General features: G+C 71.8%; 38 protein-coding genes, 1 tRNA gene, 1 pseudogene and 1 riboswitch (1 of these 41 cut by a window edge). Of the genes and pseudogenes, 22 read left to right on the forward strand and 18 right to left on the reverse strand.

The window, feature by feature from the left end:
* The 5 genes from AB0J10_RS22080 to AB0J10_RS22100 all read left to right on the forward strand — a co-directional run.
* Nucleotides 1–562 carry the final stretch of an FAD-dependent monooxygenase gene (locus AB0J10_RS22080; RefSeq protein ID WP_363064084.1) on the forward strand. The gene continues 1,079 nt to the left of window position 1, outside the view, so the window shows 562 of its 1,641 coding nt (coding positions 1,080–1,641); the start codon falls outside the window, past its left edge; its stop codon occupies nt 560–562.
* 327 nt (nt 563–889) lie between these two features.
* On the forward strand, nt 890–1,804 hold the full coding sequence (locus AB0J10_RS22085; RefSeq protein WP_363064086.1) for a DUF4396 domain-containing protein: 915 nt from the start codon (nt 890–892) through the stop codon (nt 1,802–1,804).
* Nucleotides 1,805–2,026: 222 nt separating this feature from the next.
* Nucleotides 2,027–3,379, forward strand: coding sequence for a DUF2254 domain-containing protein (locus AB0J10_RS22090; RefSeq protein WP_363064088.1), 1,353 nt, complete (start codon nt 2,027–2,029; stop codon nt 3,377–3,379).
* Between the two features lie 399 nt (nt 3,380–3,778).
* Nucleotides 3,779–4,285, forward strand: coding sequence for a hypothetical protein (locus AB0J10_RS22095; protein WP_363064090.1), 507 nt, complete (start codon nt 3,779–3,781; stop codon nt 4,283–4,285).
* A gap of 268 nt (nt 4,286–4,553) precedes the next feature.
* A complete protein-coding gene (locus AB0J10_RS22100) occupies nt 4,554–6,116 on the forward strand; it encodes an MFS transporter (RefSeq protein WP_363064092.1) in 1,563 nt (520 codons plus the stop codon).
* 255 nt (nt 6,117–6,371) lie between these two features.
* Here AB0J10_RS22100 and AB0J10_RS22105 read toward each other — a convergent pair whose 3' ends face one another.
* Nucleotides 6,372–8,144, reverse strand: a complete 1,773-nt coding sequence (locus tag AB0J10_RS22105) for a S8 family serine peptidase (protein WP_363064168.1) — start codon at nt 8,142–8,144, stop codon at nt 6,372–6,374.
* 453 nt (nt 8,145–8,597) lie between these two features.
* Entirely contained in the window at nt 8,598–11,411 is a 2,814-nt protein-coding gene (locus AB0J10_RS22110; protein ID WP_363064094.1) for a LuxR C-terminal-related transcriptional regulator, read from the reverse strand.
* Nucleotides 11,412–11,704: 293 nt separating this feature from the next.
* On the opposite strand from AB0J10_RS22110, the gene AB0J10_RS22115 reads away from it, so the two are divergent.
* From AB0J10_RS22115 to AB0J10_RS22125, 3 genes are all read left to right on the forward strand, one after another.
* Nucleotides 11,705–12,154, forward strand: coding sequence for a hypothetical protein (locus tag AB0J10_RS22115; protein WP_363064096.1), 450 nt, complete (start codon nt 11,705–11,707; stop codon nt 12,152–12,154).
* A 383-nt stretch (nt 12,155–12,537) separates the two neighbouring features.
* Nucleotides 12,538–12,945 carry a YciI family protein gene (locus AB0J10_RS22120; protein WP_363064098.1) on the forward strand — a complete coding sequence of 136 codons (408 nt, stop codon included), beginning with the start codon at nt 12,538–12,540 and terminating at the stop codon, nt 12,943–12,945.
* Nucleotides 12,946–12,953: 8 nt separating this feature from the next.
* Nucleotides 12,954–14,159, forward strand: coding sequence for a DUF6596 domain-containing protein (locus AB0J10_RS22125; protein WP_363064170.1), 1,206 nt, complete (start codon nt 12,954–12,956; stop codon nt 14,157–14,159).
* 203 nt (nt 14,160–14,362) lie between these two features.
* Here the strand turns inward: AB0J10_RS22125 and AB0J10_RS22130 are convergent, their stop codons facing one another.
* The gene (locus tag AB0J10_RS22130; RefSeq protein WP_363064100.1) at nt 14,363–14,653 is read right to left on the reverse strand and encodes a hypothetical protein; all 291 of its coding nucleotides are present in this window, start codon (nt 14,651–14,653) and stop codon (nt 14,363–14,365) included.
* A 3-nt stretch (nt 14,654–14,656) separates the two neighbouring features.
* On the opposite strand from AB0J10_RS22130, the gene AB0J10_RS22135 reads away from it, so the two are divergent.
* The 5 genes and pseudogenes from AB0J10_RS22135 to AB0J10_RS22155 form a co-directional block, all read left to right on the forward strand.
* The gene (locus AB0J10_RS22135; RefSeq protein ID WP_363064102.1) at nt 14,657–15,439 is read left to right on the forward strand and encodes a hypothetical protein; all 783 of its coding nucleotides are present in this window, start codon (nt 14,657–14,659) and stop codon (nt 15,437–15,439) included.
* A 235-nt stretch (nt 15,440–15,674) separates the two neighbouring features.
* Nucleotides 15,675–16,799: a PP2C family protein-serine/threonine phosphatase gene (locus AB0J10_RS22140; protein WP_363064104.1), complete on the forward strand. Its 1,125-nt coding sequence runs from the start codon at nt 15,675–15,677 to the stop codon at nt 16,797–16,799.
* Nucleotides 16,800–17,124: 325 nt separating this feature from the next.
* The gene (locus AB0J10_RS22145) at nt 17,125–18,483 is read left to right on the forward strand and encodes a transaminase (protein ID WP_363064106.1); all 1,359 of its coding nucleotides are present in this window, start codon (nt 17,125–17,127) and stop codon (nt 18,481–18,483) included.
* A 5-nt stretch (nt 18,484–18,488) separates the two neighbouring features.
* Nucleotides 18,489–18,929: an Lrp/AsnC family transcriptional regulator gene (locus tag AB0J10_RS22150; RefSeq protein ID WP_363064108.1), complete on the forward strand. Its 441-nt coding sequence runs from the start codon at nt 18,489–18,491 to the stop codon at nt 18,927–18,929.
* A 43-nt stretch (nt 18,930–18,972) separates the two neighbouring features.
* A pseudogene (locus AB0J10_RS22155) lies at nt 18,973–19,123 on the forward strand (enoyl-CoA hydratase); the annotation flags it as partial.
* A 69-nt stretch (nt 19,124–19,192) separates the two neighbouring features.
* Here AB0J10_RS22155 and AB0J10_RS22160 read toward each other — a convergent pair.
* From AB0J10_RS22160 to AB0J10_RS22175, 4 genes are all read right to left on the reverse strand, one after another.
* Nucleotides 19,193–20,698 (reverse strand): PepSY domain-containing protein, encoded by a 1,506-nt coding sequence (locus AB0J10_RS22160; RefSeq protein WP_363064110.1) that lies wholly within the window; start codon nt 20,696–20,698, stop codon nt 19,193–19,195.
* Between the two features lie 219 nt (nt 20,699–20,917).
* Nucleotides 20,918–21,607, reverse strand: coding sequence for a hypothetical protein (locus AB0J10_RS22165; protein ID WP_363064112.1), 690 nt, complete (start codon nt 21,605–21,607; stop codon nt 20,918–20,920).
* Between the two features lie 320 nt (nt 21,608–21,927).
* A complete protein-coding gene (gene metE, locus AB0J10_RS22170) occupies nt 21,928–24,246 on the reverse strand; it encodes a 5-methyltetrahydropteroyltriglutamate--homocysteine S-methyltransferase (protein ID WP_363064114.1) in 2,319 nt (772 codons plus the stop codon).
* Between the two features lie 165 nt (nt 24,247–24,411).
* Nucleotides 24,412–24,634, reverse strand: a riboswitch (cobalamin riboswitch).
* A gap of 368 nt (nt 24,635–25,002) precedes the next feature.
* On the reverse strand, nt 25,003–26,121 hold the full coding sequence (locus tag AB0J10_RS22175) for a lipase family protein (RefSeq protein ID WP_363064116.1): 1,119 nt from the start codon (nt 26,119–26,121) through the stop codon (nt 25,003–25,005).
* Between the two features lie 944 nt (nt 26,122–27,065).
* Here AB0J10_RS22175 and AB0J10_RS22180 point away from each other — a divergent pair.
* The 4 genes from AB0J10_RS22180 to AB0J10_RS22195 all read left to right on the forward strand — a co-directional run bounded on the left by AB0J10_RS22180 (nt 27,066) and on the right by AB0J10_RS22195 (nt 31,051).
* Nucleotides 27,066–28,484 carry an arylsulfotransferase family protein gene (locus AB0J10_RS22180; RefSeq protein WP_363064118.1) on the forward strand — a complete coding sequence of 473 codons (1,419 nt, stop codon included), beginning with the start codon at nt 27,066–27,068 and terminating at the stop codon, nt 28,482–28,484.
* A 289-nt stretch (nt 28,485–28,773) separates the two neighbouring features.
* Nucleotides 28,774–29,409: an ATP-binding cassette domain-containing protein gene (locus tag AB0J10_RS22185; protein ID WP_363064120.1), complete on the forward strand. Its 636-nt coding sequence runs from the start codon at nt 28,774–28,776 to the stop codon at nt 29,407–29,409.
* Nucleotides 29,406–30,272, forward strand: a complete 867-nt coding sequence (locus AB0J10_RS22190; RefSeq protein WP_363064122.1) for a metal ABC transporter permease — start codon at nt 29,406–29,408, stop codon at nt 30,270–30,272. Before AB0J10_RS22185 ends, AB0J10_RS22190 begins: the two co-directional genes overlap by 4 nt.
* A complete protein-coding gene (locus AB0J10_RS22195) occupies nt 30,230–31,051 on the forward strand; it encodes an ABC transporter substrate-binding protein (RefSeq protein ID WP_363064124.1) in 822 nt (273 codons plus the stop codon). Before AB0J10_RS22190 ends, AB0J10_RS22195 begins: the two co-directional genes overlap by 43 nt.
* Nucleotides 31,052–31,296: 245 nt before the next feature.
* On the opposite strand, the gene AB0J10_RS22200 is transcribed toward AB0J10_RS22195, so the two are convergent.
* Both AB0J10_RS22200 and AB0J10_RS22205 read right to left on the reverse strand, forming a co-directional pair.
* Nucleotides 31,297–32,970 carry a class I adenylate-forming enzyme family protein gene (locus AB0J10_RS22200; RefSeq protein ID WP_363064126.1) on the reverse strand — a complete coding sequence of 558 codons (1,674 nt, stop codon included), beginning with the start codon at nt 32,968–32,970 and terminating at the stop codon, nt 31,297–31,299.
* On the reverse strand, nt 32,967–34,748 hold the full coding sequence (locus tag AB0J10_RS22205) for a CoA transferase (protein WP_363064128.1): 1,782 nt from the start codon (nt 34,746–34,748) through the stop codon (nt 32,967–32,969). The genes AB0J10_RS22200 and AB0J10_RS22205 overlap by 4 nt, the downstream gene beginning before the upstream one ends.
* Before the next feature lie 195 nt (nt 34,749–34,943).
* Between AB0J10_RS22205 and AB0J10_RS22210 the strand changes: the two genes are divergently transcribed.
* Nucleotides 34,944–36,101: an acyl-CoA dehydrogenase family protein gene (locus tag AB0J10_RS22210; protein ID WP_363064172.1), complete on the forward strand. Its 1,158-nt coding sequence runs from the start codon at nt 34,944–34,946 to the stop codon at nt 36,099–36,101.
* Here AB0J10_RS22210 and AB0J10_RS22215 read toward each other — a convergent pair.
* Both AB0J10_RS22215 and AB0J10_RS22220 read right to left on the reverse strand, forming a co-directional pair.
* The gene (locus AB0J10_RS22215; protein WP_363064130.1) at nt 36,088–37,179 is read right to left on the reverse strand and encodes a sugar ABC transporter permease; all 1,092 of its coding nucleotides are present in this window, start codon (nt 37,177–37,179) and stop codon (nt 36,088–36,090) included. The genes AB0J10_RS22210 and AB0J10_RS22215 overlap by 14 nt on opposite strands.
* A complete protein-coding gene (locus tag AB0J10_RS22220) occupies nt 37,176–38,306 on the reverse strand; it encodes an MFS transporter (protein ID WP_363064132.1) in 1,131 nt (376 codons plus the stop codon). Before AB0J10_RS22220 ends, AB0J10_RS22215 begins: the two co-directional genes overlap by 4 nt.
* 251 nt (nt 38,307–38,557) lie before the next feature.
* On the opposite strand from AB0J10_RS22220, the gene AB0J10_RS22225 reads away from it, so the two are divergent.
* Nucleotides 38,558–39,349 (forward strand): hypothetical protein, encoded by a 792-nt coding sequence (locus AB0J10_RS22225; RefSeq protein WP_363064134.1) that lies wholly within the window; start codon nt 38,558–38,560, stop codon nt 39,347–39,349.
* Between the two features lie 141 nt (nt 39,350–39,490).
* Nucleotides 39,491–40,165, forward strand: coding sequence for a sigma-70 family RNA polymerase sigma factor (locus tag AB0J10_RS22230; protein WP_363064136.1), 675 nt, complete (start codon nt 39,491–39,493; stop codon nt 40,163–40,165).
* A gap of 111 nt (nt 40,166–40,276) precedes the next feature.
* Here AB0J10_RS22230 and AB0J10_RS22235 read toward each other — a convergent pair whose 3' ends face one another.
* Nucleotides 40,277–40,909 (reverse strand): NAD(P)H-dependent oxidoreductase, encoded by a 633-nt coding sequence (locus AB0J10_RS22235; RefSeq protein WP_363064174.1) that lies wholly within the window; start codon nt 40,907–40,909, stop codon nt 40,277–40,279.
* A gap of 613 nt (nt 40,910–41,522) precedes the next feature.
* Between AB0J10_RS22235 and AB0J10_RS22240 the strand changes: the two genes are divergently transcribed.
* Complete coding sequence (locus AB0J10_RS22240) at nt 41,523–43,742, forward strand: MMPL family transporter (RefSeq protein WP_363064138.1); 2,220 nt, start codon at nt 41,523–41,525, stop codon at nt 43,740–43,742.
* A gap of 244 nt (nt 43,743–43,986) precedes the next feature.
* Here the strand turns inward: AB0J10_RS22240 and AB0J10_RS22245 are convergent, their stop codons facing one another.
* The 6 genes from AB0J10_RS22245 to AB0J10_RS22270 form a co-directional block, all read right to left on the reverse strand.
* Entirely contained in the window at nt 43,987–45,186 is a 1,200-nt protein-coding gene (locus AB0J10_RS22245) for a VWA-like domain-containing protein (RefSeq protein WP_363064140.1), read from the reverse strand.
* Between the two features lie 13 nt (nt 45,187–45,199).
* Nucleotides 45,200–46,411 (reverse strand): AAA family ATPase, encoded by a 1,212-nt coding sequence (locus tag AB0J10_RS22250; protein WP_363064142.1) that lies wholly within the window; start codon nt 46,409–46,411, stop codon nt 45,200–45,202.
* The gene (locus AB0J10_RS22255) at nt 46,408–48,186 is read right to left on the reverse strand and encodes an ankyrin repeat domain-containing protein (protein WP_363064144.1); all 1,779 of its coding nucleotides are present in this window, start codon (nt 48,184–48,186) and stop codon (nt 46,408–46,410) included. Before AB0J10_RS22255 ends, AB0J10_RS22250 begins: the two co-directional genes overlap by 4 nt.
* 509 nt (nt 48,187–48,695) lie before the next feature.
* Nucleotides 48,696–48,771 (reverse strand) — tRNA-OTHER (locus AB0J10_RS22260).
* Between the two features lie 11 nt (nt 48,772–48,782).
* Entirely contained in the window at nt 48,783–48,977 is a 195-nt protein-coding gene (locus AB0J10_RS22265; RefSeq protein WP_363064146.1) for a hypothetical protein, read from the reverse strand.
* Between the two features lie 76 nt (nt 48,978–49,053).
* The gene (locus AB0J10_RS22270) at nt 49,054–49,875 is read right to left on the reverse strand and encodes a hypothetical protein (protein WP_363064148.1); all 822 of its coding nucleotides are present in this window, start codon (nt 49,873–49,875) and stop codon (nt 49,054–49,056) included.
* Nucleotides 49,876–50,249: 374 nt separating this feature from the next.
* Here AB0J10_RS22270 and AB0J10_RS22275 point away from each other — a divergent pair, with 374 nt between their 5' ends.
* A complete protein-coding gene (locus AB0J10_RS22275; protein WP_363064150.1) occupies nt 50,250–50,753 on the forward strand; it encodes a hypothetical protein in 504 nt (167 codons plus the stop codon).
* Nucleotides 50,754–50,844 lie beyond the last annotated feature (91 nt).

The raw sequence follows: 50,844 nt of genomic DNA on the forward strand, positions 1-50,844 counted from the left end.
CACCAACCTGCAGCGCACCATGAGCAGGGAGGTACCGCCCGAGATCCACCTGGACGGGCCCGAGGGCGAGCGGGCCCGCACCGAGATGGCCGGGCGGCTGGCGAGCAGCGGCGCGCGGCGGGAGTTCGACGCCCCGCAGATCCACTTCGGACTGCGCTACCGTTCGCCGGCGATCGTCGACGACCCCGGCGTACCGATCCTCCACGGCCGGCCGGACGCGGACTGGCGGCCCGGCAGCGAGCCCGGCCACCGCGCCGCGCACGCGTGGTGGGACGCCTCCACCTCCACGCTCGACCTGTTCGGGCAGGGCTTCGTGCTGCTTCGCTTCGCGGACCACGACCGCCTTCCGGCATTCGAGCGCGCGTTCGCCGAACGGGGCGTACCGCTGACAGTGCACCGGGGCGGCGACCCGCAGATCGCCAAACTGTACGAACGCTCCTTCGTGCTGGTACGCCCCGACGGCCACGTGGCATGGCGCGGCGACGATCTCCCGGGGGATCCGGCGCCCCTCGTCGACACGGTCCGGGGCGACAGGGGCGAGTCCGCATCCGACGGGCGATGACCGTACGGGGCACATGACGGGCCGAAGGCCACCGCCCGTGCGGCAGTTGCCGAAATGTGCCCCGGGCCGCGCGGCGAGGGTCCCGGGGACGGGCCGCGTCGGGCGTGCCGGGTGGTGCTCCCTGGCGGCGTCGAGGAGGCTCCTCCTGGTCCCGCCGCCGATCCCTGCCCGCAGCGGGCGAGGGACCGCTGCTCCGCCGACTCCGCGGTGGGTCGGTCGGCCGCTGCCGCCGGCCGACGCCTCCACCGGGGTGAGAGCGAACGCCGAGACGGCGCGGCGGGTGCGTCGGCCCACCCCGGGACATGCCTCCACGGCCCATGATTGACGGTGAGACCCGGTACAGCGGCCATCGGCCGGATGATGGGGGGCACGGCGTACATGTATGCGGCCGGCAGCGGCATCAGCGGGAGCACGGCTGACGCACTGATGTATTTCTGGTTCCTCCTGGTCGTGCTGTCCACGGTCTACGTTGCCCACGACGCGTTCACCAGGAACCCCGAACTGACCGTCATGAAGTGGGGCTGGGTCCTGGTGACGCTCTACATCGGCCCGGTCGGCGCGGCGCTCTATGTGCTCTCCTGCAAGGAACCCAGGCCCGGAACCCACGAGCGGTTCGTGGCGCCCCTGTGGAAACAGGCCTTCGGATCGACCATCCACTGTGTGGCCGGAGATGCCACCGGCATCATGATGGCAGCGGTGGTCGCGTCGGTGCTGGGCCTTCCTCCCTGGGGCGACAGCCTGCTCGAGTACGTCGTGGGATTCGGGTTCGGGCTGCTGATCTTCCAGGCCCTCTTCATGCGGGACATGCTCGGCGGAAGCTACCTCCGGGCCGTGCGTTCCACCGTGTTCGCGGAGTGGCTGTCGATGAACTGCGTGATGGGTGCCATGGTGGCCGTGCTCGTGATCATCCGTAGTCATGTGCCGGGCACCGACGACGCGGGCAGCGTCCGCTTCTGGGCCACCTTCTCCGTCGCGGTCCTGGCCGGACTCGCCTTCGCCTACCCGGTGAACGTCTGGCTGGTCGCCAATCACCTGAAGCACGGCATGGGGACCGTGAGGGCACTCGGCGAGGGCGGCGAGGCGGTCCGCGCCGCCGCCCCGGAACCGGCCTCGGCCGGCGCCGGAATGGAGATGCCGCAGAGCGAGGTGACCGCGGCACAGAAGGCCGCGATGGCGACACTGACCGTCGTCTTCCTCGCCTCCGGTGTCCTGCTGGCGGGCATCTTCGGAGATCTCGGCTGACCCGGTGTCGGTGTCCCGCCCCCGGGCCCGGCACGGGTGCGCAACCGGACGCCGGTGCCACGGCACCCACGAGCCTGCGCCCGCACGAGCACCGCACGAGTTGTGGCACGTGTCGTGGTCGGTAACCTGATCTTGTGCTGATGCCGAAGCGCTCCTTCCGGCTTCCCGCACCGGGAGGCTCCGTGGCCGCGGCCGGCGTGCCGGTCCGTACTCCTCGTGCCCATGAGTGAGAGACTCCGGGCCCAGCTGTGGCCCCTGCCGACGCTGGGTGTCGCTCTCGCCATCGTCGCCGGTGTGGGACTGCCCCTGCTGGACGGGCTGACGCAGCGCGACATGCCGTCCTGGCTGCGGGCCTACCTCTTCGGCGGCAGCCCCGATGCCGCTCGCTCCGTACTGGCGGCGATCGCCGGCTCGATGATCACGGTCACGGCGCTGACCTTCTCGCTCACCGTGGTGACACTGCAACTGGCCAGCAGCCAGTTCTCCCCGCGTCTGCTGCGCACCTTCACCGCCGACCGGTACGTCCAGGCGACGCTGGCACTCTTCCTCGCGACCTTCACCTTCGCCCTGACCGTGCTGCTCACCGTCCGCACCGGAGACGACGGGCAGAACGGCTTCGTCCCGCAGACGTCGGTCACCGTGGCCTTCGTTCTCACCCTGGCGAGCGTGCTCGCTCTGGTGCTGTTCCTGTCGCACCTGGCGCGCGAGATCCGGATCGAGTCCATGATGAGCAGCGTCCTCTCCGCCGCCGACCGCACCATCCACCGGCTCCTCCCGGAGGAACCGGACCTCAGCGGTGAGCCCTCCGCGAGGGGTGACTCCGCCGCCGCTCCACCGGAACCGCCCGCGAACGCGCTCACCCTGGCCGCCGGAGCCTCCGGCTTCCTCACTTCCGTGGACGAGGCGGCTCTGCTGAAGGCAGCCGTCGAAGCCGACGCCCTGGTGCGCATCGACCGCCCACCCGGAAGCTCCCTGATCGCCGGCACGCCCGTCGGTGCCGCCTGGCCGCGCACCGGGGAACCGTTCACCCCCGACACCCGGGCGCGTCTGGCCGAAGAAGTCCCGCACGCGGTGCGGACCGGTGCCGAACGCACCGACCTCCAGGACGTCGCCTTCGGACTCCGCCAGCTCACCGACATCGCCGCAAAAGCACTCTCCCCGGGGATCAACGATCCGACCACCGCCGTGCACGCCCTGTCCCATTCCTCCGCACTGCTGTGCGAGCTGGCGCGCCGTGACCTCGGGCCTCGGCTGCTGCGCGACGAGCACCGGCAGATCAGGGTCGTGCTGTGCCGTCCGGACCTGCAGGACCTGCTGGACCTGGCCGTGGACCAGCCCCTGCGCTACGGCGCCGCGGAGCCCGCCGTACTGGCGCGCATCGCGATGCTCCTGCGCGAACTCGCCTGGTGCACCGTCCCCGCCCGCCACTCGCCCGTCGTGGCCGCACTCGCCCGGTTGCGTTCCACCGTCGACGCCCAGGACCTCCACGCCGCCGAGCGACTCCGGCTCACCGAGCTGGCCCAACACGTCGACGAGGCACTGGCCGGGCGATGGGGACAGGCCCGCAGGCACTGATCGCACGCCCGTACGGAAACGGTGGGGAGCCGGTCCGCTTCCGCCACCCCGGGTAACGGCCGACCGCTCGCCAACCCGCAAAGGCCGTCCGACCGACACGTCCTCCGGTCGCCGGGCGCAGCCCCCCTCCCGGAACGGCTGCCTCCCCGATGGCGTTTCGGACATACGAGCGACGGCGCCGGTCGTGGGCTCGTCACGGGGCTCTGGACAAACTCCAGGTCACAGTCGTCCACGGTACGTCCGATCTTCGACGCAGTGAGAGGTGACCCACTTGCCGCCCGGCCGACCCGGCTGCGAGCATCCCAGCGCGCGCTGCGGCGACCGGAGCACGGGACAGACGCCGGTCGACCCCCCACCCGTTGGTTCTGCCCGTCGGACGACCAACACAGGAGTGCCTCCATGCTGCGCTCGAAACTCCGGTCCCTGTCAGTCGGCATCGGCTCGGCCATCGCCATGGTGGGCGTCGCCCTTGCCCCCACCACCGCATCCGCTGCCCCGGCGCTGCCGTCGCACACCGCGGCCGGCGCTCCAGGCACCCCCTCGCTGACGACCGCCGCCGGGTTCTGGTCGTGCACGGTCCCGCCCGGCTACACGTACACCAACACCCAGAACACCCTGTCGTGTTCGACCAGCGGCGGGTTCCGCACCATGTACTACGTGCAGCCTCCCGCGGACGGCCTGTGGGCCTGCACCACCATGCCCGGCTTCACCTACAGCAACACCCAGAACACCCTGTCGTGTTCGACCAGCGGTGGGTTCCGCACCATGTACTACCTGCGCACGCCCAAGACGGGCCTGTGGGCATGCACGGTCCCGCCCGGCTTCACCTACACCAGCACCCAGAACACCCTGTCGTGTTCGACCAGCGGTGGGTTCCGCACCATGTACTACCTTCGGGCCCTGTGACCTCCCGCTCCGCGCGCCGCTCCGGGCGGCGCGCGGAGCGGCTCGGTCCTCGTCGGCGCCGGAGTTCCGGCCGGAGGCCACGGCCGTGCTCCTCGCCCACGATCGCCGCCGGTCCGACGTACGACGAACCGGCCGGCACGGACCGCTGAACACCCCCTGTGGCTCGGATCCCTTGGGCCGGCACCGCCCCGATCTTCCGCAGCAGCGGATCGACGACGGGGAGCGCTTCGTCTGATCGAATGCACAGGCGCGCTGCTACGCTCCGACCATGTCGTCCGAAATGCCTTCTGTGCCGGTTCGCTCCTATTGGAACAACGGCCGGCAGGGAACTCTCCTCGCGGCATATCTCGGGCTGTTCGTCGTCAATGTCAATGTCCTGATCACCTACGTCGGGATCTTCGACATGCAGCGTCGTCTGGGCATGGGGGAATCCGACCTGCAATGGCTCGTGGGTGTCTACAGCATCGGTATGGCCTCGGCCACGATGATCAGCGCGACACTGGCGGACGTCTTCGGCAGGAAAATCGTCTATGTGGTGAGTCTGAGCGTGTACATCGCCTGCGCGTTGGGCGCCGCCACAACGTCGAGTGTGCTCGTCCTCGTGGTGGCGAGAGGAGTGCAGGGGGTTTCGGCCGCTGCGGTCATCGTCACCTCACTCGCCCTTGTGAGCAGGGTGAGCACCACTCGGGAGGCGAGAACGAGGGCTGTCGGGGCCTGGGTTGCCGTGGGGAGCGTGGCGGTGGCCATGGGGCCGCCCGTGGGAGGGATCCTGGCCCAGTTGACGGGCTGGCGCGGCCTCTTCGTGGCCATGGTTCCGCTCTGCTTCGTCGTGCTGGTCGTCACACTGCGACGGGTGTCCGAGCCTCAACACGTGCCCGTCCGCAGATTCGACTGGACGGGCCAGTTCCTCTTCATCACGACAGTGGCGTCACTGGCCTTCGTGATGATTCAGGGGCCGTCCTTCGGATGGCTCTCGAGCATCACGCTCTCGCTGCTCGGGCTGAGTGCGGTGGGATTCCTCGCCTTTGTGGTCCGGGAATCCCGAGCCCGCCATCCCATGCTCGACATCTCTCTGTTCCGTAACCGGTTGTACGCCCTCGCCGTGGCCACGGTGTTCTTCGCAGCCTTCTGCAACGAAGGGGCGTTCTTCGTCGTGATGCAGTACTACCGGAACATTCGAGAGTATTCCCCAGTGGAGGCCGGGTTCCTCGTCCTTCCGTTCGCCGTCGGGTATGCGGCGGTCGCTCTGAAGGCCGCAGGGCTGCGCAAGAGATTCGGCTTGCGGCGTTTGCTCCTGTCCGGTCAGGCGGGTCTGCTGCTCGGTCTGCTCACCATGGTGTTCGGCTTTCCCGTCGGCAGAGGCACGGTCCTGCTCGGCATGGCCGTCGTCGGCATGGCCTCGGCCATGGTCATCACTCCGGTCGTCGCGCTGGTGCTGGAGATCATGCCATCGGACCGGACGGGCATGGCGTCCGGAATCGTGAACACCCAGCAACCGCTCGGCGGGGCCATGAGCTTCGCCGCACTCGGGACGGTGATGACCGTGTGGTTGGGAGCCACCCTCGGCAGGGACATCGAGCAGGTGATTCCCGATCCGGCCGAGAGGACCGGCGCCAGCCGCGACATCATTCTGCACGCGGATCCACACACGCATGTCTCGATGAGCGCACCCGGTGCTCAGATCCGCCACTTCGACGCGCGCCTCGCGGACATCGCGGAGAAGAACTTCATCCAGGCCGGTCAGCTCAGCCTGGGAGTCGCGGCGCTCGTCGCCGCCGCCGTTCTCGCCGTGCTCCTCGCGGCTTTCCCAAGCGGCGCGGACCGCCCCTGAACCGGCCTTGCGCGGTGCCGACCGCCCCTGCACAGGGCTCGTGGGCCCGGATTCACGATGGGGAGCGCGGGCCGGGAGTGCAGCAGTGAACCGGGAGTGCGACGTCGGGGCGAGTCAGGGGCGAAGGGCGGCACCGGGCATCCGAGGCGCGCGACGCCTGCCCTCGTTCGTGTCGCCGCGGGATCCCGACCGGGCCCGGGGGAACGTGAGATCTGCCGGTGCCCCGGGGCACCGGCAGATCAGTGGGCGGAACCGTCAGAAGGTCAGGCCCCAGGAGTCGATGTATCCGCTGTCGCCGGAGTAGACATCGGCCACCCTCAGCGTCCAGGTGCCGTTCGCCGCGACCCCGGAGGCGTCGACGGTGTAGGTGGTGAGCAGGTTGGCGGTGCTGTCGCCGGACGCTTCCTTCAGGCGCGCGGACGACCCGTCCGGGGCGACGATCTCGATGATCAGGTCGCCGCGGTAGGTGTGCTTGATGTCCACGTCGATCTTCAGGCTCGACGGGGCGTCGCCGCTGCGCCCGGTCACCGCCACGGACGAGGTCACCCAACTGCCGTTGTCGGGGATGCTGACGTCGGCGGTGTTGCGGAAGACGTTCGAGCCCGTGGGCGTGGTGCCGCCGGAGCCGAGAGCGGCACCCGCGTCGGCGAGTCCGGCGCCGCAGCCACCGGAGCAGGAACCGGGCAGCGTACGGGCCTTGCTCTTGATCGTCGACTCGATCTGCGCCGGGGTCAGGGACGGGTTCGCCTCGACCATCAGCGCGGCGAGGCCGGCGACGTGGGGGGCGGCCATGCTGGTGCCCTGGTAGGCGACGTAGTTCTCGCTCCCGATACTGCGTGCACCGCTGTTGAGCGTGGAAAGGATGCCGTTGGAACTGCTCGGCGAGGTCTCGCCTCCGGGGGCGGTGATGTCGACGACGCTGCCGTAGTTGGAGTAGTAGGCGCGGTTGCCCTGGCGGTCGCTCGCGGCGACGGTGATGACGTTGCTGCAGCTTGCCGGGTTGAAGTACGCGGCGTTGGCGTTGTCGTTGCCCGCGGCGACGACGATCGTCGTTCCGCGGCCCACGGCGGCGTTGATCGCGCTCTGGGTGCCGGAGTCGCAGCCGCCCTCGCCGCCCAGGCTCATGTTGATGACGTCCGCGGGGTGCGGGTTGTTCGCCACGCCCTGCACGGAGCCGCCGGATGCCCAGGTGATGGCGTCGATGATGTCGGACGTCAGCCCACCGCACTTGCCGAGCACGCGCACCGGCTGGATGGTCGCGTCGTAGGCGATGCCCGTCACGCCCTTGCCGTTGTTCGCGGCGGCGGCGATCGTGCCGGCGACGTGCGTGCCGTGCCAGGAGTTGTCGGTGTTCTGCCCCGGCACGGGCAGGCCGTCCTCGTCGACACCGCACTCGCCGCGGTTCGTCCAGTCGCCGGGGTCGGCCGCGTTGCCGTCCCGGCCTCCTCCGTCCTGGGAGATGAACGGGTCGGAGATGAAGTCGTAGCCGCTGACGATGTTGGCGGCAAGGTCCGAGTGCGCGACGTAACCGGTGTCGATCACGGAGACCTTGACGCCCTGTCCGGTGGCCTTGTCCCAGGCCGCGGGAACGTTCATGCCCGCGGTGCTCTCGAAGAGGTCCCACTGGCGGCCGTACTCCGTGTCGTTCGGGGAGACGGCCGTGGCGTACATGCGGGTGTCCGGGACGACGTAGGCCACGTCAGGGTCGGCGCGGAAGGCCGCCATGACGTCTGCGGCATCGCCCTCGTCCAGCTTGCCGCCGAGGTCGAGAAGGGCGGCGCCGGTGCCGAGGCGGCGGTCGAAGCCGACCGACTCACCGGTCCTCTCTCCCTTGTCCCGAGCGTCCTTGTCCGCGGCGGAGTCCGATGCGGCCTCCGCCGCACGGGACTTGTATCCGACTATGAGGCGTTCGACGGGCGTGTCCGCGCTGGAGGTCGCCGCGGAGGCGGCGGGTCGCGGGGACGGGGTCGCGGCGGCGGAGGTGGCGGCTCCCGTGGCGAGAAGTGCGGTGGTGGTCACCGCCAGCACGGATATGCGAAAGGGTCTGGAACGGTTCAAGTCGCTTTGCCTTTCCGGTCTGCTCCCGGCGTCGAACCGAATGGGTTGGTTCGGTCATGACAAGCCGGTCCCTGGCCGCGGCAGGGTGATGTGGGGGTCGCTCGAGCCGGGCGGGACCTCGTGGCAGACCCGCACACGGCGCCGGCCGGCGTGCATCAGGTGGTACCTCGCGGCGGATGCAGGTCGACCGGGCAAGTGGAAGGAACGTACGGCCGGAGTCCGCACGCGAATATCCGGGGCCGGGGTACTACGGATACGTGATTAACCCCTGACCAAGCGCTTGCCTGTCCGATTGATCACGGAATGCAAGCGTCACGGTGCTGATCGAGCGGCCTGCACAAGCACGGAGGCGGGGATGCGGGGGCCCGTGCGCTCCCGCGCGGATGCGACGCCGAAGGCACGCACGGATGCGAAGCGGATCGGTCAGGCGTCGCCGGGACCGCCGACCGGGGCGATCCGCGTCCGCTCCGGCCCCTCCGACCCCCGACACTCGGCGAGTTCCTGGCGCGAGGGTGTCCCCTGCTTCCGCATGGCCCGGGCGACGTGCTGCTCGACCGTACGCGGTGAGAGATGCAGGATTCCCGCGATCTCCCTGTTGGTGAGCCCGGCCGACGCGAGTTCGGCGACCTCCCGTTCGCGCGGGGAGAGTTGACCGCCGTACGCGGGACGACCCGGCGGACGGCCCTCCCTGGCCGGCTGGTGACGGCGGAGCTCGGCCCGGGCGCGGGCGGCATCCCACACCGCGCCGAGCTCGGTGAACAGTGCCGCGCAGGAGGCCAGTTCGTCCACAGCGAGGGCGGCGGCCGGTTCGGGACCGTCCTGCCGCTCGGACGACTCCCGGCCGTTCGCCCCCAACGCCTCCAGCGTGCAGCGTGCCGCTCCCTCGGCGGCCAGCGCCCGCGCGTAGGGGCGCGGTGCGCGATCGAAGGTCGCGGCGGCCTCGCGGTAGAAGGGGACGGCGTCCAGCGGGCGGCCGTCCATCTCGGCCAGTGCCGCCCGGCTCCAGCTCAACGCGCCCGTGGCGGAGGGGGCGTCCACCCCGGCCAAGCCCGACGACAGCTCCTCCAGCATGGCGCGGGCCGCCGCCGCGTCGCCCGCTCGGGCCACCGCCTCGACGGCCCAGGGAGCCAGCTCCGCGGCCCACACCCATACGCCCTTCGCCGCGGCCTTCCGCCAGGCGCTCCCCGCCTCCTCGGCCGCCACCGGCACGTCCTGACGGGCCAGCGCCAACCGGATCAGGGCTCCGGACGTGGCGGCGGCGTGCGGCGCGGCCGCGTGCTCGGCCGAGGACGCGTCAGGGCCGGCCAGCCACGAGAGTGCGGCACCCCAGTCGCCCTGGGCGAGTGCGAGCATCCCGCGGACCATGCGCGCGTCCGCACTGATGACCGGCATGTCGGCGGTCGCGGCGACGAACTCCTCGCAGCGCCCGGCCAGCCCCGCCCAGTGCCCGGTGAACCACTCGAGCAGGAGTCTCGCCCCCAGGGCGGTGTGCTCGGTGTAGGGGGCACCACTGCGCGCCGACAGCGCAAGCCCCTCACGCAGAAGGTCCTCGGCCCGTCCGAAGTGGCCGAGCCACACCGCGGAGTCGGCGGCGTTGCACAGCCCGCGGGCGGCGTGCCTGCGGATCCCGGGGTCGGGGTGGTCGGTGGGCAGCGACTTCAGCAGGTCCCAGCCGTCGGGCTCGCCGCAACTCATCGCCAGCCCGGCGCGGTTGGCCCGGACCGCCGCACGGACGACTTCGTCTCCGCTGTCGTCCGCGGCCACCGCGGCGCCCTCGAGCCAGGCGCGGTGGACATCGATGGAGGACCCGGGCCAGTAGGGCATCGCGAGGGCCGACATGGCGCGGGCGGACAATCCGGGCCGCTCGCTGCGGAGTTCGGCGGCGGCCCGCTCCAGCTCGGTCCAGCCGGTGCCGCCCATCCCGACCTGATTGCACAGCAGCAGTCCGAGGTCGAGACGGATCTCGCCGCGCAGCACTGCGGGAAGGCTCTCGTCCTCCACGATCTGCGTGAGCACCTCGACGGTCTGGTCCGAACGCAACCCGTTGACAGCGATGTCAGCCAGTCGCGGCGCCAGCCCGGCCCTCGCGGCACGCGGTATGTCAGGGGATGCGAGGGCCTCCTCCAGCAGTTTGATCGCGGCCTGGTGGTCTCCGGCACCGGTGGCCAGGGCGGCCGCCCGTTCCACGGCACGCAGCCAGGCCTTGACGGGGCCGGCCTCCCGGCGGTGCCGTGCGAGCGACGTCCACGGCACGGGCTGCCTGCGCACCAGCACGTCGGCGGCCCTCGCATGCAGTTGCTGCCGTACCGGGCCGGGCAGCACCCGGCGCACGGCGCGCGCGGCGAGCGGGACGAGCAACCCGTACCGCCGGCCCGGGTACTCGGCGAGCACGGCCGCGTCGAGCGCTCCGGTCAGCCCGTCCGTCCTGTCGGCGAGTCCGGGGCCCTGCCCGGCCCTCCCCACGGATGCGGGTCCGTCCTCGCAGCCGCCGCCGGGCGTCGCCCCCTCGGTGACCGTCAGCAGTTCCTCCCGCGTCACCGGCTCATCCAGTACCGCGGCTGCCCACACCACGGCCCGCTGCGACGGCGGCAGCGAAGCCGTCCGGCTCAGTACCAGTTCGGCGAGGCGGACGGGCACGCCCGCGGCATCCACGTCGGCCGCCGTGCACCGCTGCAGGTCCTGTTCGCCCAGCACCACCAGCAGGTCCACCACCACCTGCGCCACGCCACCGGACTGCTCGTGGAGCCGGGTGACGGCCTCGGGCGTGCAGCGATCGCCGAGGGCGGCCGCCGCGGCGCTCTGCACCTGCTCGGTGGTCCACGGCGTGACCCGGTGCTCGAGGACGGCCATGTCGCGCGGGTAGCGCACCGGCGGGGTGCCCAGCGGCAGACCGGGGTGGGGCAGTTCCTCGGGCCGGTACAGCACCACGGTCGCGCGCGAGGGCGGGGACTGCTCCAGCAGTCGGCGCAGTGCGCCGCGTTCGGCGGCGCCCGCCCGGTGCAGGTCGTCGACCAGGAGCAGGAGGGGCCCGTCTGCTGCCGGTTCGGGCACGGCGGCCTCCCCGCCGCAGGTCCAGGTGAGCACCCCGGCGCCGGTGGCCTCGGGCAGATCGGCGAGGCGCCGTGCGAGGTGGCTCTTTCCGGTGCCGGCCGCTCCGGCCACGAGGACGAGCAACGGTTCTGCCGTCTCCGACGCGAGGGTCCGTCTCAGCCTGCGCTCCCAGGCGGGTGTACTCATGCTGCCTGCCCCCTCACTGACGGCCCCCTCCGCGCCCTTGGCCGTGCGCCGGCCCCAAGTCTGCCTTATCGGTCGTGTGTTCGGGCGCGGAGAAGAGGGGTCCGGATGCGGGAGGCCCGCCCTCGACCGGACGCCCACGTCCTTCTCACACGGCGCGGTCGGCAGGTGGGCGGACCGTGACGACGCGGGCGCGGCGAGCTTCAAAGGGGATTCTCATCCCGCTCCCAGCTTCGCCACAGCCTCGTGCCCGATCTTCGAGTACGACACGGATCACGGAAGCGGAGGAATGTTCCATGGTGACCAAGAGAGCTCGAGTGGGTCTTGCCGTCGCGTCAGTGGCGAGCGTGGGGCTGCTGTTCCCCGCCGTGGCCCTCGCGGAGGACAGCGCTCCGGCCGCTGCGACGGAGTCGACCGCGCCTTCCGGTGACACGCCGGATCCGCGGGAGGAGCGCCGGGAGGCCCGGAAGGACCGGGCGGAGGAGCGACAGGAGGAACTGGCGGCCGCCCTGGCGAAGGAACTGGGCGTGTCCGAGGACAAGGTGAAGGCGGCGCTGGAGAAGATCCGGAGCGAGAAGCAGCAGGAGCGCAAGGAGGAGCGCGAGAAGCGGCTCTCGGAGCGTCTCGAGAAGGCGGTGTCCGAGGGGAAGCTCACCCAGGAGCAGGCCGACGCCGTCCTCGAGGCCGCGGAGAGCGGCGTCCTGCCCGGAGGCCCGGGCGGGGGACCCGGTCGCGCCCGCGGCTGAGATCACGGACGTCCCTCGCCGTGGCCGGGCGAGGGGCGGCCGCCCGCCGGCCCCGCCGGACGGGGCGGCCCCCGCCGTGCGGATCCGCGCCATGACCGGTGGCGACGCCGGGCGGCCGCCCCCTCCTTCCCGGAGACGGGGACGCAGCGCGGCCGGGGCACCCCACCACCGCGGTGCCTGCACCGCTCGCGCCGGGGCAGCACGGCGGGGCTCCCGCGTCAGGGGCAGGCGGAGGCCGCGTACCCGCCGCGCGGGGCTGCGCCTCGGGCTCATCCGCGAGAGCCCGAGAAAATCCGGACGGCGATGTCGAGAACCCGCGTCCGGCTCCGTCCCCGGGGTGAACGTGGCCACAATGGGTGGCACGAGCACCGAGGAGAACCACGATGGCCAAGTATCTGCTGCTCAAGCACTACCGCGGCGCCCCGGCTCCGGTCAACGACGTGCCGATGGACCAGTGGAGCCCGGAGGAGATCTCGGCCCATGTCCGGTACATGAACGACTTCGCGGCCCGGCTGGAGAGGACAGGCGAGTTCGTCGACGGTCAGGCGCTCGCCCCCGAGGGAGCATGGGTCCGCTACGCCGGCGAGGGCCGCCCGCCGGTCACCGACGGACCGTTCGCCGAGACCAAGGACCTCATCGCCGGCTGGATGATCGTCGACGTCGACGGCTACGAGCGCGCCGTCGAGCTGGCAGGGGAGCTGTCGGCCGCCCCTGGGGCCGGAGGCAGGCCGATCCACGAGTGGCTGGAGGTACGCCCGTTCCTGACCGCGCCGCCCACCATCACGGAGTGACATCACCGATGGACGAGGTCCTGCTCAGGAGCCTCATGCCGAGCGTGCTCACCGTCCTCGTCCGCCGCGGAGCAGACTTCGCGGCGGCCGAGGACGCCGTGCAGGACGCTCTGGTCGAGGCGCTCCGGGTCGGGGCGGCCGACCCCTCCCCGAACTCTTCGAGCAAGGGACTCCCCATGCGGGACCCGAAGGGCTGGCTGGTCACCGTGGCCTGGCGCAAGTTCCTCGACGCCACCCGCGCCGACGCCGCCCGCCGGCGGCGTGAGGGCCGCGTCGAGCACGAGCCGGCCCCCGGGCCGGCGCCCGCTGTGGACGACACGCTCCAGCTCTACTTCCTGTGCGCCCACCCCTCGCTGACCCCGGCATCGGCGGTCGCGCTCACACTGCGCGCAGTCGGCGGGCTGACCACTCGTCAGATCGCCCAGGCGTACCTGGTGCCCGAGGCGACCATGGCGCAGCGCATCAGCCGGGCCAAGCGCACCGTCTCCGGCGAGCGTCTCGACCGGCCGGGCGATGTCGCCACCGTGCTGCGCGTCCTCTACCTCGTCTTCAACGAGGGCTACACGGGCGACGTCGACCTCGCCGGCGAGGCCATCCGGCTCACCCGGCAGCTGGCGGCAGTCGTCGACCACCCCGAGGTGGTCGGGTTGCTCGCCCTCATGCTGCTCCACCACGCCCGGCGTGCCGCCCGGACCGCCTCCGACGGCAGTCTGGTGCCGCTCGCCGAGCAGGACCGCGGCCGCTGGGACACTGCGTTGATCGCCGAGGGCATCGGCATCCTCCAGGCGGCCCTCGCCCGCGACCGGCTGGGCGAGTTCCAGGTCCAGGCCGCCATCGCGGCACTCCACGCCGATGCTCCCACCACCGAGGAGACCGACTGGGTGCAGATCGTCGAGTGGTACGACGAGCTCACGCGCCTGACCGACAACCCGGTCGTCAGGCTCAACCGTGCGGTCGCCGTCGGGGAGGCCGACGGACCGCGCGCCGGCCTGGCGGCCCTCGCCGCGCTGGACGCTCCTTCCCCGGGCTCCTCGGGCAGGGGACACCCGTTGCCCCGCCACGCCGCGGTGGCGGCCTACCTCCACGAGCGCGACGGCGACCTGGCGAAGGCGGCACGGCTCTACGCCGAGGCGGCGCACGAGGCACCCAACCTCGCCGAGCGCGACCACCTGACGCGCCAGGCCGCCCGGCTCAACGCCCGCCGACGCCACTGACGGTCACGCTCGGATTCTCCCGCCGCGCGCCCCGTGGCCGGAGGCCGGTGCACGTCCCGTGTCAGGGGCCGATGCTCACAACGGTGGGAGGTCGGCTCGATGCGGCGAGCGTGGCGCATGCCCTCCGTCAGGGGCTGCCGAGCGGCTCGGAAGGCACGGCGGGCAGCCGTACAGGTCTCGTCCTCGCGGGTGGCACTGCGGCTTCACCGGTTGCTCTCCGAGCCGATGCGGGCGAGCAGCGAAGCCGTGCCGTCCTCTGCTGTGATCCCGCGGGCGAGTTCGACCGCGCGGCGCCGGTGGGACGGCTCGGACAGGCAAGCCGTGATCGCGTCGCCGAGGGCTTCGGCGGTGAGCTGCCCGAACGGCACAGGCCGCGGGGCGCCTCCCGGCCCGTACAGCCGGGAGGCCCAGAACGGCTGGTCGGCTCCCCGGACGGGTCCGACCTGCGGCCGGCCCCCGGCATCCCTGGGGCGCAGGGCCACGCCGAGGTGCACGGCGTGAGCCGGGGCGGTACGGTCCTGGCCACCGTCGAGCGCAGGACCGGGCACGGCTACCGGCACTCGATGCACTTCCTGCGCCCGGAGGCGGCGGAGTGGTCCGATCTGGACGTGCCTGAGGCGTTCCTGCCACTGCACGTAACTGGTTCCCTCGGTGAGACGGTGTATCTCACCGGTGGAGCCTGGGACGCCGACTCGGCGGCGGATCGCGAACGGAAGCCGGCCCTCTTCGCGGCGGACCTCTCCGAGGGCGTCGTCACCGAGGTGGCGCTGCCCGCGTCCGGCCCGGCGATCCCTCTGCGGGACAGGCTGCGCAGGAACAGTCGCGACCCGGCCTTCGGCCTTCTGGGCCGCGGTGCCTACCACGAGGACGTGCTCGTCTCCTCGTCGTCCTACGGGCACGCCTTCGAGTACGACGTGCTGCACGCGGTCGATCGCGCGGCCGGGCTGTGGGCCACGGCCCGGCTCCGACGGGACGACCAGGCGACAGAACTGTGGGTGGCCGCGGACAGAACCGCGTACGCGTTCACCGCCTTCGGGGACCTGTGGACCTCGAACGCGGGTCGCGCGTGGCGGCGCTCGGACTTCCGTGACCGTCTGATGAGGGTTCTCGGCGAGAGCCCCAGGGGCCTCGGCCTGCAGGCTGCGGCCTTCACCGGCGACCGGCTTCTCCTGGCCACGGCGCGGGCCGTGGTCGAGTGCGCCGCCGACGGGGCCGGAATCCGGGCCCTGTGCCGCCGCGACGAAGAGGCACCCCGCATCCTCTCGTTCCTGCGGCCGTAGGCCGGGTCGCTGCCCGACTGACTCGCAGGCACACCGGCGGCCGGTCACCCGAGCATCGCTCCGGTGACCGGCCGCCGGTCCTTCGCCGGCGGCGAGCGACCCGGCTCAGCGCGTGTCCGTTGCCTCCCCGGCGGGAACACACGGTGCGTTGCGCGCGGCCTCCCGTCGCCCGTCCGGCCGCCCGTGCCGACCGCGATGAGTGGAAAGGTGTGCCCGTACCAGGCAGGCTGATGGCATGCGGTCGGACATCCGCTCATCCGTGCGCCCGCGAGCGGACGGTCGTCATCGGGTCCTCTGGGTGCTCGCGCAGTGCCTGCCGTTCGCGATCGCGGTCCTGGTGGTGGTCATCGAGCTCACGCCCCTGCACGTCATGTACACGGGACCGCTGCTGACCGCGACCCCGGCACTGGCGGCGGTGACCATGGGCCCCCGGGGCACGATCGCGGCGGCCGCCTTCGCGCTTGTCGTCAGCGTGATCACCGCCACCTACAACCAGGCCTGGCAGAATCAGCAGGTCTACACCAACCTCCTCGCCCTCGTCCTGGTGTCCGCCGCGAGCATCACCACCAGTAGCGCCGCCCGGACGCGCAGCGAGAACGAGCTCAACCAGATCCGCAGGATCGCCGCCGCCGCACAGGAGGTGCTGCTGCGACCGGTGCCCGCCCGGATCGGCCCGCTGCGCGCGGGCAGCATGTACGTCGCCGCCGAGACCGGCGCCCAGATCGGCGGCGATCTCTACGAAGCCGTGCAGACCCGCTTCGGGGTACGGCTCATCATCGGCGATGTCAGGGGCAAGGGCCTTCCCGCGGTGCGCGCCGCCGCTGCCGTGCTGGGGGCCTTTCGGGAGGCGGCCCACTACCAGGAGGACCTGCCGGCCGTCATGGACCACTGTGCGGCCGCCCTGGAGCGGGAGCGCCTGTCCCCGGGCGTGGACCCGGACGCACGTGTGGAGGGGTTCGTCACGGCGCTGGTGGCCCAGGTCCCGCAGGAGCCGGTGGTCGAGATCGTCAACCGCGGCCATCCGCCCCCGCTGGTGCTGCACCGCGGCAGGGCGGAGGCCCTGACGCCGGGGTGCCCGCTCCCGCCGCTCGGCCTTGACGAGCTTCTGACCGAGCCCTCCGAGGCCAAGGTGGAGTCCTATCCGTTCGTCCGCGGTGACCGCCTGCTGCTGCACACCGACGGTGTGATCGAGGCACGCAACAGCAACGACGACTTCTTCGCGCTGCCCGACGCCTTCGAGGCCGTGCGCGGCAACGCCCCGGGGGAGTTCCTGGACGAGCTGCACCGGGCGCTGATGCGGCACTCCGCGGGCTGCCTCGCCGATGACGTCGCGATGTTGATCATCGAGAGGGCCGAGTAGGACGGGGACCGGCCGGTTCGGGTTGCCGTTGGCGCCGCCGCCGCTCCGAGGCGTCGCTGGTCGCCGTGCCCAGGCGCCGCACGCCTCGCGCGGCCTGGCGTCCGAGGATCGGCGCCTTGCTCGCGGGCCGCCCGGCGCCTCCCGTAGCCCGCGGCGTTGGCCATCGGACACCGGTCCACGGAGGCGCCATGTCGGGAAGGGAGAAGGGCGCGACCGGATCGGTGTCTATTCGATCGTCTTGACACTCGATTCGTGCGCGAAAGCTAGCCAGATCGGCGCATTCGCGTGTAGCGTCAACCGTAAGAGTCGACGAGGAGGCCTACACATGTCCATCGATCGCACCCGGCTGCGGCAACTGCTCTCCCGCGAGACCGCCGAGGCGACGGCCCGCAATCCACGCTCGAAGGCCGCTTACGAGGCCGCCGACCACCTTTTCGGCCGGGTGCCGATGACGTGGATGAACAAGAACGCCGGGACCTTCCCCCGCTACCTCGCCGGCGCCCACGGCGCCCGGGTGACCGACATCGACGGCCACGAGTACGTCGACTTCTGCCTCGGCGACACCGGCGCCATGGCCGGTCACTCCCCGGCCCCCGTCGCCGACGCAGTCGAGCGCCGATTCCGTGAGCAGGGCGGCGCCACCGCGATGCTGCCCACGGAGGATGCCGAGTGGGTGGGCGCCGAACTCGCCCGTCGATTCGGCCTGCCGCGCTGGTCCTTCTCGCTCACCGCCACGGACGCCAACCGGTGGGCCATCCGGCTGGCCCGGGCGCTCACCGGCCGCCGGAAGATCCTCTTCAACAGCTACTGCTACCACGGAAGTGTCGACGAGTCCCTCATCGTCACCGGCCCGGAGGGGCGCGGTGCGACCAGCCGTCCCGGCAACGTCGGAGCCCCGTGCGACGTGACGCTGACCAGTCGCGTCGCCGAGTTCAACGACCTGGAGGGGCTGGAGAGGGAACTGGCGCACGGTGACGTCGCCGCGGTCCTCATGGAGCCCGCCCTCACCAACATCGGTATCGTGCTGCCCGAGCCGGGCTACCTCGAGGGCGTCCGCGAGCTGACCCGCCGGCACGGTGTACTGCTGGTCAACGACGAGACCCACACCTTCTCCGCCGGCCCCGGTGGTGCCACCGCCGCCTGGGCCCTGGATCCCGACATCCTCACCATCGGCAAGGCCGTCGCCGGAGGCGTCCCGGCCGGCGCCTACGGCCTGTCCGCCGACCTCGCCGACCGACTCCTCCGCCGTGGGGACCTCGACCTCGTCGACATGGGCGGGGTCGGCGGCACCCTCGCCGGCAACGCCCTGTCCGTCGCCGCCATGCGGGCAACCCTCGAACACGTGCTCACGGACAGCGCCTTCGCGGCCATGTCCGCGCTCTCCGCCCGCTTCGAGCAGGGCGTCCGGAGCGGCATCGACAAGCACGGTCTGCCCTGGTCGGTCAGCCGCCTCGGCGCCCGCACGGAGTACCGGTTCACCGCGCCCGCGCCGCGCACGGGCACCGAGTCCGCTGCCGCCTCCGACCCGGAGCTCGAGGACTTCCTGCACCTGTGGATGGCCAACCGGGGGGTCCTCATGACGCCGTTCCACAACATGGCGCTGATGTGCCCCGCCACCACCGAGGCCGACGTCGACACCCACACCACCCTCTTCGCCGACGCCCTGGCGGAACTGGCAGGCTGACACCCGTGGACGACATCGACCGCGCCATCCTCCGCGAACTCCAGAAGGACGGCCGCATCCCCTACGCGGACCTCGGCCCCAAGGTGGGTCTTTCCCCCTCCGCCGCACGGCAGCGCCTGCAGCGGCTCATCGACACGAGGACGGTCCAGGTCGTGGGCGTCACCGACCCCATGGCCATGGGCGGCCAGGCCATGGCCATGCTCGGTATCCGCGTCGACGGCGACCCGCGGGCCGTGGCCGACGCCCTCTCGGCCCGTGACGAGGTGGTCTACGCGGTGCTCACCGCCGGGCACTACGCCCTCTTCGCCGAGGTCGTCAGTCCCGGGCCGGCCGACCTGCTCGACTTCGTCAACGACGCCGTGAGGCCCCTCGAGGGAGTGGTGGGTGTCGACACCTTCCCGTACTTCGGCATCCACACCCACCGCTTCATGTGGGACGTCGGCTGACCGGTCGCCCCCACCACGGCTCACGGCACCGCCCCGTACGGGGGAGGCGGTGGCGCGGGACTTCGGGACCACCCATACCGAAGGCGTCCGCTTCGAACGCCGGCTCTCCCAGGCGGTGTTCGGAGCCGCACAGCAGAAGCAGGGCACGGGTGCCTTCGTGGACCAGCGCTCTGCCCGAGTTCCGCCACCGCTGAGCTGGTGTTCTCAACGGCCGTGCGGCCCGCGCTCGTACGAAGCGCGGGCCACACGGCACGGGACCTGTGTCAGGCGCTCGCCGCCGGACCGGCGGTGCGCCGCCGGTGGACCAGCGCGAGCACACCGTCCAGGACCAGGAAGGCCAGCAGGGACCAGCCCAGCAGCGGGAACGCCCAGCCGACGGCGACCACCAGCGGCACCGCCACGGCGAGGGCGGGCCGGGGCAGGTGCCGCCACGTGCCGCGCGCGGGCGCGCGGCCCACCAGGGCAGAGCGGTCCCCCCGGGTGGGTCGGCGCTGCCACCACATGCGGTAGCCGAGCACGATGCCGACACTCAGCCCGAGCGCGATGACCGCGAGGACGATCTGGTTGGCCAGGCCGAAGAGAGTGCCCATGTGGGCGCGTACACCGAGGCTGCTGAGCTTGGCCAGCACCGGGTGGTCCGCCCAGTCGACCCGCGAGGTGATCTCGCCGCTGTGCGGGTCGACGGCCGCCTGGTCCATGCGGACCGGCCACAGCCCATCGGTCTGGGCGACCGTCCAGGTGCTCTTTTCGTCCGCAGGCACGCCGAGTTCCACCGGACCGTCGAGTCCCGCGGCACGTGCCTTCTCCAGGATCCGGTCGATGCTGAGACCCTCCGGGAGACCGCCGTCCGCGGCGTCCCCGCCGGCCCCGGGCCCGCCGGAGTGGTCGTGCCCGGAGGAGCCCTCGGCGGATGCGGTGGTGTCCAGCTCGGGTGCGTACGCGCTCAGCGAGGTGCGCAGTTCGGTGAAGCGTTCGCCGGCGTACGCCGACCAGGTCAGACCGGTGGCACTGAGGACGAGAAGCCCGACCGAGATCCACACGCCGGTGACCGCGTGGAGGCTGCGGCTGCGGCGCACGCCGCGTGCCCCGCGCTCGGGCAGCAGCGTGTTGCGCTTCGCCCCGCCCGCGTAGGTGCGCCGGCGTCCGAACCACAGCAGCAGACCGCCCAGGACCAGCACCCACAGCCAGCTCGCGGCGAGCTCGGAGTACAGCCGGCCGGTCTCCCCGAGGTGGAGGTTGCGGTGCAGGTCGTCCAGCCAGGTCGCCAGGGGCGTCGAACCGAACCAGGTCGTCAGGGCGCCGCGCACCTCCGCGGTGTAGGGATCGACGTAGACGGTGCGCTGCCTGTCCTGCTCGGCGAGCTCGGGGACGGAGAGCACCACCTTGGTGGTGTGGTCGGCGGCCTCGGGCGGAACGACCGACATGATGCTGCCCTCGGGGTGGGCCTCGCGGGCGGCCGCTATCTGCTCCGTCAGCGGTTTCGGCGTCCCACCCACCTCCTCCACTCGCAGCTCCTGGTTGTAGACGAGCTGGTCCAGCTGCGGAACGGCGGTGTACGCCAGCCCGGTCAGCGCCGCGACCAGCAGGAACGGGGCGACCAGAATGCCGGCGTAGAAGTGCAGCCGGGTCAGCAGGGGCCACCAGCCGGAGCGTGTACGACCGTTGACCGGGGTGGCCGACGGGGGCCTGGACTGGTCCGACGTGGGCTTCTCGTCCGGGGAGTCGGCGGCCGGGGCCCCGTCGGGAGAGGCGTCGGATGTGGTGCTCATGAGTGGGTTCAGCTCCTGAAGTCCTGCCCGGCCCGCACGCAGGGGCCGGGGACTGTTCACTGCCGGAAGCGCGCGCCACCGATCGGTCCCTGCGCGACGAGCGGAGCCGCGCGGAACCCGGGGTACGCGTGAGAGCCGCCGCATGGGGCCGGAAGTCCGGATTCACGGGCGGTGGGAACACCGGTCGGGCGGGCGGCGCGTCGGCCCGCTTCGGCCGGATCAGTGGGTGAACAGCACAGGCGGACCACGCCGGGCGACCATGTGCTCCAGGACCCGGGTGCGGTACGGCACCTCGCGGTCCGCGCCGCGGTCCGGCGGGGTGCGGCGGCGTGCAAGCGACGCCCGGAACCGCGACCACCGCCGCAGCAGAACCAGCGCGTGCAGCGCCGCCGAAAGGGGTGTGCCCAGAAGTCGGCAGAGCCGCCACACCAGGGCTTCCCCCTGGCGCAGCCACCAGGCGGCGCCGAGCCCGGCGACCAGGTGCGCGAGCAGCATGAGCGGGCTCTGATGGTCGGAGGCCATGGCCGTGCCGACAGGTTCGGCCCCCGCACCGACGGCTCCGGTCACGATCTCCGAGCCGTAGGTCCCCATACGCTCTGCATGCGGCATATGCCCGACGTGCTGGCCGTTGTGCACGGAGGGCGTCCGGGTGTGGCCGGGGCCGGTGAACGCGAACAGCAGGTGCAGCGCGCCCTGCGTGACCGTGACCGCACCGGCGATCTGCCGGAAAGTGCGCTCACGTCCGGCGAGGCGCCCCGCCGTGAAAGCGACTGCCGTGCCGCCGGCCGCGAGCAGGGCGAAGGGCGGATGATGCCCCCCGGCCACGCTGTGCCCGGTGGCCGCCAGGAGCACGCACACCAGGCTGAACACCGCCACCCGCGCGAAGCGGAGCAGGCCACGGTCGGCCATCACTCCTCCTCGCGTTCGTCGGGCGGCTCATGCCTCTTCCGCACTACTACGTGTGCGGATCCGTCACCGTTCAATCTCGGCCACGGTTGTCCCACGACAGCAGTCGGGGCGCGTGACGTGATCGAGCCCGTGCAGCTCGCGGGGGTCGTATGCGAGCACGGCTCGGGCCGGGTGAGCTTATCCTGACCGAAATCAGCCGGACCATCGGGCGCGGGTGATCGAGAAGTCTGCGAGCCGTCCGACTTGCCGCTCCTGCTCGCGGCGGCGGATCTCGTCGGGGCCGGGGCGCTTGTAGGCGCCCCGGCCCTCGGATGTGCGGGTCAGGACCGGGACAGCTCGCCGCGAACGGCACGTGCGGCGGCGACCAGGTTCTCCAGTGAGGCCCGGGTCTCGGGCCAGGCGCGGGTCTTCAGGCCGCAGTCGGGATTGACCCAGAGCCGCTCCGCCGGGATGGCCCTCAGACCCGTGCGGAGCAGCTCGGCCGCCTCCTCGGCGCTGGGAACGCGCGGTGAGTGGATGTCGTACACGCCCGGGCCTGCCTCGCGCGGGTAGCCGTGAGCGGCCAGTTCGCGGGCGACCTGCATGTGCGAGCGGGCGGCCTCCAGGCTGATGACGTCGGCGTCGAGGTCGTCGATGGCCTGGACGATGTCGCCGAACTCGGCGTAGCACATGTGGGTGTGGATCTGGGTGTCCGGCCGGACCCCGCTCGTGCTCAGCCGGAACGCCTCCGTCGCCCAGGCCAGGTAGGCCGGGTGGTCGGCGGTGCGCAGCGGCAGCGTCTCTCGCAGCGCGGGCTCGTCCACCTGGATGACGGACGTCCCGGCAGCCTCCAGATCGTTCACCTCGTCGCGCAGGGCGAGGGCCACCTGGCGGGCGGTCTCGCCGAGGGGCTGGTCGTCGCGGACGAACGACCAGGCGAGCAGGGTCACCGGACCGGTGAGCATGCCCTTGACCGGGCGGGACGTGAGGGACTGGGCGTACCGCGTCCAGGGCACCGTCATCGGCTCGGGGCGGGAGATGTCGCCGGCCAGGATCGGCGGGCGGACGTAGCGGGTGCCATAGGACTGCACCCAGCCGTGCTGGGTGGCGAGGTAGCCGGTGAGTTGCTCGGCGAAGTACTGGACCATGTCGTTGCGTTCGGGCTCGCCGTGCACCAGTACGTCGATGCCGGTCTTCTCCTGGAAGGAGATGACCTCCTGGATCTCGGCCCTGATGCGCTCCTCGTAGCCGGCGGCGTCGATCCGGCCGGCGCGCAGGTCGGCGCGGGCCGCACGCAGCTCGCCGGTCTGCGGGAAGGAACCGATCGTGGTGGTCGGCAGCAGGGGCAGCCCGAGATGGGCGCGCTGGGCGGCGGCCCGTTCGGTGTAGGGCTGGGAGCGGCGGCCGTCGGCCTCGGCGACCGCCGCGACACGGGACCGTACGTCCGGGTCGTGTGTGATGGGGGAGCCCGCTCGGGAGGCCAGAGCGGCACGGTTGGCGGCGAGTTCCGCGGTGATCGTGTCGGTGCCCTGGGCGAGACCCTTGGCGAGGGTGACGATCTCGGCCGTCTTCTGCTTCGCGAAGGCGAGCCAGCGCAGGATCCGCGGCTCGATGTCCCGCTCCGGGGCCGTGTCCAGCGGCACATGGAGCAACGAGCACGAGGCGGCCACGTCGACCCGGTCGGCCAGTCCGAGCAGGGTGGCGAGGGTGGACAGCGACTTCTCCAGGTCGTCGACCCAGATGTTGCGGCCGTTGACCACCCCCGCGACCAGGCGCTTTCCGGGAAGTCCGCCGACGGCGGCGAGGGCGTCCAGGTTGGCGGCGGCGGACTCGGTGAAGTCCAGGGCGAGTCCGTCGACCGGGGCCTTGGCCAGCACCGGCAGGGCGTCGCCGAGCCGGTCGAAGTACGAGGCGACGAGCAGCCTGGACCGGTCGGTGAGGGCGCCGAGCTCGCGGTAGGCGCGCTCGGCGGCGTTCAGCTCGGCCGGGGTGCGGTCCTGGACGAGTGCGGGCTCGTCGAGCTGCACCCATTCCGCGCCGGCCGAGCGCAGGTCGGCGAGGATCTCGGCGTACACGGGCAGCAGCCGGTCCAGGAGGGTGAGCGGCTCGAAGTCCGCGGATACGCCGGGGGCGGGCTTGGCGAGCAGGAGGTACGTGACCGGGCCGACCAGGACGGGGCGCGCGGTCAGTCCGAGGGCCAGGGCTTCCCTCAGCTCGGCGACCTGCTTGGTCGAGTCGGCTGTGAACACGGTGTCCGGACCCAGCTCCGGGACCAGGTAGTGGTAGTTGGTGTCGAACCACTTCGTCATCTCCAGCGGCGCCACGTCCTGCGTGCCGCGCGCCATGGCGAAGTAGCCGCTCAGGGCGTCGGCCTCGACGGCGGCGCGGTGGCGCTCGGGGATCGCGCCGACCATCACGGTGGTGTCGAGGACGTGGTCGTAGAACGAGGAGTCACCGGTGGGCACCTCGTGGATGCCGGCCTCGGCGAGCTGCTGCCAGTTCGAGCGGCGCAGTTCGGCGGCGGTGGCACGGACGGCGTCGGCGGTGACCCGGCCCTTCCAGTAGCCCTCGACGGCCTTCTTCAGTTCCCGGTTCGGGCCCTGGCGGGGGTAGCCGTACACGGTGGCCCGTGCTGCCTCGGCTGCGGACTTCGATGTCACGGAGATCTCCTTCGCGAGATGAATCCCTGAGATCCCGGAGGCCGGACGAGAGCGCGAAGGGGTGACGAACCGGACGGTGCGAGCGTGCGAGACAAGGCACGGCCGTTCGCCTGGTGTGTACGCCGACCCGCCCTCGAGGTCACCGGGATGTCCGCGCACGGAGTCGTCCGCGCGCGGGCAACGGGCAGGTCTTCGGACTCGCGGGCACGTCCCCCCTGACCGGAGGACACCTAATGGCCGTCGCTTCCCAGGCCCGTACGGAGGTCCCAGTGCGTTTGACGGCGGTCGTTCCCGCTCACCGCTGCGGGGCAGTCCCGGATTCCCACCGGGTTCCCTCTTGCGACGCCCCGCCTGGAGGACGGGGCGAACCAGTTGCACAGGTCAGCCTAGACCCGTGCTTCGCAGATCACCGATTCGGGTCTGCGACCAGCGGTTCGTGCGACTTCGATACCGAGGAGACCGAAAACGTGGAGTTGGACGCCCGAGGGTGCTTTGCACCGTCGGCGGGTCGGTCACGTTCCCGATCCGCAGGTTGAGTTCGCCGAGATGGTGGAGGACCACCTGGCCGGTGGGCCGTACCCGCGGTTGTCCGGGTGGAGGCCGGCATGGTCGACCGGGAGACGTGGAACCGGATCTGTGACGGGCTCTCGTGTGAGACGAGATGGGGCTGATGATGGTGCTGGCCGGTCCCGTGCACCCGTACACGGCCGGAGACTGGGAGCGGGCCGGCAAACCCGGTGGACCGGGGGCAGGTCGTTATGACTCCATTGCGAAGAGTTGTTTGAGGCGAGCCTGGATCAGCGGTAGGCCGACGACGGGGACGTCGTAGTGGCCTGCCCCTTCCAGGACAGAGAGGTTGATGTCGTTGCCGTTGGCCACCATCTTGTTGACGACGTTGTAGGTGACGGAGTTCGGGCTGGTGATGTCGTCCGTCCCGTACAGCCACAGGACCGAGCCCGGCAGGGTCGAGGCTTCGAGCTTGCCCTGGTTCTGTTCGAAGAACCGTCTGTTCTCCGGAAGCGAGTTGGGTGTGTCTCCGCGAACCCCCGGATACGAGTCCGGACGGTGTGACGGGGAGGCAGCCAGATAGTTCCGGATGTCCTGCTTGACAAGTGCGTTCAGGTCGTCCAGGCATCGCTGCCAGTCCTGGTGGTAAAACCTGAGCATTCTCGGGCCGTAGACCTGGCTGGGGTCGACGTGGTAGCCCGCGTATCGTTCGGTCTTCGTGAAGTAGATGGTTTCTGCGTTGGCGAAGACCAACTGGTCGATCTGGTGGTCCGTCGGGGGGAGCCCGGATTGGGACGCGTTGTCGATGACCTGCCACAGGATTCTGTTCATGGCGGGCACGTCTGGGACCGGGGCAAGGGTGATGGCACCGCGGTATTCCAGGTCCGGGTCTGCCTTGGTGGCAGAGTCTGAGTAGTAGGCGGCGGCAAGTGCTGCGAAGCCGCCTTCCGACCATCCCGCTGGGACCCACTGCCCTGACAGCCTGTCGCCCAGGTATCGCTGCGCGGCGACCGCGGCGAAGATCATGGAGTTGCCCTCACTGGACAGGTCGTAGTAGCCGTGGCCCGCGGTGACGCCCGCGGACGCGGGCCCCAGCCCCTCGTAGTCCGGCGCGACGACGGCGATGCCCATCTTCAGGACGGCTGCCAGCAAGGCGTCGTTCGGGCCGTCGACCCAGGTTTTGTGTTCCTGGAGTTGGACGCTGGGCGCGCACTGCGGTGCCCATCCGACGGTTCCGTGGCCCCACACGACGAGCGGCCGACCTCCTGCCGGAGGTGCCTTCTTGGGAAGGAACAGCATGGCCGTCGCATTGACTTGGTTCCCCCGCATACCCGGCATGCGGTACACGAGCAGTTTTCCGTCGGCCACAGCAGAAATCCCCTGGGGCACATTGCGCAGGTGGGTTGGAACACCTACTACGTCCCCGTTGCGTGCGGCATCGGTGGGACCGCCCGGGCCTCCCGATGGAGCGATGTACCCACCGATGAGGAGCCCGGCCAGCAGCACGACCGCACATGCTCTCTCCCTGCGAAGCAAGGCCCTCCGGCGGAGTCTGCACCGGCCCGGCTCCTTCGGGAGCCCAGCGCGGGGGGACGGCCCTGGCGGAGGAGTCTGTATCGCTGCGTCGGCCATACCCGCGACCCCGCTTTCGTCTTCTTCTCATCCTGAGCCTCCATCAGTGCGCCGAAGCGTGAGTCCGGGGCTTAGGGACGGTGGCTGTGCAGTCATCGTTGACCGTAGGAGGCCAGGGGGACCTGCGCCTGCCGAGGGCCGGTTCGGTGCGCCATTGGGGTTGCTGTTCCCGGCTCCGGTGTTCCCCGGAGCCGGGAAGGCCTGTCGGGTTCTCCGACGGCGCTGTCGCAGGCTCGCGGGTGAGACCGCGCCTGCCGAATGGCCTACCTGAGTGACGTTGGGCAGGCGCAAAGACCCCTTGCCGCTTAGCGTCACCCGGGGAACAACTCTGATCTTGGTCATTCCGGGTCGGAGGGTGAACCGACAGAGAGTTGGAAGACCCACGGCACCGTCATCGGAGAAGGGTGCCCGGGCAGCCGAGGAGGTCGGCAATGGCGACGCGAGAGCTGAGGTCTCGCCGGGCACGAAGAAGGACCCGGCGCGCTGTCTGGGCCTGCATGCTCGCGGGGTGTGTCATCGCAAGCTGTGTGCCCTCGGCCGCAGCGAGCCCGCAAGGGGACGACCGTCTGTGCGCGACGGAGCCCTTCCCTCCATCGGAAAGTACTCCGCCCCCGATCCTGTCGGGGAGCGATGTGTGGAGTTTTGTCTCCCATCCGGGCCTTCATCCCATGCGAGTGAAGGTGACCGCGAACAAACCGGGGACGGCTCGCGGACCCATCTTCGTCGCCCCGTTCAGCGCGGACCAGATGGTCGGCCAGACCGGAGCACTGATCAACGACAGCTCCGGCGATCCGGTCTGGTTCCGCCCTCTGCCCTCCACCAACCTTCAGAACGCCGACTTCAAGGTCCAGACGTATTACGAAGCGCACAGGGGCAAGGACAGGGACAGGGGACAGCCCGTGCTGACTTGGTGGCAGGGGTCCCTCGCCCTCCCACCGTGGTACACGAACCTGCCGGCCGGGGCGCCGGAACCGGGCGGGTGCTACTACATCTACGACACCCGCTACCGCCTGCTCAAGACGGTCTTCGCACATCACGGCTACTACCCGGACGAGCATGAGTTCACCCTGACCCGCAGGGGCACCGCGCTGTTCCTCGCATCCAAACCGGTGCCCATGGATCTCACGCCTTATGGGGGACCGAAGAACGGAGCCATCCTGGACAGCGAGGTCCAGGAGGTCGACCTCGCCACGGGGAAGCTCCTCTACTCCTGGAGCGCGCTGGACCACCTGGACCCTGCCGACTCCGAGGTATCGGCCTCCAGCGCCTCGTCGTCCGACGGGGTGTGGGACGCCTTCCACCTCAACTCCATCGACGAGGGGCCTGGCGGCCGGCTGCTGATCTCGGCCCGGAACATGTGGGCCATCTACGACATCTCCAAGAGATCCGGGCGGATCCGATATCAGATCGGAGGGAAGAAGAGCGACTTCACCTTCGGCCCGAACGCGGACTTCTACTGGCAGCACGATGCCCGATTCCGGCCGGGAAACCGGATCAGCATGTTCGACGACGGCTGCTGCGACCTGCCCGACGGCGCACCCGAACAGCAGTCACATGGCCTGATCCTCAGCCTCGATTTCGACAATCGCAGGGCGACCGCAGTGAAGACCTATTACCACGAGCCGCCGTTGTACTCGCCGACCCAGGGAAACACCCAGGCCCTTTCCAACGGCAACAAATTCATCGGGTGGGGCCAGAGCCCGTACTATTCGGAATACGCGGAGGCGGGGAACAGCGAAGGCAACGGCCTGCAGAACCTGCTCTACGACGCGAAGCTGCCGGGCTCAAACATCTCGTACCGAGCGTTTCGGAACGAATGGATCGGCACGCCGTACTACCCGCCGAATGCGGCGGCAAGGGCCAGCGGCGGGGACAGCGTCGTCTACGCTTCCTGGAACGGCTCGACGCAGACCAGAGCATGGCAGGTGCTCGCCGGACCTGACCCCGACGACCTGTCGGTCGTCGTCCGACACGCCCCACGGTCCGGATTCGAGACGGCCATCACGACGAGCGACCCCGGACCGTACTTTCAGGTGAAGGCACTCGATGCAAGAGGCAGGGTCCTCAAGGTATCCAAGGTCGTGAGACGGACCAGCTGACAGCTCACCCGGGGCACCGTAGCAGGCAGCTGCCGAAGCGGTGCTCAGCGGCCCCGGCCCTCCCCAAGCAACGGCGGTGCTGCACAGGTGGACGGCCGAGGTCGTCATGACCACCGCGGGGGAGTGTGACACCGGGGACACCACGTGCCCATGGACCAGAGGGGCGGAGGCGACTCGGCGAAATTCGCCGACTGCCGGGAACTGGCACGCCACTTCGGCCGACTACTCACCCGTGGGCGGGCTCGTCGGGCTCGTCCGGGCAGTGGCGGAGGGCCGGAAGGACACGTGGATGGGTGGGCTGGACATACATATGCGGGGGGTCGCCTGCCGTCACGGCCGTGTCGAAGCGGTCGCCGACATCGATCTCGAGATCGCCGCGGGCGAGACTGTGGCCCTCACCGGGACCAACGGTTCGGGGAAGACGACGCTGCTCCGAGCCGTGCTCGGCCTGCACAGACAGGTCACAGGCACCATCCTCGTCGGAGGACGAGGGGCACGGTCGGCCGCGGAGTGGGCATGGCGGCGCCGGTCGTGCGCCTGGATCCCGCAGAAACCGGCCGCCGGGCGGTTTCCGCTTCGTGGGGAGGAACTGCTCACCAGCAGCGGTGCTCCCGTCGAGGCGCGAGAGGCTGCCGACCGGCTCGGCGTCGGCCCGCTGGCGCGGCGCCCGCTGCACACCCTCTCCGGCGGACAACTGCAGCGCATGTATCTGGCGCGGGCGATCGGTGCCGTGGCAGCCGGCGCCGAGGTGCTCCTGGCCGACGAGCCCACAGCAGCGCTCGACTTCGCGGGGCAGGAGGAGGCGGCCGACGTGCTGACCTCGCTGCCGGTCACGCTCGTCGTGGTGACCCACGACCGTGCCCTCACCGAACGGTGCGACCGCAGGCTCGAGATGGCCGCCGGGCGACTCCGGGAGGTCCGGTGACCCTGGCGACCGCCGACCTCGGAGCACTCCTGCAACTCGTTCCCGTGCAGCGCGCGGGCTACGCCCTGGTGCTTGCGGCCGTCGGCTTGCCGATCGTCGGCGTGATCATCGTCGGGCTCAACATCATGCCCGTGCGTTTCGCGATGATGCACGTCGCCCTGCTCGGCATAGCCGTCGGACTCCTCACCGGCCTCGACCCGATGCTCTGCGCGCTCGTGGCGTGCGCCCTCTCGGGTGCGGGGATCGCCCCACTGGCACGCACTCCGGACGGGTTGTCCGGCGCGATGGGCCTGCTGATGAGCCTGGCCATCGCGGCCGCGCTCCTCGTCCTCGCAGTGTCCGGCGTCAACGCCTCCGGGGCCTTCGCCCTGCTGTGGGGCTCCGTCCTCTCGGTAGGCGCCGCGGATCTCGTCGTCCTCGGCGTGCTCGCCGTAGTCGTGCCGGGCCTGTTCTGGTGGCGCCGCCGGGACGTGGCGCTGTTGCTCCACGACCGTGAACTCGCCCAGTGCTCCGGCGTTCCGGTGCGTGGACTCACCGCTGCGCTTCTGGTCCTGGTCGCCGTCGCGGTCGCCGGCGCCATCAAGCTGACCGGCGCGCTCCTGGTCGACGCCCTCACCCTTCTCCCCGCCCTCGCCGCGCGCCGGCTGGGGAACTCGCTCAAGTCGATCACTCTTTGGGCCGTCGGCATCGGCGTGGTGGTCAACGTGGCGGGCTTCCTGCTGGCCCTCTGGCTGGACTGGCCACCCGGCCCGGTCCTCGTCCTCACCGCGGGGGCGGTCGTCCTCGCTGTTCACCTCGTACCCGAACGGAGAAACACCTCATGGCGCGCACCCGCGTCCGTATCGCTTCCCTCGTCGCACTGAGCGCCGCACTGCTCCTGACCGCCGGCTGCGCAGGGGAAGGCGACGGCGACACGTCCGCCAGGTCCGGCGCCGACGATGCAGAGGACGGTGCGAAGAACAAGCCCGTCGTGGTGGTCACCACCACGTGGGAAGGCGCTTTCGCCAAGGCCGCAGGAGCCGAGGACGTGAAGGTCATCGTGCCCCAGTCCGTGCTCCACGCCCCCGACTACGACCCCAAACCCTCCGACCTCGCCGCCGTCGCCGGTGCCGACTTCGTGCTGTACGCGCCCTTCGAGCCGTACGCGGCAAAGATCAAGGAAGCAGCGGGCTCGAAGGCGGAGCTCGTGGAAGTCGATCTCGACAACGACGTCGACAAGGTCGGCGCCGAGGTGGCGCGGCTGGGCAAGCTGTTCGGTACGGAGGATGCCGCAGCCGAGTGGAAGACCACCTTCGCCGGCGAGTACGCCAAGCTGGCCGCCGATGTGAAGACGGCCTGGCCCGCGGGCCGGAGCCCGAATGTCGTCACGCAGGTGTTCACCGCCTGGTCGGCGAAGCTCGCCGGGGCGAACGTGGTCGGCACCTACGGCCCCGAGCCCGTGACACCGGCGCAGCTCGCCGACCTGTCGAAGAAGAAGCCCGCCTTGGTCCTGGACAACGCCCACATGTCAACCGGACCGGTGCTGCCCGACTCCGGGGCGAAGCAGGTGAAGATCGTCAACTATCCCGGTGACGACCTCGACCTGCTGCCGGTCTACCGCAACGCGGCAACGGAACTGAAGAAGGCCATGGGCGCATCCTGAAGTGTGCCGCGCGGCACCGGCGGTCACAGCCGTGAGGCCGTGACCGCCGCCGACTGCCCCTGCGGGCACACGCCGAGGTGCCGGAGGCACGCGGCTCCTCCGTCCGCTGCGACCGGGTCGCAGCGGACGTCAGCACGGCCGGTGGCTCGCAGGGCCGCGGGAGTACCCCCGGTTCCCCGGGGTGAGCGGCGAAGGGCGGGAGGGCACATATGTGCCCTCCCGCTTCGTCGTCCGGCTCGAGACCGTCAGCCGGCTGGTGCGAGCGAGTCCGTCCCGGGCGCCGATGCCGCTGCGGACAGGCGCTCCCGGAGCGCCGCCCGGTCGGGCTTGCCGGCCGGAGTCAACGGGAGCTCTCCCAGCACCAGCAGACGCTCGGGCCGCTTGCGCTGCTCCAGCCCGCGGGCGGCGAGGTGTTCGCACAGTTCATCGAGTGTGGGCGCCTCCGGTCCGCGGACCACCACACAGGCCGCGAGCCTCTCGCCCATCAGCGTGTCCGGGACGCCGACGCACACCACGTCCCGGACGAGGGGGTGCGAGGTGAGTTCACGCTCGACCTCGGCGGGGCTGATGTTGGCCCCGCCGCGGATCACGACGTCCTTGAGCCGTCCGACGACATGGAGAACGCCTGCCTCGTCCAGGAAGCCGAGGTCGCCGGTGCGTACCCAGCCGTCGGGCGTGCGGTAGCGGGCGTCGAGGTCCGGTGCTCCCACGTAGCAGAGCGGAGTCATGGGTCCGCGCGCGACGATCTCACCGATCCGGCCGCGGTCCAGGACTTCGCCGTCGCCCGGGTCGGTGACGCGGATGTCCGCCACGCGGGGATCCGGGCGGCCGGCGACCACGCCGTGGCTGTCGGTGGGCGGGGTGCGGTGGTCGAGGCCGGTGTGGCAGTTGACGCCGTCCGCGGAGCCGTAGAGGTTCACCACCGGGCAGCGGAACGCCTCGGACGCAGCGCGGGCGGTCGTGCCGTCGAGTGGCGCCCCACCGAGGACCAGGGCTGCGGGAGCCGGGAGTTCACCGTCTGCTTCATCGAGTTGGTCGAGCATCATGCGCACCATCGTCGGCACGCCCAGGACGTGGGTGGGCTTGTGGTCCCGTATCGCCGCGAGCGCGCTCTCGGGTGTGAAGTGGTCGAGCAGGACGAGTGTGCCGCCGTGCCGGGCGAGGGTGACGGCGGTGCCGTTGGATCCGAAGGCGGTGGAGAGCGGTACGAGGAACAGGCACCGGGGCGGGGTGCCGTCCGTGATGAGTGAGGCGAGGAAGTTGCCCCGCCCTCCGGCGAGGGCGTTGTGCGAGTAGGCGACCATCTTCGGCTCCGCTTCGGAGCCGGAGGAGACGAGGATCCGGGCCGCGCTGTCGGGGTGGGGGCGCGCCGCGACGAAGCCGCCGGGGTCGGAGCGCATCAGCCGAGCGAGCGGAATCGTTCCTTCGGGGGCGGTTCCCGGGCCTGCGGCGACGATGTGACGCAGGGCCGGCAGGGCTGGGGACAGGGTGGAAAGGTCGGCGGCGTGCCGTGTGCCGCGGTGCTCGGTCGCCGCGATGACGGCGACGGCCTCGGCCCGCCGCAGCAGGCACTCCGCCTCCAGGCTCCCGCGGCCGACGGGGAACGGCAGAGCGATCGCGCCCAGCGCCGCGAGTGCGAGATCGGCCATGACCGCGTTGCGATCGTTGGGCAGCTGGACGCCGACCACGTCACCGGGACCTATGCCCAGATCTCTGAGGCCGCCGGCGAGACATCGGACCCTGCGGTCCAGGGCGGTGTAGCAGAGTTTGCCCTTGCTGTCGAGGACGGCGGTGCGGTGCAGGTCCGATATCTGGCGTGCACGGAAGAGGCTGTAGAGGTCGAGGTCGGGGCAGGTCCCGTCGACCACCCATGAGCGGCGGAGATCGGCGGGCAGCAGGTCGTGCAGTTCGACGGTCACACGAAGCTCCAGGGGTCGGGAACGGCTGGTGCACCGTGTGCGTCGCGGCCGATCGAGCCGGCGAAGCGCGGATCACGGTGCAGGCTGGACAAGTCGGTGGTGACCGCGGTGGCGGTCAGACCGTCCGCGCGCAACTGCTGCACCGCATCGGCCGTGGTCAGTGCACGCAGGTCGTGTGCGGCCGCGTCGGCGGCCGAGTCGTCGCAGGGGGCGACCCAGCCGTCGGCAGTGGGCAGGGGGTGGCGGAACCCTGCGGGCCTGCGGGTCCTCTCGCCGCGCGCCGCTCGGGCCAGCGCAGGAGCGGTCAGGATTTCCGCAGCACCGAGCAGCGAGGACTCGACGTGCACGCCGTGCCCGGATCGTTCGCGCTGCAGCAGCCCTGCGAGGACCGCCTCCGCTCCCAACAGCCCGCCCAGGACGTCGAGGAGCGTCATCAGGGACGGCGCCGGCACCTCGCCGTCGGGGCGGACGGCCTCGCCGACCCCGGTGCGGGCCTGGACCATGAAATCGGTACCCATGGGGGCATCGGCGATGCGGCCGGCCCAGCCGCTGGTGTACGCATACACCAGGGCGGGATTGACCGCGGCGAGGTCGCTGCCGTCCAGGCCCAGCTCGGAGGCCTTGCCCGGTGCCCAGTTGTGCAGGAAGACGTCGGCTTCGGCCGCCATTCCGCGCAGTCGGCGGCGGTCCGCGTCCGCTTTGATGTCGATCTCGACAGCGTCCTTGCCCCGGTTGAGGGCGAGCCAGCGGGCCGAGATGCCGGAGGAGGTGGGCGGCATTCCCCGCAGGGGGTCGCCGCCCGGCGGCTCGATCCGGATCACTTCGGCACCGAGCAGCCCGAGCAGATGGGCGGCGAGCGGGGCCTGGATGCGTCTGCCGGCCTCCAGCACCGTGATCCCGGCCAGCGGACGCCCGGGTGGTGGCGGAACCGGCGGGCCGGGCCGGTCGCCGGAGGGATCGAGCGGGCTCAGCCGCCAGGGGTCGGCGTCCTCGTGCTCCGCTGCCCTGGCGGCCAGCGTGCCCAGGACGCACACCTGGGCGCCGGCGTTCGACGCGGCCTGGCGGATCCGTTCCAGCGGGTACCGCCGGGTCGTGGCGTGCAGGGGCGGCGGAAAGGGGGCGCAGGCCGTGGCGTACCGGAACTGGAACGGTCGCCAGCCGCTCCGGACGGCGTCCGCCGGTGTGTCCAGGGCCTGCCAGAAGGCGGCCCACGCGGCCGGGTCCAGGGTCTCGAGTTCGAAGTGGGTACCTTCGGCCGAGGTGAAAGGCGGCCCTCCGGGGGCGATGTCGGCGGCTTCGCCCTCCTCGGCGCCGGCGGCGGCGAGGTACTGGGAGACGGTCAGCAGTCCGGCGTGGTCGGCGCGGGTGGACACCCGGGCCGGGCCGCTTCCTCTCGCCTGGGCCAGCAGACCGGCGAGCAGCCCCTGCACGGTCAGGACGGCGGCGGTGGTGGCGGTGTAGTCGGCCGCCAGGCCGCACGGTGTCCCGTGCTTGCGCCCATGCACGGCCATGACGCCCGTCGCTGCCTGCGCGGTGGCCTCGTCGACGATGCCGTTCCCCGGGGCCGACCAGGTCGTGCGCGCCTCCGCGGGGTGGAAGCCTCCGCCGGCCAGGACGGTCTGCCCGGTCGGTGCCGTGCCGGACCCCGAGCCGGCTTCCTGCGCACCGAGGCGAAGCAGGTGATCCCTGACGACGCTGGTGATCTCCGGCGGTCCTGCCGTGTCGAAACGCAGTGTGTCGAGTGGCCGGACCGTCCTCGTGGTGACTGGTGACGCCATGCCTCTCCTCTCCTGGCGGGGCGGTGGCCGCCGCCGGGGGTCGTTCGGAACGCGGGAACTCCCGGGCGTCCTCACCCGACCAGTTCCACGGAGAGTGAGTCGGACGGACGTTCCCATGGGTTCCCACCCAACTGGAGGAAAACAGTGGCGAGTACAGAGCTGACGAGCACCGGGCGCCCTCACGACACCGGGGCGATGCAGCACCTGCGGGAGCAGGTTGAGGGGTTCGTGCGGAACCGGGTGGTCCCGCGGGAACGGGTGCTGGACGCAGGGGGGCCCGACGCCGCAAGGGCCTTGTCCGAGCTGCGACGTCAGGCCCGCTCCGAGGGGCTGTGGGCGCTCGCGCTGCCCGCGGGACTGGGTGGCGGCGGTCTGACGCTCGCCGCCTATGCCGAGATCGCCGAGGCCGAGGGCGCGAGCGACCACGGTCCCGCGGCACTTGGCTCGGCGCCCCTGCTGGACGTACGGATGCTCGCCCGCCACGGCGGCCCACGGGTCCGGGAGCTCTACCTCGAACGCCTGGTGGCAGGGGAGATACGGTCCTGCTATGCGATGACCGAACCGGACGTGCCCGGCACGGACCCGTTCCTGACCGCCACGCGGGCCGAACAGCGGCCGGACGGGACCTGGTCGGTCACCGGCCGCAAATGGTTCACCTCCGGGGCCGCGGACGCCGACCTGGTCACGGTCCTGGCCCGAACCGACGGCACCGCCGGTGACCGGGACGGCCTTTCCCTGCTGCTCGTCCCCACTGCCTCCCGCGGATTCGAGGTGGGGCGCGAGCTGCCCCTGTTCGGCGCCGGTGGGCAGTGGGAGATCGAGCTCGACCACGTCACCGTGCCCGGCGACCACATGATCGGCGAGCGCGGCCGGGCTTTGGCGGTGGCCGGGGAACGGCTCCAGCTCGGACGTACCCTGCGATCGCTGCGGTGGCTCGGACAGGCCCAGCGCGCCTTCGACCTCATGTGCGAACGGGCCGTCGCCCGAACCGGATCCCGCGGCCCGCTCGCCGGCCACCAACTCGTCCAGCAGCACGTGTTCGACGCACTGCTCGCCCTGCGTACGACACGACCGCTGGTCCACGAAGCGGTGGCGCTCCTCGACGCCGGGCGGGACGCGCACACCGAGGTCGGACTCGCCAAGGTCGCCGCGGCCCGCACGCTCCAGCAGGTCACCGATGCCGCCATCCAGATCCACGGCGCCGCAGGACTCGGTCCGGACACGGCCCTGCCGGCGCTGTTCCGCACCGGCCGAGCCGCCCGCATCCTCGACGGCCCGGACGAACTGCACATCACATCAGTCGCCCGCCGCGTTCTGCGTACCTATGGGGAGAAGCCCGTCACACCTCGCTGACGTCGACGAGTCCGCCGACCGCCGCCAGTCCGAGAGCCAGGAAGAAGTCGCCCCAGATGAGTTCATGGCGGACGGCGGTGCCCCGTGAGGCGTCATAGCATCCGTTGAGCAGCATGCCGTCCGGCCGGCCGCCGGTACCCTCGGACATCTGGGTGCCGGTCAGATGGTCCAGCAGGGCACCGGCCCGACCCGAGAGCTCCGAGGCTCCCGGTCCGCCGAGGTGCGACAGCTTGAGGAGCGCGACCGCGGTGATCGCGGCCGCCGAGGTGTCCAGAGGCCCCTCCGGTCGGGACTCCTCGGCGGGCGGTACGAACGGTCCCGCAAGGACGTCGCCCTCGGCGAGCAATCTCTCGACGACGGCCCGCAGACGCTCGGGCCGCCAGTCCGCCGCCTCGGGGCGGTTCAGGGCGTCGGCGACGGCCAGCAGCAGCCAGGCGCGTCCCCGGCTCCAGCCCGGCGCCGGGTCCGCGCGAGGACGCCACCCCGCACCCCCCTGGTCGAAGCCCCAGGCCGGGCGCAGGAGCCCACCTCCCGCGCCGCCGCCCAGGCCGAGGTCGAGATGGCGATGCAGATGAGAACCCGCCGCGGCCACCCCCTCGCCACCCGCAGCGGCCAGCAGCTGCACCATGCCGGGCACACCGTCGACGCGCGCCAGCAACCGTGGCCCGCCCAGCGCCGCCCCCCAGGGCACCAGGCCCAGATCCGGATCCCACGACTCCAGGCACGCGCGAGCAGCACGCCGGCGCAGCGCTGCAGCCGCTCCGTCGTCGGCGGACAACGCCGTTCCGTACCAGAGGATCAGACCCCGGGTGGCCGTGTCGGCGTCGGCCCAGGGCGCGAGTCGTGCCGTGCACGAGGACGCGGCGGCCCGGTCCTCGGCCGCACCCGTCCACCGCGCGCGCAGCCACAGCAGCCCCGCCCAGAAACCACCGGTCCACGAACCGCGGCCGGTCGTGGTCCAGCGGCCGTCGCACGGATCGGCGAACAGCGGAAATCGCACACCGACCTCGGCCCGGGTGACGTTCGCCCGGTCGAGAACCGACGCCAGCGCGTCCTGTCGATCGACCCTCGCCGTCATGCCCGGGACCCGGACCGCTCACGACGGTCGCGCCCGGCCCACACGAAGGCGACCACGGCGGCCGCCGCGAACTCCACCGACACGCAGAGCCATCCCCATCCGTAGTGACCCGCTGCGGCCAGCAGTCCGAAGAGCGGGGGCCCGACGGCGAACCCCGCGAAGAAGCCGGCGGCCACGAGGGCCGAGTCCTGGCCCGCCCGACCGGCGACCGCCCGCTGCACGACCAGGACCATGGACACGGCGTTGCCCGACACCGCGAACACCCCCACTGCCACGGCCGCCACCCATGCCAACGGGGGGACGAGGAGTGCCGCTGCGAGCAGCCCGGCCGCGCCGACGGCCCCCGCGCCGAGCCACCCCGGCAGCCACTCGGCACGTCCCGGCCGGGCAGCCTTCGCCCAGCCCACCCGCCCGGCGATCCCGGCGACGCCCAGTACGGCGACCAAAGCGGCAGCCGCCGTAGGCCCCAGGCCGAGCTTCTGCGCACCGAAGAGCGAGAGATACATGTTGACGGAAGCGATGCCGCAACCCAGGAACAGGGAGTACACCGCCAGCCAGACGATGTGCCGTCGCCCGTCCAGGGCGGCACGCGGCACCGCGGCGCCGGGCCGCGGCGGATCGGCAGGCAGCGCACGCAGCGCCCACACCGCCACCATCACGGCCGAACCTGCGGCGGTCCACACCGCCCCTCGCCATCCGATGCCACCCGCCAGAGCGGCGAGGGGCAGGCCGGCCGCGAACGCGCCCAGCTGCACGCCCGACTGCTTCAGGCCGGTGACCGCTCCCCGCCGCTCGGCGGGGACCACCGCCAGAATCGCCTTGTTCGTGGCGGGGTTGGCCAGTGCCTGGGGCAGACCGCCGAGCGCGACGGCCCCGAGCAGCACCCAGGCCCCGGGCGCGGCGCCGATCGCCGCAAGTGCCGCCGCGGCGACCAGCAACAGCACGACAAGCCCGCGACGGGGGCCGATCCAGTCCACGATCCGTCCGCCCACGGGCGACAGCACGGCCGCGGTTCCGAAGCCGATCGTCGTCGTGAGGCCGAGCAGCGTGGCGGAGATGCCGAGTTCCCCGACCAGGCGAGGGCCCAAGGCTCCGAGCAGGAACAGTTGCAGCATCGAGAACGCCATCGCGCTCGTGAGAACCGCCGTCGGCCCCCAGCCTCCGCGACCCTCTCCGTCAGATGTCGCCACCGCCACCGCTGTCCCCTTTCCCGCCGCAATCCGTCCTGCGGCCGCGTGAGGTAGTCGGGTCGCTCAACTCCCCGGTTCCGCCCGGGCCGTGTGGTGTACGACACAAGGCGGGGAATGAGATTTCCGCCGTCGAGGATCCGTACCAGCCGGTGCTCCACCGACTGAAGGGATGCAAGGATGAGTCCGCCATGACTTCAGGCCGATGTTGCCGCGCGGTACGGGCTGCCACGTTCGCAGCCACCTGTGTGCTGCTCGCTGCCATCGGCCACGTCCTGATGTCGGGAATCCACGTGCCGTGGTGGGCCGTGGCGGGGGCGTTCGCCGCCGCCTGCGGGACGGGCTGGGTGCTCACCACATGCGAACGCGGCTTCCTCGTCGTCACCTCGGCCACCGTCCTCACCCAGGGCGTCCTGCACTCCTGCTTCTCCCTCGCCCAGGCGGCCCTGCATCCCCGGTTGCCGGGGAGCGCCCCTCTCGGGAGCCAATGGGTCGAGTACCTGCTCTGCGGAACCGCCGCTGCCGTCAGATCCTCGGATCCGGCAGCCTCCGGTAGCGGCGTTGACGTCACCGCGTCGACCGAGTCGGCTCACCTGCTCGTCCCGGGTGCGCACGCCGGGGTGCCGAACGCAGGTACGCACCTCCATCACGCTGCTCAGGCCTTCGGCGAGAGCGTGGTTCCGGTGGTCGGACACACCGTCGGCGGACACGCCTCACCCTTCGGCATGCTGGCCGCGCACCTGGCCGCCGCGGTGCTGTGCGGCGTCTGGCTCGCTCATGGCGAGCAGGCCGCTTTCCGCCTGTTGCGTGCATTCGCCGGTTGGTTGCTGGCTCCACTGAGGACGATGCACCGTCCCCTCGTGCCGGCGTACCGCTCGCGCATCCGCGTCCGCAGGTCACGCCGGACGACCACGCCGCACGGGATGCTGCTCGTCGGCGCTTTCACCACTCGGGGTCCACCCGCGGGGACCGCTGTCGTCTGACGACAGCCGGCTCCCCGAAGACACGCCCCCGCGTGCTTCGGGCATCGGCCGTGCCATTCGGCAGGCCGTACCACTCACCGGGCTCAGCCGTTTCGCAGCGGCCCCGGATCTCCCGAAGGACTTCTGGCGATGAGACTTGCCATGACGCTGCAATCCGACCCGGACCAGCTCGATCACGGGATCGACACCGACGCGACAGTGACTCGATTGGCCCTGACCGCGCGCGCCGGCGACCCCGACGCCGTCGAGGAGTTCGTGCGCGCCCTCCACCGCGACATCTGGCGCTACGTCGCCTACCTCAGCGCCGACAGACAGGCGGCGGACGACCTCACTCAGGAGACCTTCCTCAGGGCCCTGGGCAGTCTCCACCGGTTCGAAGGGCGCTCCTCGGCCCGCACCTGGCTGCTCTCGATCGCCCGACGCACCGTGGTGGACAGCCTCCGGCACGCGGCCGCACGTCCCCGTCTGTCTGATCGGGACGATTGGCAAGCGGTGGCTGAGGAGACCCAGCCGCGTGGAACCCCGGGGTTCGAGGACGGGATCGCACTCGCCGAACTCCTGGCGCAGATTCCGGCCGAACGTCGGGAGGCTTTCGTCGTCACCCAACTCCTCGGCCTTCCCTACGCCCAGGCGGCCGAGGCGATGGGCTGCCCGATCGGGACGGTCCGTTCGCGCGTGGCTCGTGCTCGCACGTCACTGATCGGCCTTCTCACGGACGGCGACACACCGACGGCGCCGGAGAATCGCGTGTCCCCAGGGGACCGGGGAAGGCGTTCGGCTGCCGGAAAGTGGAGCGTGATGGCGGCCGTGGCCTGATGTGCGTTCGGGCCGGGGCTCGTCGTCCCTGTCGGAGGCGAGCCCCGGCCCGGCCGTCGGCGTGGGCACCCCGCCCGGAGTGCGTCGCCCGTCGGGAACGGTGATCCGGCTTCAGGACTCGGCGCGTTGGGTGACCGGCGCGCTGCTGCGGTCGCCGAGGAACTCGTACCAGCGGTGCTGCAGGCACGGGTACTGGATGTCCGCCTCGACCAGGTCCAGGAACGAGTCCACGGTCGCCGCCAGACGTTCCTGGAGCCCGCCGTCGGTCAGGTCACCGCTGTCGGTGAAAGCCTGGTGAGCGGCGGCGAGACTGAACATTCCGGGGTAGACGCGAGCCCCGAGGTGCTCCAGGGGTACGCGCAGGGCCCACAGGCCCCGGTTGCCGCCCACCATGGACGGTGACGCCGAGACCAGCAGCGTCTGCTTGTCCTTGAAGGGCTGCGGCCGGAAGCGGGAGACCCAGTCGACGGCGTTCTTCACGGTGCCCGGTACCGAGGCGTTGTACTCGGGGGAGGCGATGACGAGGGCCTGTGCGGCCTCGATGCGCTCCCGCAGGGCGGCGGAGCCCGGGGGAGGCCCCTTCGCCTCCTCGGCGTCCCCGTCGTACGGGGGGACGGCGAACTCGCGCAGGCCGGCGAGGTCGACCAGGGCGCCCGTCCGTCCGACGAGCCTGCCGACCAGCTTGGCCAGGCGCTCGTTGAGGGAGCCGGTCCGGGACGAGCCGGAGAGGACGAACACCCGCAGGGCCGAGCGGCCGACAGGTGGGGGCGGCACTCCCGAGCCGTCGGGGACGGGGGCGGAGTCGTTCATGATCGTGCCCTTCTCTTCGTTGGACGGCGCTCGTCGTCGGTCGAGGTCGTGGACTTCCCACCGCCGTCGATCATGACGCCGGCGCCCTCCTTGTGCACCCATGCCGCGGCTCCGGCGCGCCCGGAGTGCACGGACGGGCCGTCGGGGGCCCGCCTTGACGCATCGTCATGGTTCGACCTGGCGTCGACCTGCCCCGGGGGCCGCCGGCGGAGTGTGGGGCGGGGCATCGGCGTTCACCAGGAACCGACCGCTCGGGACGCGCCGGATCGTCCCGGTGCGGCCCTGGAGGAACGCGACGGCCGATGGGCGGCTGACGGGAACTGGTTCGGCGAGGGAACGAAATGCGGCGTACACGCATCTGCGGATCTCCCCCTCGGGGAAGAGGCGCAGGGGGCCGCAGTACACCCAATGCAGTACGCCGGTCCAGCCCCAGGGACGGATCAATTCAGGCTGAACCCGGGCGAGCATGAACGGGTAGCCCGGTCAGAGCCCCTGCCTTCCCATCTGCCGGGTCTCGTCCTGCCCGTATCCGACGGATTGGTCCCAGGTGGCTACGTTCCTCTACCGACTCGGCCGACGCGCCTTCCGGCGCCGCGGTCTCATCGCCCTGCTGTGGGTGGCCGTACTCGTGGGCGCCGGCGTGGCCGCGTCCGCCGCGCCCGCCCCTCCCGAAGACTCCTTCTCCATGCCAGGCACCGAGTCCCAGAAGGCGTTCGACCTGCTCGAGGAGCGCTTCCCGGCGGCCGGCGCCGAAGGCGCCACCGCGCGCGTCGTGATCCGCGCCCCCGAGGGCGGGAAGATATCCGACCCGGCCGGCAAGGCCAGGGTCGAGCAACTGGTCACCGCCCTCGGCGACGGTCCGCAGGTCGCCTCGGTGGCCGACCCGTTCCGGGCGGGCGCCGTCAGCGAGGACGGCACGACCGCGTACGCCTCGGTGACGTACACGGTCAATGCCATGGAGCTGACCGACCAGGCCCGCGAGTCGCTCACCGCGGCCACCGACGACGCGCGCAGCGGCGGCTTCACCGTCGAGACCGGCGGCGACGCGGTCATGGCCGAGCAGGAGATGGGCGGCACCGCTGAGCTGATCGGCATCGGTGTTGCGGCGGTCGTGCTCCTGCTGACCTTCGGATCCCTCGTCGCGGCCGGCATGCCGCTGCTCTCGGCGATCATCGGGGTGGGCATCGGCATCTCCGGAATCGGAGCGCTCGGCAGCACGTTGGAGCTGTCCGCCACGACCTCCACGCTCGCCATGATGATCGGCCTGGCGGTCGCCATCGACTACGCCCTTTTCATCGTCTCGCGCTACCGCGCCGAAATCGCCGAGGGCCGCACGCCCGAGGAGGCCGCGGGACGCGCGGTCGGCACCGCCGGCTCCGCCGTGGTCTTCGCGGGACTCACCGTCATCGTGGCCCTGGCGGGCCTCGCGGTGGTCAACATTCCGATCCTCACCAAGATGGGTCTGGCCGCCGCCGCCACGGTCGGTATCGCCGTGCTGATCGCGCTCACCATGACCCCGGCGCTGCTCGGCTTCGCCGGAAGGAGGGCACTCAGCCGCAGGGACCGCAAGGCGGCCGCCGGACAGCGGACGGCGTCCGCCAAGCCGAAGCTCGGCACCCGCTGGGCCCGCTTCGTCCTGCGCCGTCCGGTGACCGTGCTGCTCACCGCGGTGGTCGGCCTCGGCGTCGTTGCCCTGCCGGCCACCAGCCTGGAGCTGGGCCTGCCGGACGAGGGCAGTTCGGCACCCGACACCACCCAGCGCAAGGCATACGACATGCTGTCCGAGTCCTTCGGCGCCGGGTTCAACGGTCCGCTGATGGTCACCGTCGACACGCGGGGCGCCGACGACGCGAAGGCCGCCGCCGCGGCCGTCGGCAAGGAGATCACCGGCCTGGGCGAGGCCGCCGCCGTCACCCCGGCGAACTTCAACGAGCGGGGTGACACCGCCGTCCTCACCGTCGTGCCCAGGACCGGGCCGAGTGACGCGGCCACGGAGGAGCTGGTCAGGGACATCCGCTCGCTGTCCGACGGCATCAGGTCCGAGACGGGCGCGACCATCCTGGTCACGGGCATGACCGCGATGACGATCGACTTCTCCCAGACCCTGGACGATGCGCTGATCCCGTACCTCGCCCTGGTCGTCGGCCTCGCCTTCCTGCTCCTGATGCTGGTGTTCCGCTCCGTCCTCGTCCCCCTGAAGGCGGCCCTGGGCTTCCTGCTCTCGGTGGCGGCGGCGCTCGGCGCGGTGGTCGCGGTGTTCCAGTGGGGCTGGCTCGCGGACGTGTTCGGCGCGGACCAGCCGGGTCCGATCATGTCGATGATGCCCATCTTCATGATCGGCGTGGTCTTCGGCCTGGCGATGGACTACGAGGTCTTCCTCGTGACCCGCATGCGCGAGGCCTACGTTCACGGATCGTCCGCCGCCGAGTCGGTCACCACCGGCTTCACCCACGGCGGCCGGGTCGTCGCGGCAGCCGCGATCATCATGATCAGTGTCTTCTCCGGCTTCATCCTGGAGGACGACGACATGATCAAGATGATGGGCTTCGGCCTCGCCATCGCGGTCCTCTTCGACGCCTTCGTCGTGCGCATGGCCATCGTGCCCGCCGTGCTCGCGCTGCTGGGCACCAAGGCGTGGTGGTTGCCCGCGTGGTTGGACCGCATCCTGCCCGACGTCGACGTCGAGGGCGAGAAGCTCCGCAAGGAACTCGGCGACGACGCCGAGTCCGCGGAACCCGCCCGCGAGCCCGAGACGGCCGGGGTCTGACGGGCCCCGCGGGGGACGCGGCCGCTCCACGGCAGTCGCGTCCCCCCGAACGCAAGCCGGTCGCGAGGTCCCCTTGCGGGACCCACGGCTCACACCCGGCACCGGCCCAGAACGCCTCCTCCGGCTGTCCCGGCACGGACGCCACCAGTCGGCGGACGCTCGTACCCGGCGCAGCGCCTGGCAGCAACAGCACGCGGACCAGCAGGGCGCGCCGAGGCCGTGCGGCCCGAGGCGTCGCCGGAGTTCAGAGCCCGCCCAGTGGGACCCGCACCGTCTCCACCCAGCGCGGAGGATCCGGAGCGGCGGAGCCGATCAGCGCGGCGACGACCCGGCAGGAGGACGGCTCGGCGTCCGGCCAGGGCGTATGACCGTCCGTCAGTACGACGACGAAGTCGGGCCGGCCGGGCCGGGCGAGGGCCGCCCCGATGCCGACGCGCATGTCCGTGCCCCCGCCGCCGGCCAGTTCCACTTGGTCGGCCGAGGCCACCCGGGACACGGTGTGCACATCGGCGTCGCAGGCCAGCACCGTGACCCGATCGCCCCGTACGCCGACCTCCCGCAGCACTCCGGTGATCTCGGCCATGGCGGCGGCGAGTTCGTCCTCTCCCATGGAGCCGGAGGTGTCCACCACGACGGTGACGCGCGGCAACGGGCGGCGCAGGCTCGGCAGGACCACCCCGCGCAGCGCCGGAGTGCGGCGTGACGGGCGCCGGTAGGTGTAGTCGACGGCGCCGCCCGCCCACCCCGCGGCCGCCCGTACCGCGCCGGACAGGGCCCCCCGCCAGTCCACGGTGGGTTGCAGGACCTGTTCCGCCCAGCGCTGCCAGCCCGCGGGGAGCGTGCCCCGGGCCCGTTGGTGCGCCCGCACGGCCTCGGCAGTGGTGCGGCGCAGGGCATCCGCCTCGGCCGGGCCGAGGCGGGCGGGGCCGTGCGGTCCGCCCAGCTCCCAGGGCACGCTCTGCCCGTGGGCCCCGGACCCGCAGTCGGGTCCCCGCACCCCGGGCGGGAGCCGGTCGACGTATGCCTCGAACAACTGCCCTTCGGGCAGGCCGAAGCGGCGCGGCTCCATCCGCCCCTCGGGGAGGGGAAGACCGTCGGCGAGGAGGTCGTCGTTGATCTCGCAGTCCTGAGCGACGTTGACGCGGTAGCGGTCGTACCGGTCGGCCCAGGGGAGCCTGTCGGCCCTGCCGTGGTGGTCGCGCAGCACGTGGGACGCCTCGTGCACCCACACGGCGGCGAGTTCCGCTACGGGGGTCGCGTCCACGAAGGCGGGAGAGACGTAGGCGCGCCAGTGCCGGTCCACGCCCATGGTCGGTACCTGGAGGGACGGCACCACCGTCAGCGCGTACAGGGCCGACGCAAGGTACGGGCGTTCGGTCGCCGCGCGGTAGCGGGCGGCGAGCAGTCTGGTCGTGTCGAGCGTCGGCTCCGGTCCGTGGCTCATGGCAGCCGGCTCCTCAGCCGTCGGCCAGGGCGCCGGACTGCCGGAGCAGGTCCAGGAAGGCGTCCATGCCCGCGGGCACCGGCCAGTCGGCGCGGCGCATCGCGGCCAGATCGGTGGCGGCGCGGGCGGCGACGTCGGGCACGCCCGCGTCGACGGCCTTGGCGAGGACCGTCCAGCCCGCCTCCCAGCGTTCCCGGGTGAGGTCGCTCCGGACGGCAGCCACCACTGCGATGAGGAACGCCAACTGCCGGTCGCCGCGCTCGGGCAGGGCGAAGGCGTCCGGGGCGGCCAGGACCCGGTCCGGGTCCGGCAGGTCGAGATGCTCCAGGAACGACAGCAGTTCGATGCCCGCGCCGTCGCCGACGGCGCCCGTGAGCGCGGCCGCCAGGGCCTCGCGGCCGGCCCCGGTCGCGTAGCCGACGGCGAGCATCCGCAGGGCCATCTCCCAGCTGCGGGGTGAGGGCCAGGCCCGGCCCCGGCTCCCGGCGTCACCGGGGACGTGGTGGACCAGTCCGGGGCGAGCGGTGAGGAAGCCGGAGATCACACCGCGGGCGCGGGCGGCCGCGCCCGGGGCCTTCGCGGGGTCGACGACGGGGACGGCGAACTCCGGCCAGGTGCCGGCCATGCCCCGGGCCACGGTGGGCGGGTCGTGGGTCCAGCTCAGGTGCACGAACCGGTTGGCGAGTGGCGGGCTCAGGTGCCAGCCGTCGGCGGCGCTCGACGGAGGGTTGGCGGCGGCGACGATCCGGACGGCCTCGGGCAGGGCCAGGCTCCCGACTCGGCGCTCGAGGACCACGCGCAGCAGCGCTGCCTGGACGGCGGGCGGCGCGGAGGACAGCTCGTCGAAGAAGAGCAGTCCGTGCCCGGTGCGGGCGAGGCGGACCGCCCAGTCGGGCGGGGCCATGGGCACGCCGGTGGTGGCCGGCTCGTCGCCGACGACGGGCAGGCCGGCGAAGTCGGACGGCTCGTGCACGCTGGCGATGACCGTTTCCAGCGGCAGGCCGAGCCCTGCGGCCAGCTGTCGAAGTCCGGCGGACTTGCCGATGCCGGGCTCACCCCACAGCAGCACGGGCTGGTTGGCGGTCACCGCGAGGGCGAGGGCCTCCAGCCGGGAGTCGGCGGCCGGCTCCGTACGGGTGGTGCCCAGCGCTCGGTTGAGCGCGTCGGCGGCGGCGAGCGGCCCGGCCGGATGAGCCGGGCAGGGCCGGGCGGTGGCGCCGGTCACCAGTCCATGTCCTCATCGGTCGTCCTCTTCGCCTTCCTCGCCCTTGTCTCCGAGGTGTGAGCCCGTACCTCCCAGACGTCGTCGCCGAGGCCGGGATGCTCCGTGCGGACCCGGTCGCGGAGGAAGGCCAGGTCGCCCCTTCCGCGGAGCCTGATGACGTGGGCCAGTGACATGCCCGACGGGTCCACCGTGTCGATTCTCGCTCCGGTGGCGATCAGCGCCTCCACGAGGGTGCGTGATCCGCCTTCGGAGACGGCCGTGAACAGCGGTGTCCGGCCGGAGTCGTCGGCGGCCTCCAGGTCCGCTCCCGCCGACAGCAGCCGGGGCAGCAACTCCTCGTGGTCCAGGAGGTACAGGGCGTGCAGCAGGGTACGCCCGGCACCGTCGCGAACGCGCGGGGCGACGCCCGAGTCCAGGAGTGCCCGCACGCCCGGGGCGTCGCCGTGCTCGGCGCGCCGGAAGAGTTCGGCCCGCTGGGCGCGCAGTGCCTTCGGCAGCCGGCCGGAGGCGGACGTCCAGGCATGCTCCACGGCGAAGCAACCGGTGACGGCACCGCCGAAGGCGCGCAGGGCGCGTTCCCGGCGCTGTTCCTCCTCGGCGTGGGGCATCCGGAGGCCGCCGCCGTCCCAGGCGACCTGGTGCCACTCGCCGCGGCAACGCACGCGGACCGGTTCGGGGGCTTTAGGGCCGGGTGGTCCCGCGGCGCCGTCGGTGACCTCCAGGGCGGGGAACAGAGCACCGGCGACCAGTGGGTGCAACCGCGCGGCTGCCACCTGCCCGCCCCGGACGAGATCGAGGTCGGGCAGCCGGCGCCAGAGGACTTCGGGCAGATGCGGCACGGATGCGAGCCGGTCGGGCACGGCCAGGCTCGCCCGGAGCGTCCCGCAAGGGCCGGGCTCGGAGAACTCCAGCAGTACGGCGGCTCCGTGGTTGAGCGGGATCTGGAAGCGGCTGCTCCCTCGCTCCTGGGAGAGGCGCCGGATCTCGGGGGCCAGGCGGGGGAGGTTGAGTAGGCACCCGCGCAGCAGGGTTTCCGGCTCGACGCGGTACCAGCTCCTGGTGGTGGGCGGGGTCAGGTCGAGGCCGATGCCCGCGGCGGCGAACGCCGCTTCCAGTTCGCCGTGCTCGTGCAGCCGGGTGATCCACTCGCTGCGGGCCGCCGGGTCGCCGGAGCCCGGATCGGCCGTGGGCAGCTCGTCCGGCGGCAATGGGGTGCCGTCGGCGCGGCAGAACGGCGCCCGCTCCCGGCTGCCGCCGCACCGCTCGCGGAGCGCGGCCGTGTGCCGGGCGTCCCACAGGTGCCGGGCCGAGGTCCAGTCGTGGACACGGGGGCCGCTGTCGCTGAGGAACTCCCGGACACCGGGGATCGCGCAGTGCAGCACGAGGCGTTGGGGGCCTTCCGGCCGGCGCGGGGTCGTTGCGAACAGCAAGGGCCCGGCCGGCCGTTCGGCGGGTGGACCGTAGCGGGCCAGGAGAACGGTCCTGCCGGGGACGAGCCGGGTATGCCCGCCTCGTGCGTAGCGGGGCAGGTGCCAGCGCAACAGATCGGGCACGAAATGGCGCAGGTCGTCCAGGAGCGCGGCGGCGGTCTCGGCGCCGTGACGGGCGGCGATCTCCGCAGGGACGAAGTCGATGTCCACGCGGGCCGCGGCGCAGGCGGCGGCCCAGTCCCCGGCGAGGCGGTGTGCGGTGGCCTGCTCGATCATCCATGGGGGCACGGCGTGGCGGCGGATCCGTCGCCACGCCGCTGCTGATTCGGGTGGGAAGGAGCTCACCGGTGGACACGTCCTTTCGCAGGCAGGCCGAGGTTCTCGGTGGGTCCCGGGACCGGTCGCAGCCGCTGGTGGTGCTGCTCCCGGCGGGGGAAGGCGGGGAGGCCCACGCACTCCAGGGGCGAGCCGTCGGCAGCGACCGACGGGAGCGCCCTGGCACCCCGGAGGCTTCGGCCGCGGTGGCGCGGTTCCGGGCGGCTCCGCGGGCTGCCGGGCGGGGCGGCGGCTTGGGCGCCGCCGGTGGCGGTGGCATCGAGCCTGTGCTCGGAGGGCGGCAGACCCCGGCCGAGGGGGCCTCGGCGCTGCCGACGGCGCGGGTTTCCGGCGGGGCCGGCGGCGTGGCCGCCGAGGCCGAGGGGGACCTGGCGGGCGAGGCCGGCGGCAGGGGAGGCGAGCGGGGTGCCGCGGCGCCCGATCGCGCGGCCGCGTACGGGGCCCGGCTGCGTCATCACCACTCCACCGGTGTGTGTCGCCGGTGTCCGGCGTTCGGCGTCCTCCACAGGGAACAAGGGTGGCAGGACCGACCGGATTCGAACCGGCGTCCTCCTACTTGACGTTTGGGCGCGACGACCACTGCGCTACGGCCCTGCCAGGCGTGATCATAGCCAGCGATCGGAGGCGCCGTCGTCGGGGTCGATGACGACAAGGTCACCGTAGCCGTCCATCGGTCCCGAGAAGTCCCGCCAGCCGGGTGCCGGAGCCGCTGACACCGGCCCCGTCATCAGCGATGCGGCGGCGGCGAGCGCCGCCCCCACCGTCAACGTGGTCTCCCCCTCACGGCGTTCCTTCCGCATGGGCCGTGCTGCCCGCTGCTTGTCGGCCGGGCTTCTGGTTCCGGTCTCCGGTACGTCCCGCCGAGGGCGGCTGAGGCTACCGCTTCGCCGCACCGCTGATGAACTCGTCCCAGGTGGCGACGGTCTTCGTCGGCGGCGCGGTGATGGCGGGGACGGCGCCGAAATCGGAGTACTCCTCGGTCAGCAGGACCTTGCCCTTGCCGTCGGACTCCCTGGACCTGAGAACCAGGTCGTCCTTGCCCACCCACATGTCGATGACGACCTTGGTCTGGCCGTTCTTCCTGGCCAGTTCGACATAGCCGTCGCGTACGTCCTTGTCCATCGCGGGGCCGTTGTATCCGGCCAGTTCGTCGATGACGACGGTGCCGCGGTAGTGGTCGGCGGTCCGGCCGCCCACCTTCTCCTCGGCGATCCATTCGGTCGACTTCGTGGCGCCGAGGGCGCCCGCGTACTCGGTGATGTACCCGGCGGCACGCGAGTCGCCGGGGTCCGCCGGCTGTTCGCCGGAGTCTCCGAGGTCCATGGTGTACCAGCTCTTGCCGGGGACCCTGTCCGACTTCACATAGATCGATCCACCGAGGAGGACCGTGTGGTTGAAGCCGCTCGGGTTCTCCTCGGTCCCGCGGCCCCACGACTTGATGACGGTTGCGGCCGGCTTGCGCTGGTAGAGCATCTCGGACCTGTCGGAAGCGCCCTCCCCGGTCTGAACGGTCCGGTACGAGGACTGCGCCGCCGTCTTCTTCACCGCGGCCTTCAGCACGGCGTGGGCGTTGGTGCGCGCGGACTGCGACGCACCTGTGCGCGACTCCCGGTCCGCGCCACCACTGCACCCCGTGAGCACCGCGGCGAGCGCCGCTCCCGCGACGACCGGCACCAAACCCCTGACCATGACCAGCACGGCTCTCTCCCCCGTTGACCTCTTCCGCGTGATCGTATCCCTTTGCCCCGGCTGCCCGTGTCGCGGCCCGGATCAAGCTGTGAGTGCGAGGGTCCCTCGCCGGGGCTCGCCGGTGTTCTCCGCTGGAGGTGTTCGGGGGAGTACGGCGGTGACGGCTCTTCTCGGTCGTGCCCCGTGGGGGGCTGACGTCGAATCAGGCCGAGAGGTTCCGGGTGGGAGCCGTGAGCCTTGTCATGCAAGATCGTTCTTTACTCTTCCTTTGCGGACTGCCAGAGTCTCGACTCGTGATCATCTTCCCTGTGACGGGGTGGTGGTCACGGACCCGTCTCCCTGACCTGGGGCGGGGTGTCGACCAATGGGGAATTGATTCAACGATGCGCAAGACCACGATGCGCCGTATATCGCTGGCCGGGATCGCGGCTGTGACCAGCGGTGCTCTGCTTGTGGCGGTGGCTCCCGCCGCCACGGCGGCCGACGCCGCCCGGGGGACGGCCGGCGCCGTGACCGTCGGGTCCGGGTCGAAGGCTCCGGCGCTCACACAGGAGCAGCGCGAGTTCATCGAGAAGGAGATGGGCCCCGAGGCTCTGGCCGAGATCGAGAAGGGCATGAAGACCAAGGGCTTCGCCTTCCCGATCGCCGCGGCCGCCATCGGTGCCGCCGCATGGTGTGCGAAGGGAGCCCTTGCCAGCATTCCGACGTCGGTGCTCAGCGACATCGCGGCGGGCAAGGCGTCCAGCAAGAAGACCTACGTCCGCAACGCCGTCATCGGCTGCCTCGGCGGTGAGATCGGCGGTGTCGTCTGGAAGTTCCTGCCGGGCTGGGTCAAGAACAAGGCCATCAACATGACGATCGCCTTCATCATCAAGTACATCCGCTAGATGAATGAGTCCGATGTGTGTGCTGGTCGCGACCATGGCGAAGGGCGCCCGTTGGTCAGTGTGTGAAGACAAACCTGGACGCCCTTCTGGC

Source organism: Streptomyces sp. NPDC049887 (genome assembly GCF_040656535.1).
In the GTDB taxonomy this organism is placed as follows: domain Bacteria; phylum Actinomycetota; class Actinomycetes; order Streptomycetales; family Streptomycetaceae; genus Streptomyces.

Excerpts from the sequence above, each read along its gene's own strand:
- AB0J10_RS22090 (WP_363064088.1), top strand. The coding sequence starts at position 2,027 with ATGAGTGAGAGACTCCGGGCCCAGCTGTGGCCCCTGCCGACGCTGGGT.
- AB0J10_RS22095 (WP_363064090.1), top strand. The coding sequence starts at position 3,779 with ATGCTGCGCTCGAAACTCCGGTCCCTGTCAGTCGGCATCGGCTCGGCC.
- AB0J10_RS22100 (WP_363064092.1), top strand. The coding sequence starts at position 4,554 with ATGTCGTCCGAAATGCCTTCTGTGCCGGTTCGCTCCTATTGGAACAAC.
- AB0J10_RS22110 (WP_363064094.1), bottom strand. The coding sequence starts at position 11,411 with ATGAGTACACCCGCCTGGGAGCGCAGGCTGAGACGGACCCTCGCGTCG.
- AB0J10_RS22115 (WP_363064096.1), top strand. The coding sequence starts at position 11,705 with ATGGTGACCAAGAGAGCTCGAGTGGGTCTTGCCGTCGCGTCAGTGGCG.
- AB0J10_RS22120 (WP_363064098.1), top strand. The coding sequence starts at position 12,538 with ATGGCCAAGTATCTGCTGCTCAAGCACTACCGCGGCGCCCCGGCTCCG.
- AB0J10_RS22125 (WP_363064170.1), top strand. The coding sequence starts at position 12,954 with ATGGACGAGGTCCTGCTCAGGAGCCTCATGCCGAGCGTGCTCACCGTC.
- AB0J10_RS22140 (WP_363064104.1), top strand. The coding sequence starts at position 15,675 with ATGCGGTCGGACATCCGCTCATCCGTGCGCCCGCGAGCGGACGGTCGT.
- AB0J10_RS22145 (WP_363064106.1), top strand. The coding sequence starts at position 17,125 with ATGTCCATCGATCGCACCCGGCTGCGGCAACTGCTCTCCCGCGAGACC.
- AB0J10_RS22160 (WP_363064110.1), bottom strand. The coding sequence starts at position 20,698 with ATGAGCACCACATCCGACGCCTCTCCCGACGGGGCCCCGGCCGCCGAC.
- AB0J10_RS22165 (WP_363064112.1), bottom strand. The coding sequence starts at position 21,607 with ATGGCCGACCGTGGCCTGCTCCGCTTCGCGCGGGTGGCGGTGTTCAGC.
- AB0J10_RS22185 (WP_363064120.1), top strand. The coding sequence starts at position 28,774 with ATGGGTGGGCTGGACATACATATGCGGGGGGTCGCCTGCCGTCACGGC.
- AB0J10_RS22195 (WP_363064124.1), top strand. The coding sequence starts at position 30,230 with ATGGCGCGCACCCGCGTCCGTATCGCTTCCCTCGTCGCACTGAGCGCC.
- AB0J10_RS22205 (WP_363064128.1), bottom strand. The coding sequence starts at position 34,748 with ATGGCGTCACCAGTCACCACGAGGACGGTCCGGCCACTCGACACACTG.
- AB0J10_RS22210 (WP_363064172.1), top strand. The coding sequence starts at position 34,944 with ATGCAGCACCTGCGGGAGCAGGTTGAGGGGTTCGTGCGGAACCGGGTG.
- AB0J10_RS22215 (WP_363064130.1), bottom strand. The coding sequence starts at position 37,179 with ATGACGGCGAGGGTCGATCGACAGGACGCGCTGGCGTCGGTTCTCGAC.
- AB0J10_RS22220 (WP_363064132.1), bottom strand. The coding sequence starts at position 38,306 with ATGGCGTTCTCGATGCTGCAACTGTTCCTGCTCGGAGCCTTGGGCCCT.
- AB0J10_RS22225 (WP_363064134.1), top strand. The coding sequence starts at position 38,558 with ATGACTTCAGGCCGATGTTGCCGCGCGGTACGGGCTGCCACGTTCGCA.
- AB0J10_RS22230 (WP_363064136.1), top strand. The coding sequence starts at position 39,491 with ATGACGCTGCAATCCGACCCGGACCAGCTCGATCACGGGATCGACACC.
- AB0J10_RS22245 (WP_363064140.1), bottom strand. The coding sequence starts at position 45,186 with ATGAGCCACGGACCGGAGCCGACGCTCGACACGACCAGACTGCTCGCC.
- AB0J10_RS22265 (WP_363064146.1), bottom strand. The coding sequence starts at position 48,977 with ATGCGGAAGGAACGCCGTGAGGGGGAGACCACGTTGACGGTGGGGGCG.
- AB0J10_RS22275 (WP_363064150.1), top strand. The coding sequence starts at position 50,250 with ATGCGCAAGACCACGATGCGCCGTATATCGCTGGCCGGGATCGCGGCT.